Origin of the sequence: Kribbella qitaiheensis (assembly GCF_042657745.1) — a bacterium.
GTDB lineage: Bacteria > Actinomycetota > Actinomycetes > Propionibacteriales > Kribbellaceae > Kribbella > Kribbella qitaiheensis.
This window is the reverse complement of record NZ_JBHSKE010000003.1, coordinates 57,064-112,964: the sequence shown is the minus strand read 5'-3', so window position 1 is coordinate 112,964 and position 55,901 is coordinate 57,064. Positions and strand designations below refer to the sequence as shown.

The window sequence follows — 55,901 nt, the reverse complement described above, 5'->3', positions numbered from 1 at the left end:
CGCGGTGACCGCGGTCTCGGCCTGCTCGGAGGGGCTCCAGGCGTCATCGAGTTGCCCGTAGAGCAGGTTGAACAACCGGCAGCCGGTCCGCTCGGCGATCGCGACCACCGGGTCGAGGTTCGCTGCCAGTTCGTCCTGGCGATCGGGCCGCGAGGCGATTCCGCGCTCGCCACCGGCGATGTCGCCGCCGAAGAAGTTCAGCGCGCTCAGCGAGATCCCGGCGGCTTCGATCGCCGTCACCAGCAGGTCAACCTCGGCCGGCGGAGGCGTCGCCGTCGCGAAGGGCCACCAGGACTCGACCTGGGTGAATCCCCGCCGCGCGGCAGCAGCGTACCGGTCCAGGTAGGGGAGCTCGGTGAACAGCATCGACACGTTCGCGCTCAGCTCGTGGCCGCGGTAGTCCATGAGGAAAAGGCTAACACCAGCTCTTGCCAGGCGTGCAATCTTGTCTAACAATCGGTCCGACAGTCGATGAAGGCCTCACCTGGCCTGCTGACCTGCGACCCCGGAGGTAATCCATGCGGACCGAGCCCGAGCAGACCGCCCCCGCCGCGACACCCGCCCAGTTGGAGGAGCGCAGCGCGGACTGGCCGCAGGCGGCGACCCGGTGGGCCCAGATCACGCTGGCCGAGGACGACCCATTGCACTTCGACTCGGAGTTCTGGCTGAAGTTGATGCGCGACAGCCAGTCGAACGCGACCTGCATCAGCGCGGGCGGCTATATCGCCTACTACCCGACCCAGATCCAGTACCACTACCGCAGCAAGTACCTCGGCGACACCGACCCGTTCGGCACCCTCGTCGAAGGCGCTCGCGGTCTGGATATGAGCGTGATGGCGCGCGTCGACCCGCACGCGATCCACGCCGACGCGGCCGCCGCCCACCCCGAGTGGCTCGCTCGCGACATCAACGGCGAACCGCTCGAGCACTGGGCGCATCCCGGCATCTGGCTCACCTGTGCGTTCACCGACTACCACCGCGAGTTCATCACCGAGGTGGCCCGCGAGATCGTCCGCGAGTACGACGTCGACGCCGTCTTCGCGAATCGCTGGGAAGGCTACGGCGGCATCTCGTACAGCGAAGCGGCCAGGAAGTCCTTCAAGGACGAGACCGGCCTGGACCTCCCGGCCGCGGAGCACGCCGAGGGTTGGCATGAGTACGTCGGCTGGCGGCGGCGGCAACTCAGTCAGCTGGTGGCGGTCTGGGACAAGGCGGTCCGCGACATCCGCCCGCATGCGAGGTTCATCCCGAACCTCGGGGCGCTCGCGGCCCGGGATCTCGATCGCGACCTGGTCGAGAAGCACTACCCGATCTTCTTCATCGACAAGCAAGGCCGATCCGGCAACGAGGTCCCCTGGGCGGCTGGCCGCAACGGCAAGCGCAACCGAGGCGTCTTCCCCGACCGGCCGGTCCGCCTGATCACCTCGGTCGGACCGGAGCACCACCAGTACCGCTGGAAGGACTCGGTCGCGCCGGCCGAGGAGACGAAGACCTGGATCGTCGACGGGTTCGCGCAGGGCGCGCTGCCCTGGTTCACCAAGTTCAACGCGAGCGTGCCCGACCACCGATGGGTGCCCCCGATCGTCGAGGCGTTCAGCCTGCACGCCAAGGTCGAGCCGGTCCTGAAGGATCTGCGGATCACGGCCGAGGTCGCGTTGCTCGACCCGACCCGCGCGGGGCAACTGCGGACCGACCGGACCGCAGACCACGAGGACGGCTTCTACCAGGCGCTGGTCGAGGCCCGCGTCCCGTTCGAGTTCGTCTCCGACCAGGAGTTGTCGGCCGAGCGGCTGAGCCCGTTCAAGGTGATCGTGCTCGCCAATGCCGAACACCTGGGCGACGAGCAGTGCGCAGTACTGCGCCAGTACGTCGAAGGCGGCGGCTCACTCGTCGCGGCGTACCAGACCTCCCTGTACGACGAACGCGGGCAGGCGCGGGCGGACTTCGGTCTCGCGGACGTGCTCGGCGTTCACCTGACCGAGGCGAGTCGCCCGGTCAAGAACAACTACATCGCGCTGATGGACGATCATCTGCTCAACCGGGGATTCCCGGGTACGACGCGGATCATCGGCGGCACCCACATCCTCGGCGTGGAAGCGGATCCGGACACGGAGGTGCCGTTCAGGTTCATCCCGGACTTCCCGGACCTGCCGATGGAAGAGGTCTATTCGCGGCACGATCCGGATCGGCCGGCGGTGATCTGCCGGCAGAACGCGAACGGCGGCCGGGTCGTCTACTTCCCGTTCAACCTGGGTTCGATCTTCTGGGAGGCGCTGCAGTCCGACCACGGTCTGCTGGTCGCCAACGCGGTCGACTGGGCCCTCGGCAAGGAACCCGAGGTGACCGTCGAGGGCGCCGGGCTGCTCGATCTCGCCGTCCACCGTGGTGAGAACTCCGTTGCCGTCGTCATCGTCAACCTCACCAACCCGATGGCGATGCGCGGCCCGATCCGCGAGACGTTGCCGTTGCCCCCGCAGACCGTCTCGGTCGCCGTACCGGACGGGCCGGTGAAGGGCAGCTTGCTCGTCGCGGGAGTCGAGGTCGAGCCGACGGTCGCGAACGGGCGGGCGGAGATCACCATCCCCACCGCCGGCCTGCTCGAGGTCGTCCACCTCACTTGGGAGGACCGATGAGAATCGGATTCGTCGGGCTGGGTGTGATGGGCCGGCCGATGGTCCGCAACTTGATTGCCGCCGGCCACGACCTGTCGCTCTACCGGGACAAGGGCGATCTCGACGGTCACCAGTGTGGCTCGGCCGCGGAGGTGGCGGAGCGCTCCGAGGTCGTCATCCTGATGCTGCCGGACACCCCGGACGTCGAGGGTGCACTGTTCGGGGTCGACGGGGTGGACGAGAGTCTCAAGCCCGGCACGCTGGTGATCGACATGAGTTCGATCTCGCCGTCGGCAACGAAGACCTTCGCGAAGCGGATCGAGGAGCAGGGCTGCGACTATCTCGACGCGCCGGTGTCCGGTGGCGAGGTCGGAGCCGTGCAGGCGACGCTGACCGTCATGGTCGGCGGCCGCCCGGAAGCCTTCGAGCGAGCGCGGCCGATCTTCGAGGTGCTCGGCAAGAACATCACCCGGATCGGTGACGTCGGCGCCGGGCAGACCGCCAAGGTGGCCAACCAGATCGTCGTCGGGCTCACCATCGAGGCCGTCGCGGAGGCGCTGTTGTTCGCGGAAGCGGCCGGCGCGGATCCGGCGGTGGTTCGGGAGGCGCTGATGGGTGGGTTCGCCTCGTCCCGCGTTCTCGAACTGCACGGCGAGCGGATGGTGAACCAGACCTACGACCCGGGCTTCCGGATCCGCTTGCACCGCAAGGACTTGTCGCTCGCAGTACAGGCGGCAGCCGAACTGAACCTCGCCCTGCCGAACACGGCCGCGACGCAACAGTTGATGAACGCCGCGATCGCGGACGGCGACGGGGACCTCGATCACTCCGCGTTGCACAAGACTCTGCGCAGGGAGCGGTCATGAGGCTCTGGTGGCAGGACCCGTTCCGGATGTTCCAGACGAACCTGCGCGAGATCGACGCCGGACTCGATGTCGAGCGGGTGCTGAACTACCTCGAGGAGTTCGGCGCCAACACCTGGCTGCTGAGCGTCGGCGGCATCCTGTCCAACTACCCGACGGCTCTGGACTTCCAGACGGCCAACCCGCATCTGGCCGAGCGCCCCTCCGGCGACCTGGTCGGCGATGCCGTGAAGGCGGCCGCCGCCAGGGGGATCCGGGTGATGGGCCGGATGGACTTCTCCAAGATCGACCACCGGCGGGCCGAGCAGCACCCCGAATGGTGCTTCGTCGATGCGGCCGGTGATCCCCAGGTCTACAACGGCCTCACCAGCGTCTGCCCGAGCGGCGACTACTACCAGGTCAAGCTGTTCGAGGTCTTGGACGAGGTGCTCGACCGCTATCCGATCGACGGATTCTTCTGCAACTGGATGTCCTTCAACGAGGTGGACTACAGCCGCCAATATCGAGGCGTCTGCCAGTGCCTCGGCTGCGTCCGCCGGTACTCCGAGTACGCGCCGGGCGAGCGTCTTCCCGAAGACAAGAACGCTCCGGGGTACGAGACGTGGCAACGCTTCTCGCGGGAGGTGCTGGCCGACCTGACCGCACGGATCCGCGAGCACCTGGCGAGCCGCCGGCCGGAGGCGCCGCTGGTGCTCGGGGATCGGGCCGACATCGTCTTCCACGAGGCGAACAACGCGATCGGCCGGCCCTTGTGGCACCACCGGACGAGTGAGCATGTCAGCGCGGCGAAGACGTTCCGCCCGGACGTCCCGGTGTTGACGAACTCGGTCGGCTTCGTGGACATGCCGTACCGGCTGGCGGGGGAGGAGCCGCACCACTTCGCGCAGTACTTGCTGCAGGCAATGGCTCGTGGCGCGGTTCCGTCGACGTACATCATGGGGACGCCGGACGACAATCCCTATGCCTGCTTGGGGATCGCCGGTGAGCTGACGAGGTTTCACCGCGACCACCAGGACGTCTACCGGGAGCTCGTGCCGGCGGCGACGACGCTGCTGGTCCGGCCGGACCAGTTCAAACCTGGATCGGTGACGGAGTTCCAGGGGCTCTATCTCTCGCTGCTCCAGCGGCACGTGCCGTTCGACGTGCTGCCGGAGGAGAGGCTGGCCGAGGTCGACCTCAGCCGGTACCGGGTCGTCGTCCTGCCCGACCTCGGGCCGCTCACTCCGGAGACGGTTGCAACGATCGACTCGTACGTCGGAGGCGGCGGCGCGGTGGTTGCCACCGGCAACAGCGGACTGGTCGCCGACGAAGTCCAGCTCGCCTGCCTTCCGGTACGCCGGAGGCTGGCCAGTCACGACACCGAGGAAGCGACCAGGTCGTTCCACCTCCGGTCGGGAGACCAGTTCCTGCCGGTGATCGGCGCGTTCGACCTGGTGGAGCCGGCCGATGCTGCCGAGATCGGGTTGCTGGCGATGTCCAGGGCGCCGTACGGGCCGCCCGAGAAGTGCCACGGGCACCTGGAGCTCGATCACCCGGGCCGGCTGAGCGCGCCGTACGGGCGGGGACGGGCAACGCTGCTGCCGTGGACCGTCGGGCGGGCCTACCGGGACGTGGGGCTGACGGGTCATCGCGATGCCTTCGTCGACGAGGTCGTCCGCGCCGGCGGGCGGCAGGTGGAAACCGAACTACCCGAGCAGGTCGAGATCGTGGTGGGCCGCTCTGCGGTCGGGACCGTCATGCACCTGCTGAACAGATCGGGTGATGCCGATCAGCGGTTCGCGAAACCGCTGCCGATCGGCGAGGGCTGGCTGACCCTGCCCGACGGCGTCACGACCGTGGAGGCGCTCTGCGCCGGCCAGCGGCTCCGAGTGGAAGACGGTCGCGTCCTGGTGCCGACGATCGGTCTCTTCGAGGTCCTGGTAGCTCACCCGTAACCCGGAAGTTTTGAAAGGTTGTCAAACAACTATGCATGACCTATTGACTGTCATGTAGCGGAACCAAACAATGATCGGAAGCCGCTGCCGTGGGGGTCGACAGGCGAAACCCGAAGCACTGTGAGGAACGGGAGATCGTGATGACCGGACTTGATCGGCGTGGGTTCCTGAAGCTCGCGATGGCGTCGACGGCCGCAGGCCTGTCCGCCGCGGCAGTAGCAGGCTGCGGCGGGAGTGGTGGCGGCGCCGGCGGAGGTGGAGGCGGTGGTGGCAAGACCACGCTGCGGTACGCCTGGTGGGGCAACAACATCCGCCAGCAGAACTACACCAAGGCGCTGCAGCAGTTCAGCGCGGCGAACACCGACATCGGGATCGAGCCCGAGTTCGCGGAGTACACCGCGTTCCAGGAGCGGATGACGACGCAGATCGCCGCCCGGGACGTGCCGGACATCTTCTGGATCGCCTCACCGCAGGTGATGACCTACCACAAGAGCAAGCTGTACCGGAAGCTCGACGAGATCCCCTCGCTGCAGTGGTCCGACTACAGCAAGGAGGACCTCGAGACCTTCAAGCTGGGCGGCGAACTGAACACCATGCCGTTCGCGATCTTCACCCCGGTGATCCGCTACAACGAGACCGTCGCCAAGGCTGACGGGGTCACCATCCCGGCCGACACCGACCCGGCCTGGACGTGGGACGGACTGGCCGACCTCCTCGTTGCCTATAGCAAGGACAACCCGGGGAAGCGGAAGGGTACGCCGTACGCGCCGGACCACGACCTGACCTTCGAGGCGTGGCTGCGGCAGCGGGGTGAGCAGCTGTGGACCGAGGACGGCCAGGTCGGCTTCACCGTCGACGGCCTGGGCAGCTGGCTCGACTGGTGGGAGAAGCTGCGCAAGGCCGGTGCCGCGCTGTCCCTCAGCGAGCAGGAGGGGATGGGCCCGGACTGGGCGCAGGTCGGCAAGAAGGTGCTGGTCAACTTCGGCAACTCCAACCACATCATCGACGACGCGAAGATGTTCCCCAAGGAACGGTTCCGGCTGCGGGCGGCGCCGGTGGTCGCGGGCGTCGAGCCGGGGCACAAGTACCTGTACTTCCCGCGGATGGCCATCTACCAGCGGATCGACGACGACAAGGTCGAGGCCGCCGGCAAGGTGATCAACTACAACGCGAACAACGCCGAGATGCTGAAGACCGTCCGGCTGACGATGGGCGCGCCGACCAACCCGAAGGTGGCCGAGCAGGCGGCCGCGTTCGCGAGCCCCGACGAGAAGGAGATGCTCGCGGTGGTGAAGAAGGAGCGTGCCGCGGAGCGTCGGCCACGCTACGAGGCACCGCCCGGCTCGAGCACCTGGCGGACCGCCACGACCCGCGTCTGCGAGGAGATCGCGCTCGGCCGGACCAGCGTGCCCGACGGCGCGAAGAAACTCCTCGACGAGATCGCCGCCGGCATCAAGCGGGCGCAGTGATCCGACCATGCTGACCCAAGAGGAACTGCCGGTCCAGCAGGCAGAGCCGGAGGCGCCGGCGCCGAAAGGGCGCCGGCCCGCCTTTCACCTGAACCGGCAGGGCCGGGCGGCACACGTCTTCCTGATCCCGTGGCTGCTCGGCTTCCTGCTGATCACCGCGGTCCCGCTGTTCGCGTCGCTCTACCTCGCCTTCACCGACTACGACATCCTGAACCCGCCGGAGTGGACCGGGCTGGAGAACTTCCAGCGGATGGTGCACGACGACCAGTTCTGGGCGTCGGTGAAGGTGACGCTGATCTACGTGCTCGTGTCGGTGCCGCTGCAACTCGGCTTCGCCTTGCTGCTGGCGCTGATCCTCGACCGCGGGCTGAGCGGACTGGCCTTCTATCGCAGCGCGTTCTACCTGCCGTCGCTGCTCGGTACGAGTGTCGCGATCGCGATCCTGTGGCGGGAGATCTTCGGCGACGACGGGCTGATCAACAAGGGCCTGGCGGTGATCGGGATCAACGGCGAGAGCTGGCTGCAGAACCCGAAGACCGCGCTCGCGACGCTGATCATCCTGAACGTCTGGACCTTCGGCTCGCCGATGGTGATCTTCCTGGCCGGACTGCGGCAGATCCCCGACGAGCTCTACGAGGCGGCCAAGGTCGACGGTGCCGGCGTACTGCGGCAGTTCGCCCACGTCACCGTGCCGCTGCTCACGCCGATCATCTTCTTCAACCTGATCCTGCAGACGATCGGCGCCTTCCAGACCTTCACCCAGGCGCACATCATCAGCGGTGGTACCGGCGGCCCGGCGAACTCGACGCTGTTCTACACGCTGTACGTGTACCAACAGGGTTTCGTCGCCTTCGACATGGGCTACGCGTCCGCACTCGCCTGGGTGCTGATGGCCGCGATCGCCGCGATCACCGCGCTGCACTTCCTGGTCTCGAAGTACTGGGTCTTCTACGGAGACAACTGATGGCCACTGCAACCGCTGAGGCGGTCACGAGCTCACCCCCGCTGCGGCAGCGCCGGATCCGGTCCGCGCTGAAGCACACCGGGCTGCTGGTGTTCGTCGCGTTCATGATCTACCCGCTGGTCTGGATGGTGGTCAGCGCGTTCAAGCCGGCCGACCAGATCCTCACCGATCCCGGGCTGATCCCGAGCAGCGTCACCCTGGACAACTTCAAGGACGGCTGGCACGCGCTGAACCGGCCGTTCTCGGTGTTCTTCGTGAACTCGCTGGTGGTCACCCTCGGCTCGATCGTGGGCAACCTGTTCTCCTGCTCGCTGACGGCGTACGCGCTGGCCCGGCTGCAGTTCCGGATGCGGAAGGTGTACTTCGCGATCACGCTGGCGTCGGTGATGCTGCCGTTCCACGTGCTGGTGATCCCGCAGTACATCTTCTTCTCGCAACTGGACCTGGTGAACACCTACTGGCCGCTGCTGATCCCGAAGTTCCTGGCCACCGACGCGTTCTTCGTGTTCCTGATGGTCCAGTTCATCCGGACCCTGCCGCGCGAGCTCGACCGGGCCGCCTGGATCGACGGGGCCGGGCCGTTCCTGACCTTCTGGTACGTCGTGCTGCCGCTGATGCGGCCGGCCCTGGTGACCACCACGATCTTCACCTTCATCTGGACCTGGAACGACTTCTTCGTACCGTTGATCTACCTGACCAGGACCCAGGTGTTCACCGTGCCGGTGGCGCTGAACTCGATGGTCGACTCCGAGACCCAGAGTGGGGTGGGGATGTTGTTCGCGATGTCGTTGCTGTCGCTGGTGCCGATCCTGATCTTCTTCGCGATCGCCCAGAAGTACCTGATCCGCGGTATCGCGACGACGGGACTCAAATGATCATCGTTGTGGTCGGCAAGGAGTCTCCGGCCTTCGCCGAGGTCGCGCCCGAGGTGGAATTCCGTTTCGTCGCCAACCTGTCCGAGGCCGACGACGCGATCGAGACGATGGACGCGGTGATCGGCCGGGTCCCGCCGGAGATCCTTGCCAAGGCCAAGCAGTTGCGCTGGGTACACAGTCCGGCAGCAGGGGTCGACGCGGACCTGTCGCCGGAGATGCTCGCCTCCGACGTGGTGCTGACCTCGTCGGCTGGCAACGGCGGGATCTCCCTGGCCGAGCACGCGATGCTGCTGATGTTGATGCTGAACCGGGACGTGCCGCGGTGGATGCGGGCGCAGGCCGAGCGACGCTGGGATCACTACAGACACAGCGAACTCGCCGGGCGGACCCTCGGGATCTACGGCCTCGGCAACTCCGGGATCGACCTTGCCCAGAAGGCGAAGGCGTTCCACCTGCACGTGATCGGCGTACGACGTCGTCCGGAGCAACCGTCGCCGTACGTCGACGAGGTGTACGGCGAGAGCGGGTTCGACCGGATGCTCGAGGAGTCCGACTTCGTGGTGGTCACCGCGCCGAGCACGCCCGCGACGAGGGGGCGGTTCGACGCCGACGCGTTCGCCCGGATGAAGGAGTCGGCGTACTTCATCTGCATCTCGCGCGGTGGCATCGCCGACGACGAGGCGCTGCTGGAAGCCTTGCAGAGTGGGCAGATCGCGGGTGCCGGCCTGGACGCGCACGGGGTGGAGCCGTTGCCGCCGGACAGCCCGTTCTGGACCCTGCCGAACGTCATCGTGACTCCGCACAACGGCGCGACAAGTGACGGCACCGCCCGGCGTGGCGAGCAGATCGTGCTCGACAACCTGCGACGCTTCCTAGTAGGGGAGGAACTGCGCAACGTGGTCGACAAGCAGGCTGGTTATTGAGTCCGTTCCCGGGCACTGGTTGACCAGTACACTTGCCTGACCATTCGATCGAAGGGGGGTGCCGTGGGTACCGATGCGAGCCTGGAACTCGGGCCGTCCTCGCTGACCGAGGCGCTCTACGAATCCGTTCGTAAGCGCATCGTCAACGGCGACATTCCGCAGGGGGAGAAGCTCACCGAGGTTCGCCTCGCGACGGAGTACAACGTCGCCCGGCCCACCGCGAAGGCCTGCCTGGAGCGGTTGACGGCACTCGGTCTGCTGCGGCGGACCGCCCACAAGACCGCGGTCGTCCCGACCCTGGACGAGGAAGAGATCCGCGACCTGTTCTTCAGCCGGGTGACGATCGAGCGTGCGGCGGTCTCCTCGCTCGCCACGACCGGTGAGGTGCCGCCGGCGGCCGCCAAGGCCCAGGTAGCGATCGAGTACGCGGCGCGCGATCGCCTGTTCGAGAACCAGGTGGAGGCCGACATCGCCTTCCACTCGGCCCTGGTGTCCGGGGTCGGCAGCAGGCGGTTGTCCCGGATGCACGAACTGATCATCGGCGAGGTGCACCTGACGATGGGGCAGTACCAGGCCCATCGGACGGCCAACCCGACCAACGTCGCGCAGGAACACGCCGCGATCCTCAAGGCGATCGAGGACAGCGACCCGGCCGCGGCCGCCGAACACCTCGCCTACCACCTCGAACAGGCCCAGGGCCGCCTACTCAGCTCCCTCCGCAAGGACTGATTCCCGGCAAGGCTTGGGCTTGAGCCGGGGGCCTGGGTCACTGCTCGAGGCTTGAGCCGCTCTTGGCCAGTGGCGGGATCGTCGTCACCTTGCCGCCCGCCGCGGGTGGCCAACCGGTCGGCCCGCCGAGTGCTTCGTAGAGTTTGCGCGCCCACCGAGCATCAGCCAGCGCATGGTGAACCTTCGCGGGCGCCTGCGGCAAGCTCGGATCCACCGGGCTAACCCTGAATCCCTTGTCCTCGGCCAGTTGCGACACGTCGTACGCCGTGTAGCGCCACCCATCCGGAACCCGTTCCTCCACCGGGAAGAGCTGCCCCATCGCCAGCCAGTCCCACGGCGCCCCCGCCCACGACCAGAACCGCGGTACGTCGTCCCCGATGAACTTCACCAGTTCGTCCTTCATCCGCGCCCGGCTCATCCACACCGGATCGCCCGGCGGCTCCAGCAGCGGAATCACCACCGTCTTCACGAACTCGTTCGCCCGCGACGCGTCGAACTCCGTCGAGACGGCATAGAACTCCCGCCCGTCCGCCGCCACGACCCCCAGACTGATGAGCTCGATCTCCCGCTCCAGGTCGATGAACTCGGTATCGATGAAGTAATCCACCCTCCCATCGTCCACCCATGGGCTGGAGAAGTAGGTCGGATGCTGGTGCCTGCGGTCCTCACACTCGGCCGCTGGCAGGTTGTCCGGCCGCTGGCCGCCTATAAGCCGCCAGCGGTCCCACAGGCCGCTATCGGTGATCCGCCCCTTACGGGTCCCGGACGTTCATGTCCGTTGGGGAAATGGGCATTGACTTCCGGGCTGTGCCGGGTGGAATGTCTGTGGGGACGGTACGTCAGGGGAGGTCCGGCTACCGTCCGGGGGACCAGATGCACTCTGGGGTGAACTTTCGCGCTGCGTTCGACGGGCGGCCTGGCCGGTCTGATCGGCGCGGCAGCCTGCGCGCCGGTCGTCACATGTGTTGAGCCCGCCGCACAGGAGGAGTCATGGGCGAGTACACGATCGAGGACTTGAAAGAGCGCACCAGGGGATCCGTCTACACCCGCGACGACGCCGGGTACGACGAGGCGCGGAAGGTCCACAACGCGATGATCGACAAGCACCCGCGGGTCGTCGTGCACTGTGAGAACGCGGGTGACGTGATGGAGACGGTCAGGTTCGCCGCCGGGAACTCACTGGACCTGGCGGTGCGCGGGGGTTCGCACAGCGTGCCCGGGTTCGGCACCGTGGACGACGGCGTGGTCGCCGATCTCAGCGGGATGCGGAACGTCCGCGTCGACCCGACGACCAGGACCGCGAGGGCCGGCGGGGGAGCGACCTGGGGGGACTTCAACGCGGCGACGCACGCCTTCGGACTGGCGACGACCGGCGGCATCATCTCGACCACCGGTGTCGGCGGGCTGACACTCGGTGGTGGCATCGGTTACCTGGACCGCGGCCTCGGCCTGTCCTGCGACAACCTGATCTCGGCCGACGTGGTCACCGCCGACGGGCGGTTCCTGATCGCCAGCGAGAAGGAGAACGAGGACCTGTTCTGGGCGCTGCGCGGTGGGGGCGGCAACTTCGGCGTGGTCACGGCGCTGGAGTACCGGCTCGCACCGGTCGACACGATCTACGGCGGCCCCATGCTGTTCGAGATGTCCGACGCTGCTGCGGTACTCGCCGGGTTCCGGGACATGATCAAGGACGCGCCGGAGCAGCTCGGGGGCTTTCCGGCGTTCCAGCTCGCGCCGCCACTGCCGTTCATCCCCGAGGACCGCCACGGGGACTGCTTCACGCTCATCGTCGGCTGCTGGGCCGGCGATCCGGAGCGCGGTGAGCAAGAGATCGCGCGGTTCCGCGAGTTTGCGCCGGTGGTCGCCGAGAGCGTCGGGCAGATGCCGTATCCCGCGCTGAACAGCGCCTTCGACGCGCTCGTGCCGCCGGGACTCCAGCACTACTGGAAGGCGAACTTCGTCACCGAGCTCACCGACGACGCGATCCAGGCGCACCTGCAGCATGCGCCCGGCCTGCCCGCGGTGAACTCCACCGTGCACATCTATCCGATCGACGGCGCCTGTCACCGGGTGCCCGCCGACGCGACCGCCTTCGCCTACCGCGACGCGAACTTCGCCACGGTGATCGCGGGGATGTGGCCGGACCCGGCGCAGAACGAGGCCGGCATCGAGTGGGTGCGGAACTACTACGACGCGGTCGCGCCACACTCCGAGGCAGGCGGCTACATCAACTTCATGGCCGGCGACGACCAGGCCCGGATCGCCGACAACTACAAGGGCAACTACGAGCGGCTGGTGGAGGTCAAGCGCAAGTACGACCCGGACAACCTGTTCCACCTCAACCAGAACATAGCGCCCTGACGCGTAGTCCAGGATGCCTCGCACACGTCATGCCTGGTGGTCCCAGAGCATGGCGTGGGCGCGGCCGACCCGCGTGAAGCTGGCAGTGGGGAAGACCGATGCGTAGACCCGCTCGAACTCGTCCCGGCTGAGGTAGCGGTCGCTGGCCTGATGATCGAGCCACTCGCCGGTGGACGGCCTGAAGATCTTCCAGGCCTCGGTGGCACCACGCCGTACGAAGTTGTGGGCGAGGGCTCGAACCTGGCCGCCGTACAGCCACCAGCCGGGCCAGGTCGAACGACTGCGCCAGGCCCCGTGAGTGATCACTCAGTCGTGGATCCAGGTGGTTGGATAACGATTGCCGGTGACTCAAATCCACGACTCGACGCCGCTCAGGAGGGGGGATGCCGGTACGGCGAGGCGCCGCGGGGGCGACTCGCCGTACCGGGTCAGCAGGTCAGAGGGTCAGCAGGCGCTCGAAGAAGGCGCGGTAGCGTTGGAGGGCGGCGCGGAGATCCTCGGTGGACGGCTCGCCGTTGGCCCATTGGCTTTCCAGGCCCTGGTGCTGCTGGTCGAATGACGTGGACAGGCGCTGGAGCACGTCGCCGACGAGCTTGTCCGCGTCAGTCACCGAGTTCCGCGGGTCGTCGACGAAGCCCTGCTGGATGACGTCCCAGCGCGCCTTGAAGTCCACCGCGGTCTCGGTCGGCACCAGCGGATCGTCGGCGGACAACCCTTCGGTCGGCGTCTGCTCCCTGGAGTCGGCGGAGCGATCGACGTCCGCAGTACGGTCGTCGTCCAACCCACGGCCGGCGTCCAACGGCGTGTCGTCGTCGAGTCCACGGTTGGCGTCGAGCGGGCGGTCGTCGTCTACGAGGCGGGTGTCGTCCAGCGGCTGGTTGTCTTCCAGTCGTTGGTTGTCGCCGAGGCGCTGGTTGTCGTCCAGGCCGCGGCCGGCGTCCAGCGGGCGGTCGTCGTCGAGGCGACGGTCGTCCAGCGGGCGGTCGCTGTCGAGCGGGCGTTCGCCGTCGAGCAGGCGGTCGTCCTCGTAGCGGTGGTCGAGCGGCTCGTTGTCCCTGGTCGTCATGATTGCTCCTTGGTGTCGGTCGGCCCCGTGACATGCCTTCCATCGATGTCCGCGCCATCAAGGTCCGCGCGCTGTCCGTCCAACTCGGCGCGTTCGTCGACGAGCAGTACGTCGACCAGTCGCCGGTAGGCGGTGACGGCCTGGCGGAGGTCCTCGGTGTCCACCGGGCCCTGGGTCTGCGCAACCGCGACGCGGTGTGCCTCGCGGTAGTTCTCCGCGACCTCGGGATGGTCGACCGAGATGTCCGCCGCCCGCTGGTCGAAGTCGTCGACCGGGTAGCCGGACTCGCGCATCATCCGCAGGACCAGGCGATCGGCCTGCGAGACGGCGTCGGCCGGCGCGTCCACGAACCCCTGCTGCAGGACGTTCCACTCCGCGCGGTACCGCTCGGCCGTCGCACCGGTCAGCGGGTGAACGTCGAACTTGGCGCGACGCTGCTCGCGTTGCCGCAGATCGCGTTCGGCGGCCTTGCGGTCGCCCGACTCCTCGATCGTGCGTTCGTACTCCGGTCCGAACCGCTGTTGCAGCTGGTCCGACCGCCGTCGCTTGTACGCGTACGCCGCCACGATGGCTGCGGCCACGACCACGACGATCACGATGATGGTGATGACGGTTTCCATCAGACCTCCAGTCCGACTGTCAGGCCTGCGATCTTGGGTGGACCGCGAGGACCTTCTGACGGCGGCCGAAACGCTGTCCCGGCTCGCCTCCCCATCCCCGTTGACCTGCCCGTACCCAGCCTGAAACGACGAAACGTCCGGGGAACCGTGGGTGGTGACCCACGGCTCCCCGGACGTGACAGCCGGTGCCTGGCTCCGCTCGTCGTCAGGCCTTGGGTGCGAGCTTGTGCACGATGATGCCGGACTTGAAGGTGGTCGAGTCGAGCAGCTCGAGGTGGTTGATGCCGAGCTCGACACCGTCGAACATCCGGTCGCCGTCGGCCAGTACCGGGAAGATCCAGAAGTGGTACTCGTCGACGAGCTTCCGCTCCAGCAGCACCTTGTCGAACTCGCCGGTGCCGAACTTCAGCAGGTCGCCGCCGTCCTGCTTCTTGAGCTCGGCGACCGCGTCGGCCGCGTCGCCCTGGAGCACCTGTGCGTTCCAGGTGGTCTCCTTGAGCGTCCGGGACGCGACGTACTTGGGCATCGCGTTGAACTTGTCCGTGTACGGGTCGCCGCCGCGCTGCGGCCAAGCCTCGGCGAAGCCTTCGTAGGTGACCCGGCCGAGCAGCAGTGCCTCGGTGTTCTCCATCAGACCGACGGAGTAGGCGGTGTGCTCGTCGTCCCAGTACGGGACGCTCCAGTTCTGCGGGTTGCCGATGGAGCCGTTCAGGGTCATGAAGGTGGATTCGATCAGCTTCCTCATGGTCTTGCCTTTCTTCTTTGTTTTTTGGATGTTCAGGGTTGGTACGGGTGTTCGGCGCGGGCGTTGCGGAGTGCTCGGGCCCACCAGACGAGCTGGTCGAGCGTGTTCTTGGCCGCGGCGTCGTAGCCGGAGCCGGGGCGGGGCCAGCTGCCGTCGGCGGCGAACTGTTCCCAGTAGCAGGGCAGCGAGACGGTGTTGCGAATGGCCACCGCCTGCAGCTCAGTGAAGACCTGCCGCAGCTGGGCCGCGGCGTACAGGCCTCCGGTCTCGCGGCCGTAGGCGACGATCGCGACCGGCTTGGCGTGCCACTCCTCGTAGTACCAGTCCAGTGCGGTCTTCAGCGGTGCCGGGAAGCTGCTGTTGTACTCCGGCGTCACCACCGCGAAGGCATCCGCCGCAGCCAGTCGCGGAGCCAGTACTGCGACCCCGGCCGGCGTCGGCTCGTCCGTGTCCGTCAGCGTCGACGGCAGGTTCGCAACGGCCAGGTCGACCAGGTCTACGTCGAAGGCGGCCCGCTTGGCTGCCTGCTGGGCGAACCAGTCGGCCACTGTCGGTCCGAAGCGCCCGTTCCGGGTGCTGCCGATGATGACCGCCAGTCGCAACTTCAACCTGCTCACCTCCTCCGTGGCTGTTCCTCCGTGGCTGTTGAGGAAGACTCTGCCGGAGACCCTTTACGGTTTCTTTCCGGTTGTCGGCCGCCCGGCCGGAAAGCTTCGTAAAGACCGGCGCCGGAAACCTCGGGAAAGATAGGGTGCGGCCATGCGTTTCGGCGTGCTCGGACCGGTCACGGCCTGGACCGACAGTGGCGAGCCCGTCACTGTCCCCGGCCTGAAGGTGCGCGCCCTGCTGGCGGACCTGCTCGTGCACGAGGGTCGCCCGGTCCCGGCCGACCGCCTGATCGACGACCTCTGGGGCGAGGACCTGCCCGGCAACCCGTCCGGCACGCTCTCCGCGAAGGTCTCCCAGCTCCGCCGAGCCTTCGACGACGCCGAACCCGGCAGCCGGGCGCTGGTCGTCTCCGGGCCGGCCGGGTACTCCCTGAAGGTCGACAGCGGCTCGTACGACGCGCTGGGGTTCTCCGCTCTCGTGGAGCAAGGGCGGCTGGACGACGCGCTGGCGCTCTGGCGTGGGCCGGCCTATGCGGACTTCGCCGACGAGGCGTACTTGGAGACGGCCATTGCGCGCCTGAACGAGCAGCGGCTGACGGCGCAGGAGGAGCACTTCGAGACCCGGCTGGCGCGCGGCGAGCACAATGCGCTGATCAGTGAGCTGGCGGATCTCGTGGCGCAGCACCCGCTGCGAGAGCGTCTGCGGGCGACTCACATGAAGGCGCTGTACCGAGCGGGCAGACAGAGCGAGGCTCTGGACAGCTACGAGCAGTTGCGCGTGCTGCTGGCGGACGAGCTCGGTCTGGACCCGAGTCCCGAGCTCGCGGCGGTGCAGCAGGCAGTACTGCAGCAAGCGGTTCCGCCGCACGAGGTGCGACAGCGCCGGACCAACCTTCCTGCTCAGCTAACTGATCTCGTCGGCCGCTCCGAAGCACTTGCTGAGATCCAGGATCGTTTGTCTGAGGATCGCCTGTTGACGCTGACCGGGCCTGGGGGAGTGGGCAAGACACGCCTCGCTCTTGCTGCGGCAGCAGGACTGGCCGAGCGATTCCCCGACGGGGTGATCCTGGTCGAGCTGGCTGCGGTGACCCCTGACGCTCTTGACGTGGCAGGCTCGCTTGGCGACGCCGTACAGGCTGCGTTGGATCTTCGGGACAGTGGGCCTGAGTCGGGTGGAGACAGGCTTGTTGCGGCACTGGAGACGCTGGACCTGCTCTTGGTGTTGGACAACTGCGAGCACGTAGTAGAGGCGGCTGCTGAGCTGACGGACCGCTTGCTCGCTGCCGCGCCCGGGCTGCGGGTGCTGGCGACCAGTCGCGAGCCGTTGGAACTACCTGGTGAGGCGGTTTGGAGTGTGCCGCCGCTAGGGGTGCCAGCTGTGGCGGCGGACCTCGACGAACTCCGTGCGTCGGCTGCCGTCCAGCTCTTCGTCGGGCGAGCGACGGCGGCTGACAGAGGGTTCGCCTTGGACGCCGACACCGCCTCAGCAGTCGCGGTGCTCTGCAGGAGGCTCGACGGGATTCCGCTCGCTCTGGAGCTGGCTGCGACCCGGATTCGCGCTCTGGGCGTGCAGGGGCTGGTCGCACGGCTTGATGACCGATTCCGCCTGCTGGCAACCGGACATCGAGGTGCCGCGCCCCGGCAGCAGACGTTGATGGCGATGATCGACTGGAGCTGGGAGCTGCTCTCACCTGAGGAGCAGACCGTGCTCCGCCGACTCGCAGTACACGCTGACGGCTGTACTCCGGACGCGGCCGAGCAGGTGTGTGCTGAAGAGGGCGTGGACGACGTACTCATCCGGCTGGTGGATCGGTCGCTCGTGGTGTCCGTGCATGGGGCGGATGGCCCGCGGTACCGGCTGCTGGAGTCGGTGGCCGCGTACTGCGTCGGCAAGCTGCGCGAGGCGGGTGAGCTCGACCAGGTCCGTCAGCGGCAACACTTGTACTACGCGGACTTCGCGGAGCTGGCTCGGCCTCATTTGTATGGCCCGGAGCAGAGCAAGTGGCTGCAGCGGCTCGACGACGAAGCGGGCAACTTCCGGAGCGCTCTGGACGGTGCTGTCGCTGCGGGGGACTTCGAGCTTGCTGAGCGGCTGGTGGATTCGCTGAGCTGGTACTGGTTCCTCAGGGGCCGATTTGCTGAGGCACGGCGGTCGTTGTTGGCTGTGCCGACGGACAAGGCGGCGGCTTGGCTCACGGGGTTCATGTACCTCGATGGTGATAGTGATGCGGCCGCAGTTCGTGACCGTGTGCTGGCGACCGTCGATGCGCGGGCCAAGTGGTGGATCTCCTTTACTGGTAGCGATGCGGGCGATCTGGTGACCTGTCAGGCACTGCTGGACGAGGCGCTGCCGGCCTTCGAGGAGTCCGGGGATCAGTGGGGTGTGGCTGCAGTGCTGGTGGCTCGTGGCAAGCACTCCCATGTCCGGTCGGACCTCAAGGCGCTGGAGGAGGATGCCGCTGAGGGTGCTCGGATCTTCCGGCAGTTGGGCGATCGCTGGGGTCTTCTGCAGTCCGTTGGCTGGCTCGGGGCGGTCGCGGAGCTCAGGGGAGAACTCGAGCAGGCCGTCCGGCTCCACACCGAAGCCCTGCAGATGGCCGACGAGCTTGGCCTCTGGCCGGAGGTTGCCGGCGAGCTGGGATGGCTCGGCTGGACCTTCGTGAGGCAGGGCGACTACGACCGGGCGCTCGAGTACGGGGAGCGAGGGCTGCGGTTGTCGACCGAGCAAGGCTCCCGGCCGTCGCAGGCTCTGGCGGAGATCGTCCTGGGCTGCGCGGCTCGGCGTACGGGTGACCTGGACGTCGCGGAGAAGCGGCTGCAGTCACTGGTCGATGCGGCACGTCGGCAGGACGAGCAAGTGCTCTATTTGTCGATGGTGCTGGAGGAGCTCGGGTACACGCTGGAGCTACGCGGTGAGCTTGCCGCTGCGCGCGAGCGGCATGTGGAGGCCTTCCGGATCTCGCGCGAGTACGAGTCGGGGCGGGGGATGTGCTGGGCTTTGGAGGGGCTTGCGGCCTGCATCGTGGACAAGGTCGTGGCGGCGCACTTGCTGGGGGCTGCGGCTGTTGTCCGGGCTGCTGAGGAGCATCTGGTGACGGAGGCTGAGCAGCCGGACATCGAGCGGGCCGTTGCAGCTGCACGGGCCGCATTGGGCCCGGCTGCGTTCGAGGCGGAGTACGCGCGCGGCTCCGAGTTGTCTCCGGAGGAGGCGTTCGCCGAGGTGGCTGAGTAGCTTCGTCAGAGGTAGAGGTCGCCGGCCAGGTATTTGAGGCCGGTGTCGGCGGCGACGGTGACGACTGTCTGCTCCGGCGCGAGCTCGGCGGCGATCTGGATCGCGCCGAGCACATTGAGAGCGGACGAGGTGCCTGCGAAGACGCCTTCCTTCCGGGAGAGCGACTTGACCAGTTCCCTCGCTTCGGACTCCTCGATCGCCCGCGCTTCGTTGTAGCTCCCGGGCGTGAGCAGCGGCGGGATCGTCCCGGTCGCGGTGCCTTCGACGCGATGCGGGCCGCCGAACCCCGCGGTCAGCATCGGCGAGCTCGCGGGTTCGAGCGCGACGATTCGGTCCACTTTCGCGCGGAGCGCCTGCGTGACGCCGACCAGCATCCCGCCGGTGCCCACCGCCGCGCAGAACACGCTGAGCGCAGTACCGGCGGTCTGGTCGAGGATCTCGCGGCCCAGCACCTGGTAGCCGTCCAGCGCGTCGAGGTTGTTGAACTGGTCGGTCCAGAAAGCGTCCTCGGCAGCGATGATCCGGTCGACCTCGTGCCGCATCCGGACGAACAGGTCGGGCGTGATCCTGCCCCCGTCACTCGGCACCACGACGAGGTCCGCGCCGAACGCCTGCATCGTGCGCAGCTTCTCCGGCGAGAACGCGTCCGACGAGACCACTGTCAGCGGGTAGCCCTTGACCGCGCAGATGAACGCGAGCGACGACCCGGTACTGCCGCCGGTGAACTCGACCACCCGACGCCCGGCCCGCAGTACGCCGCGTCGCTCGGCGCCCTCGATCATCGCGAGCGCCATCCGGTCCTTGTAGCTGCCTGTCGGGTTGCCACCCTCGAGCTTCACCAGCACCTGGGCCGCGTCGTCCGGCACGATGCGCCGCAACCGCACCAGCGGGGTGTTGCCGATCGCCTGCAGTGCGGAGGAGAGGATCACGGAACTCAGTCTGCGAACAGAACCGGTACGTCGGCAACGAGTCGCTGCAGAGTCCGGGTGAACCGCTCCCGCTCGGCGATGGGGAGTTCGGCGGTGAGTTTCTCCAGGCGCTCGGTCAACTCCGCGTGGAACCGGTGCACCGCGGTCGACCCGGCCGGGGTCAGGCTGACCTTCACCGCGCGCCGATCGTGCGGATCCGCTTCACGTACGACGAGGCCGCGCTGCTCGGCGCGATCGACCAGACCGGTGAGGCTGGACCGCTCGAGGCAGAGCTGGCTGGACAACTCCGCCATTCCGACGGAGCCGTTGGTCAGCACGCAGAGCATCCGCGCCTGTGCCTCGGTGAGATCGCACCCGCGGCCGACCTCGGCGTACAGGTTCTGCACCAGGAAGGCCAGCCTGACCAGGCCGCTGGCGGCTCCGATGGTCTCCCGCATGGTGGCTCCACTTGTGATTGTTCGTGGCACGAAGTAATTTGTTCGTCAGGTCAACAGTACGTGGCACGAACTATTCGGGCAACGACTACTGCAACGTCGACAACAGGGCACAGGTGGAGCATGGATTACGGGCACGAGCTGGTCTTCGGCACGTTCCTGACCCCCGCGGTGGAGAACGCCGAGCGGGTGATCGCGCTGGCACAGCTGACCGAGCAGGTCGGGCTCGACCTCGTCACCCTGCAGGACCACCCGTACCAGCCGCGGCTGCTCGACGCGTGGACGTTGCTGTCGGTCATCGCGGCGCACACGCAGACCGTGAAGGTGTCGACCAACGTCGCGAACCTTCCGCTGCGTCACCCGGTCGTGCTGGCGCGCAGCGTGGCGACGCTGGACCGGATCACCGGCGGGCGGGTTGAGCTTGGTCTTGGGGCCGGTGGGTTCCTGCAGGCTGTCGCTGCGAATGCGGGGCCGGAGCTGACGGCGGGGCAGAGTATCGCTGCGCTGGAGGAGGCCATCGCGATCATTCGGGAGGTCTGGACTCCTGAGGGCGGTGGGATTCGGCTTGCCGGCAAGCACTACACAGTTTCTGGCGCCAAGAGGGGGCCGGCGCCTGCGCACGAGGTGGAGATCTGGTTGGGGGCATACAAGCCTCGGATGCTGGCGCTGACCGGGCGGCTGGCGGACGGGTGGCTGCCGTCGAGCGGGTACCTGCCGCCGGAGGAGCTTGCCGAGAAGAACAAGCTCATCGACGAAGCCGCTGTGGCCGCTGGGCGTGATCCGTCGGAGGTGCGGCGGCTGTACAACCTGTCTGGGCGCTTCGACGGGCGTGGTGGCTTCCTGCAGGGGCCGGAGGAAGTGTGGGTGGAGCAGCTCGCCGAGCTGACCCTCACCGAGGGGATGTCCACCTACATCCTCGGCTCCGACGATCCGGACGACATCCGCCGATTCGCTGACGTCGCCGAAGGTGTCCGCGAAGCTGTCTCTTCTGCGCGCTCGGCGTCCGCTGCTTCCGCCTCCACATCCTCCGCTGTTGCGCTGTCCTCGGCGCCTGCTGCCGAGATGCCTTCCTCAGCGCCCGCTCGGGGTGCGGGCGGCAGCTTCAGCGTAGTGCCCACGCCGCCGCCCGCCACGAAGCGGAGCGCAGTCCAGCCCTGGGATGAGTCCGAGCGTCCGACCGGTCCCGCGCTCGACCCGAACCGCACCTACGCACCGCACGAACTGGCGTCGGGCCAGCACCTCATCCAGGTCCACGACCATCTGCGGGCCGAACTCGAGCAGATCCGGGATCTCGTCGAGCAGGTGGCCGCCGGATCGATGGGCGTCGGGCAGGCGCGCTCCCACATCAACACCATGACCATGCGGCAGAACAACTGGACACTGGGCGTGTACTGCGAGTCGTACTGCCGGCTGGTGACCACCCACCACTCGATCGAGGACGCTTCGCTCTTCCCACGCTTGCGCCGGGCCGATCCCGCATTGGCTCCGGTGGTCAACCGCCTGCAGGAAGAGCACCTGGTGATCCACGACGTCCTGGAAGGCGTCGACAAGGCGCTCGTCGCATTGGTTGACGGATCAGGCGACATCAACGGTCTCCGCGCCGCGGTCGACCTGCTGGACGACGTACTGCTGTCGCACCTCTCCTACGAAGAGCGCGAACTGGTAGAGCCGCTCGCCCGTCTCGGGGTCATGTAGCAGCCCGACCCCGGCGTACGGAGGGCTACTTCGCCTCGCCGAGGAGGGAGGCGAGGATGTCGAGGAGGCGGAGGGTGGGGGCCTCGGCGAGGACGCGGGCGGCGGAGGTCGCGGGCTCGGCGATCAGGCGGACTTGGAGCAGCTTGAAGTCGCGGACATTGGCCGGGTTGACCAGATCGCGGTGCACGGCCGCGAGGAACTCGGCGCCGGCGGACGCGCTGCTGTAGGTCATCCGGATGAAGCTGTCGCTGACCGGGTAGAGGTACGGCCGCTTCAGGTGCAGCAACTTCGACTTCTTCGCCTGGCCGAAGCCGCGGTGCCCGGAGAACTTCTCGTCCAGCGCGTTGGCCGCCTCGAACAGGTCAGAGCCGGGAGCGGCGTCCTCGAGCCGCGCGTCGACCGGGATCGCGGCGAACTCCTTCTCCGCCTCCACCTCGAGCAGCCAGGGGATGTCCGCCGCCCGCAGGTCGGACCCGATCACCATCGTCCGGGCGAGGTCCTCCAGCGTCACATTGTCCGGCTCCGACCCGCCGATGTTCGTCATCCCGGGCAGACCGTCGTAGTACCGGAGCACCGCGCCGTTCGTCTCGGCGTACAGCCGTAGCTGCGCGATTGCCTCGTCCACGACGATCTTCCGACTACCGATGTTCATGGCCACACCCTCACACTCTTCGTGGCAGACCCGCCAGCCGGATCGGGCATCCGTCTGACGAATCCGAACTACACCCGGATGCGCTGAATCGTAGGGGACGCCACCCCTCCTCCCAGCACAGGGTGACATCCCCACTTGTCCACAACCTGTAACTATCCCCTCCGAACCGGCCCTCACCTCCCTAGACTCTCCGTCACAACACATCACAGACCGCGGGCATGGGGCTCATCTTCGGATCGTAGGTCTCGGTGGAGTCAGAGGGTGGACAGGAGCAGGTGGAGCGCCAGGGCCGTGATCAGGGTGCTGGAGATCAGGGCAGTGGCCAGGCGGGCTCGTGGGGTGGTGAGGGCTCGGCCGAGTACGGCGCCACTGGTTGCTAGAGCGAGTTGCCACGAGGCGGAGGCGAGGAAGGCCGCCAGGATGAAGACAGCTTGTTGGAGGCGGGTCGGGGTTGTGGCGTCTTGGCTGCCTAGCACCAAGGCTGTGAAGTAGATGATCGTGGTGGGGTTGAGCATCGTCATGGCGAGGAGGCCGAGGTAGGCGCGCGCCGGGGTGAGTGGGGTGTCGGCCGAGCTCGCGGAGGACTGGAGCCGGCGGTGCTGGGTGATCGCGGTGGCTGCGCCTCGGATCGCGAGGGCGAGGAGGACCAGTACTGAGATCCACGTCAGCGGGACCGTGATCGGTTCGATGAGTGGGGCCAGGGCTGACCCGCCGATGGTGGCGATCAGGGCGTAGACGCCGTCGGCGGTTGCGACGCCAAGGGCGGCGAAGGCGCCGAGCTTCAGTGAGGTGCGGGCGGTGAGAGCCACCAGGTACGTCGCGACGGCTCCGACGGGCATGGCGATGCCATAGCCGGCGAGGAGCCCTGCGACCAGGGCGGCGATCACGACTGCGAGCGGCTGGATCCCAACACTCGGCCGGCCTGCTGCTGGACCCGCACCGAACGAGCGGCGGCGATCAACAGCAGAAGGACAGTGGTCGTGGTCATGCCACGATCGTGCAGCTCACCTCTTGCCCCGAGCAACCCAATTTCGTCGGCGTCAGAGGGTGTGGGCGTGGGCGATCGTGGGGGCCAGGAAGAGGAGGACGGGGCGGCCGGTGTTGGGGATCATGGCCGCGTAGGACTGGAGTTGGGGGGCGTAGTAGGCGACTCGGGCGTCGAGGGCCGAGGCGGGGATCGCGTCGGTCTTGTAGTCGACGATGACGAGTGTGCCGTCGTCCTCGCGGTAGATCAGGTCGACGAAGCCTTCGAGGATTGTGCCGTCGGGTTGCAGGGTGCCGACGTACGACTCGCGCCAGTATTCGCGGGCGGCTGCTCGTTGGACGACGTCGGAGGCTAGGGCTGACCGGACGAGCGCCGTCACGACATCGGCGTACTCGACGATTCCCTCGGCCATGCACTGCGACGAGACGGCTGCGTCGAGGCCGGCGCCGGTGGCGAGGTCGACCACTTGCAGTACGCCGTGGACGGCTCGGCCGATGGCGGTTCCGTAGCGGCCCTTCGACCACGGAGGTAGCTCGACGTCGCGGGCCGCCTTGGCGATACCCGGATCCGCTCCTTCGAGGGCGACGTCCGGGCCGGTTCCTTCGAGGCCGGAGGCGCTCTGCGCGGATTTCCGGCGGCTGGCCTGCCGCGCCTCGGTGACCCGCGCGGTCCACTCCGCCCGGTTGACGGGAGGTGCGACCTCGGAGCCTGGGGACTGCGCCGCGCTGGTCCGCGGTTCGACCGCCGGGCTGGTGAAGAGGACGGCGTTGGCCGCGTCGACGCCACCCGCGGAGGCGAAGAGTTCCGCGTTGCTCGAGTGGCGGCGGTTGCCGGAGCGGTGGAGCGAGACCACCAGGTGATCCCGGGCCCGCGTTGCGGCGACGTACAGCAGGCGACGGCGCTCGTAGTCGTCCATCTGCTCGTCGACCGGCTGGACCAGGTCGAAGTCCTCGGTCTGGACGGACTTCTTCAGCTTGACCGCGTACCCGCCGTCGGGCGGCCACAACACCTGTACTCCGCGCTGGTGGTTCGGCGCGGCGGTCATGCCCGAGAGGATCACGATCGGGAACTCGAGGCCCTTGGCCGCGTGGATCGTCATCACCCGGACGGCATCCGCGTCGGTCTCGGGGAGTACTGCCTCGGCGACGCGCGACGCCTCCTCGCCTTGGTGAGCGGCCCAGGCGAGGTACGACCGCAGGCCGCCGTGCTCTACCTCCGACCAAGCGCGTGCCTGATCCACGACGAACCGCACCCGGCGCCACGCATCACGAGCACGCGGTCCAGTGGCGGCAACCTCGAGCATCCGGCGATCAGCGACGATCTTCGCGAGTACTTCGCTCGGCGTCATCCAACGCGACGCGTAGTACGTGCGGCGCAGCCACTCCATCGCCTCGCCGACCGGGTGGGTGAGTAGGGAGTCGGCGACGGGCGCTGTCAGGGTGAACGAGCCGCCGGAGCGCTTCCAGGTGAAGAGGTCGTCGTCGCCGCAACCGAACAGCGGGGAGCGGAGGGCTGTGACGAGGGCGAGTTGGTCGCTGGGATCGCCCAGTGCGCGGGCGCAGGCCAGCAGGTCGCGAACCTCGGCGGTCTGGTAGACGAGCGAACTGGCCTCTGCGCGGTACGGGATGTCCGCGCGGTCGAGCGCCTCCTCGAGGAACGGCAGCGACGTGCGAGCGGGAACCAGTACTGCGATGTCGCCCGCGCCGGCTGGTCGCCAGGTCTCGGCCTTCTCGTCGTAGATCAGCCAGCCGTCGCCCAGAGCCTGGTCGATGACGGCGGCGACGTCGGCTGCTTCTCGCTCGCGGAGGACGGACGCCTGCGCGCGGGGCAGGTCGTCGTGAGGCTCCGCCCCCAAGACCACCACAGCAGGGCCGGCCCCGCCCGACCCCGGGGCAGCCGCGGCCAGGGTGGCGCCGCTGGCGTCCGCTTCTGCCGAGGCATCGGCGGAGGCAGCGTCCGGTGCCGGTACCACGGAGAGATGACGCCTGAGCGGGATCACAGCGGCGAGATCCGTCAGATCATCCGCGTCGTCGGGGTCCCCGAGAAGTGACAGCTGGTCGCCAGTCACCGGAGCCGCGTCGACGGGGTCGTCGGTAGCAGGCATAGCAGGCGACCCGTCACCACCCGCTGGCGCCAGGGACAAGGTCGGCGATGAAACGCGATGCGGCGTCAGCGCGTGGTACATCGGCTGAGCTGCGGGCTCCGGCGTGATCAGCTGGGCGAAGACCGTGTTGATCCAGTCGAGGACCGGCGGCACAGTCCGGAAGTTCGTGGTCAGCGTGACCGTCTCGCCGAGGAGTTCCTGAGCCGTCAGGTAGGTGGCGATGTTCGCCCGACGGAACCGGTAGATCGACTGCTTCGGGTCGCCCACGACGAAGAGCCGCCCATCCGGCACCTCGACGTCTCGCCAGTCCGGTGCGTCGGCCTCGGCGCCGCCCGCGATCCGCACGGCCAGCTCGATCTGGATCGGGTCCGTGTCCTGGAACTCGTCCAGCAGCAACCGCTGGTACCGCTCCTGCAGCGCCGACCGCACCGGGGCATCCCGCCGCAGCAGGTCACGCGCCAGCACGAGCAGATCGTGGAATTCGAGCCGCCCCTCGGCCCGCCGCAGCTCGGCAGACTCCAGCACCCGCTCCGCGATCCAGTGCGACAGATGCCGCAGGCAAGCATCCAGCAGCAGCTCGACCAGCGACCCGGCGACCTCGACCACCTCGGCGGAGTCGCTGCGGACCTTGGCGACGTCCGGCCAGTTCTCCTTGCGCCCGACCTTGCCGATCTTCAGCGCTCGCAGGCTCTGCAGGATCGCGAGCTGCGTCTCCTGGTCCGTGGCGGCGTCGAGCATCAGCCCGAGCTCACGGATCTGCTGCACCTTCGCCAGCATCCGGTCCTCGCCGTCGCGGCAGTGCTCCACGGTCGCACCGATCTGTGCCGCCGCCGCGATCAACCCGGTCAGATCGGGCATCGCCACCAGCTCGGGCGGATCCACCAGCACGCGATCGCCGATCAAGTCCCAGTCGTTGCCGAACAACCGGGCCAGGGAGCGCAGGTGTTTCAGCTCCACCCCGACGGCCATTGCCAGCAGCAACGGCTCCGCGATCGAGTCGTCGTCCAGCAACTGCTGCTGCAGCTCGGACCACCGCTCCTCGAACGCGACCGACGACCCGACCTCGTCCAGCACGTCGATCAGCGGCGGCAGCCCGGCGTCGATCGGGTGAGCGAGCAGGAGTTGCTGCGCAAAGGAGTGCAGTGTCCCGATCGAAGCCGAGTCCAGGTCATCAAGCGCCTCGTCCGCCAACGGCCGGAATTCACCGTTCCGGGCCTTCTCGAACTCCACCCGCAGCCGATCCCGGAGCTCCGCACCAGCCTTCTCGGTGAACGTCACCGCCGCGATCTCCCGCAGCGGGATCCCGTCCCGCAGTACCAGAGTGGTCACGCGATCGACCAACGCGTGCGTCTTCCCGGAGCCCGCGCCGGCCTCCACGAAGAGCGTGGACGCCGTGTCCGACCGGATCTGCTCGCGCGCGTTCTCGTCCAGAAGTTCAGTCATCGAGAGCCACCTCTTCGAACGCAGGCAGGGCACTCGGATCGATCAGCCGCACCAACCGCTCCAACGTCGGGTCGTTCCGCTTCCGTTCCCACCGGGCCCGGACCTCGCTGTGCCCGATCGCGTCCGGGTTGCAGTACGGACACTGCACCCACAGGAAGTCAGGGATTTCGGGCGCCTTGGCCGGGAAGTACCCCGCCGCGATCGACGACACGATCACGTCGAGCGTGTCCACGTACCGCGCGGCCACTTCGGGGGTCAGCGGCACCGGGATCCGCCGCCCGCCCTTGCGCACGAACCAGTACGACGCTTCGACCGGGGTCTCCGGATCTCCCAGCCGGGCGCGTGCGGCGTACGCGTAGACCGGCAACTGCAGCTTGGTCCCGGCGGCCACCGGATCCGACTCGATCGCCTCGTACCGGGAGAAACCCCCGGTTTTCACATCGGTGACGTAGATCGTGCCGTCCTTGCCGAGGTCGACCTTGTCCGCCGATCCGCGCAGCAACACGCGCCCCGAGGGCACCGGGATCTCCACCGGCGGCTCGCCGTCGAACCCGAACCGCAACTCGCTCGCCACCACCGAGGCGTCATGCTGGGCCCGCCACCGCTCGTCGTCGGCGAGCAGCACCAGCAGGTCCCCGAGGATCCGCAACCGCTCGCGCTGCCACAACCGCGGATGCCCGGTCAGCCCCTCCGCCTCGAAGCGTTCAGCGAGGTCCGCCCCGATCGTGACCAGCAACGAACGCTGCTCCTCCGACCACGGCTCGCCGTAGCCGGGCAGCGAACTCGCCAGCCGGCTGACGAAGGCGTCGAGGCTGTTGTGGATCAGGTTCCCCACTTGCAGCGGCGAGATCACCAGCAGGTCCTCGGGAGCCTCCAGCGGCTCCACCTGCAGCAACCGCTCGACGAAGTACGCGTGCGGGCAGGACGCATACGACTCCAGCGAAGTCGGTGAGGCAACCCGATCCTCCAGCGCGTAGTCGGGCAGACCCGACACGCCCGACAGGTTCCCGTCGAAGCGGGTGAACTCGTCCGATGCCCTTGCACGCAGCAGGATCCGGGCCTGATCGACCACACCATCCCCTAGCGAGAGACCGGCGGTCGCAGCGCGGACCTGCCAGTCCTGCTCGGTCGCGGGCATGGTTGCCGTAGTCAACGACCCCGCGTAGGAAGCCGACGTGAGCATGCGGTCGCCGTACTCGGCCTGGTCCCACTCAGTGGCAGCGAGCGCGTGGTCGCCGGTCAGCGAGCGCAAGGTGCCGAGCAGCCAGCGCGTGGGCAGGCGGCGGCTCGAGCGGCGGAGGTCCCCGCGGGGGAACGACGCGACCACCCGCGACGATCCGGCGGAGAAGGCCGCGAGCAGGTGTCGCTGCTTCTCGTCGAGCCGGTCCCGGAACGACGCCAACTCCGGCGCGGCCGCCTCCCGGACTCGGTGAGGGAGCAGCGCGTCCTCGTGCACGCGACCGGGATAGAGGTCCTCCGACAGCCCGACCACGAAGACGGTGTCGACGGACAGTCCGATGCTCGCGGACAGCGGAGCCACCAGTACTCCGGTGCCGAACGTCCCGACGCGGGGAAGCGACTGCTGCAACTCCAGGTCGAGGACATCTCGCAGCACGGACAGGCTGGCCGGCGTCCCGAGCTCATCCAGCGTGGACAGCCCTCGCAGCGACCCCTCGACGGCGACCGCGGCGTACTGCTCCTCGACGGGCAGTGAAGACACGTCCAGCAGAGCCTGGAAGAGCCCGAGCACTGCCTGAGCCACCTCCGCCCAGGTCCCGAGTTCAGAAGCACCATGCAGACGCCGACGGAGCTCGACGGCAAAGGAGTGCAGTCGCTCCGCATTGCCCGCGTTGTACTGCGCTCGGCGGACCACGGCCGGCCGGGGATCCTCGGCGACCTGCTCCTGCTCCGCAGTACGGCGCTCGGACTCCACATAGCGCGACAACCGCTCGTCCCAGTCGTCACCGCGCACCACCCCGGCCACGCGGGACAACCGCTCCCACTGCGGTACAGGAATGCGTTCACCGGTGAAGTCGCGCGTCGGCGCGTTCGCGAGCGCCCGGAACAGATCGCCACGCGGCAGATCGTGGTCGACCAGCGCGAGCACCTCCAGCAACGTCCGGGCGAGCGCGCGCTCGTGCACAGGACGGGTGCCCGGCCCGTTGACCTCGATCCGGGCCGCGGACAGGTGCTCGTGCAGCAGCCGCGCGTAGGGCGTGGCCGCCGCGTAGAGCACCGCGATCCGGTGGGCAGGCGTGCGCTCCAGCGACTTGACGACATCACGCACGACACAACGAACCTCGTCATCGGCATCCGACGCGTTCAGTACTTCGGTCGCGACCGGGTAGTTCTTCGCGATGGACGTCGGCAGGTCGATCCCGATCCGCTCCAGGGACCGCCGCACGGCGCGATCGGCCCGCCGGACATCGGTCAGCCCGACGATCACCGTCAGATCGGCGGCTGCATCCCCCAGTGCCTCGACGAATCGCGCCTCAGCCTGGGTCAACTCCTGCGGAAGGTAGAGCACCAGCGCGCCGAGCTCCGCGACCGCCGAGCGATCCTCGCGGCAGCGAGTTGACGCAGCCACCAGAAGATCGGTCTCGTCGTACCACTCGGGCGTCAGATCGCCGGTGACGTGGCGGTGCAACCGGACCAGGTCAGGGCCGAGGGTTGAGGCGGCGGCGACTTTGTCGAGCGCGGTGGCGCTGAGATCGCGCAGCTCCCGATGGGCCGCTGCAAGCGCTTGAATGGTGGATGGATGCTCCGCCACGTCCGTGAAGATCCCCGGCGCCTTCGACAGCGCAGTACGCCAGGTGGCGGCCACGATCGGGCGGGTGGCCGGGCGGCGCGGCGCGAGCAGACCGGCGGCGAGCTGCTCGGCCAGCCGTGGCAACGTGGCGAGGAAAAGTCCGGCGATTCCGGACTGGGCCAGGAAACGACGGGCGGCGACACCGGCCAGGTTGTTCGGCAGCAGCAGCGTGACCGGCTTCATCGGGTCGTCGCTCTTCAGCCCCGCCACGACGTCCTGGAGTCGCTCCAGGGCGGCCGCGCCGTAGGCCGTGGTCTCGATCCGGGTCGCGCTCACCATTCCCCCTGCTCGACTATCACTGCCTGCTCGACTATCACTACAGCCTGCTCGACTGTCACCGCAGACGTTAGCGCCCCCCTCCGACAAACAAGCGACATTCAAGCGAACCCGCGAAACGCCCACGTCGCTGCGGTGGCGGCGATCGCCTCGGACAATGAAGGAATGACCAAGGAGACCACGATCGCCCGCGTTCTCGTGGTGCTGGTCTTTGCCCCGGCGGGCGGCCTTTTCGGCAAGGCCGTCGCCGTCGCCGCGTCCGGCCGGCAGTGGTGGCCGTGGCTGATCGCGGCGCTGGCCTGGCTGGTGATTTCGGGGCTGGTCGCGGTGGCGGTGTCGAGCCGGTTCGACGAGCACCGATAATGCTCCGATGGCCGCCGCTGTGCACCACATCGAGATCTGGGTCCCGGACCTCTCCCGGGCGCTGAACGACTGGGGCTGGATCCTGCGCCGGCTGGGCTGGAAGGACGGGGACGGCTGGCCCGGCGGATTCATCTTCACCTCGGGTATCGACAGCTCGTACATCGTCGTCGAGCAGAGCCCGGCCTTGTCCGCGACCACCCACGACAGGCTCCGGCCCGGCATGAACCACCTGGCGCTGAACGCCGCCGGCCGGGCCGAGGTCGACGCGATCGTTGCCGAGGCAGCGAACCACGGCTGGACACTGCTGTTCGCCGATCGTCATCCGTACGCCGGCGGCCCCCAGCATTACGCCGCTTTCCTGCATAACCAGGACGGCTACGAACTCGAGATCGTGGCCCCCGACTGACGGATCGGCAGGTGAGACTTCTGATGTCTGAAGTGACGCCCGGGACTGTTGGTGTGACATGGTTGGCGAAGGCATTTGCTGGGTCGCGGGGCAAAGGTGGAAGGACGGTGCTCGTGACGGAGACGCCTGACGGGGGAGGTGTGCCCGGACCGGTTTCTCCAGAAGTTCTGGAAGCACGGATCCGCGGCCTGCAGTTCGCGCTCGGGGAACTTCTCGAGAACGCCCGTCAGCACACCCGGGGCGAGCACCAGCGCGCGGTGCAGTTGCATCGACAGATGCAGGCCGAGACGGTCGCCGCACGGCGGGAGTCGCGCGGTCTGGTCGAGGCCGCGACCGCAGAGGCACTCGCCACCGCGGAGCCCGCGTCCCGGCTGGCTGCCGACCGTTTGGCACCCGGGCTGGCATCGATCCCGCCCAACGACGCCCGCTGGCGTTCGCGGCAACTAGTCGGCGCCGGCACCCCGTCGTACGTGCGGGTCGGCGAGCTGGACACCGGTACTCCGGTGGTGGCGCCGCTGCTGCGCACCAACGGGTGGAAGGTGACGGCGGATCGCCACGAGGCCGCGCGGCGATTGCTGCAGAGCGTGGCGTTGCGGCTGGTCGCCTCGGCCGAGCCGTTCCGGCTGCGCATCGACGCGTTCGACCCGCGGCTGACCGGCATGATGGGGCTGCTGGGTCACCTGACCACGAAGTACCCGCAATTGGTGCCGAGGGCAACGCACACCGCGGATCAGTTGCACACGGTGCTGTCCGGGCTGGTGGACGTGTCTTCGATGCGTGCCAGCAGGCAAGCACAGTTGGGCCACGAGCGGTTCGAGGACCTGGTCCGCGAGAGCGGGCGGGTGACCGATCCGTACCGGTTGGTCGTGCTGTTCGACTACCCGGCCGGGATCGACAACCTGGCCCAGCGCGACCTCGTCCGGCTGGCGGCGACGGGTGCCGATCGGGGCATCTGCTTCCTCGTCCACCACGACCCGAGCAGCACCTCCGAGCACGAGGTCGACGCGCGGCAGTTGCTCGACCTCCTCGATCCCGTTGCCATCATCAACGAGAAGGTCGAGCTGTCGCAGCTGCCGAACGTGCCGGCCAAGCTCGACCCGGCCTTCGACGCGAACGTTGCCGCCGGCATCTGTGACGTCATTGCCGAGCTCGCCGAGATCGCGGTACTGCCGACGATCGAGTTCAACCGCACCCTGCCGGAGCGCCACACCTGGTGGCAACCGGTCACCGACGAGCTCAGCACGGTCATCGGGTACGACGACCGCACCCCCGCGCTGGTCCGCCTGCGCAGCGGCAATCCGGCTCTTCCCCATGTCCTCGTGGGTGGCGCGGTCGGCCAGGGCAAGTCGAACTTGCTGCTCGTGCTGATCCACGGACTGGCCGCGCGCCATGCCCCGGCGGATCTCGAGATGTATCTGCTGGACTTCAAGCACGGTGTCGAGTTCTCCTCACTCGGGCCGGCCAAGGAGCGTGAGCATTGGCTGCCGCAGGTGCAGGTCCTCGGGATCCACAGCGACCGGGCGTTCGGCCTCGCAGTGCTCCGCCATCTGTCGGACGAGCTGGCCCGGCGCAGCGAGATCTTCAAGTCGCACGGCAACGTCGCGGACATCGCCGAGCTGCCCCCGAGCGAGGACCGCCCGCCGCGCATCCTCGCAGTACTGGACGAGTTCCAGGTGCTACTGGAGGACGACGACGAGCTTGCCGACGAGGCGGCCCGGTTGCTGGAGCGGCTGGTCCGGCTGGGCCGCGCGTACGGCGTCCACGTGGTGCTGGCGACGCAGACGATCGAGGGTGTGAAGCGGCTGTCCACCCGGCGCGACTCGATCTTCGGGCAGGTGCCGTACCGGATCGCGCTGAAGACGACGCCGGCCGACTCGCAGGCGATCCTGCGGACCGGGAACACCGCCGCCGCCGAGCTCCAGTTCCGCGGCGAGGCCGTGCTGAACGCGAACTTCGGCTCACCCGACGACAACCAGCACGTCCTGGTGAGCTTCGCGGACAAGGTCGTCCTGGACGATCTCCGCCGCGAACTCTGGGAGAAATCCGGTACTACGCACCCGCCGCGGGTGTTCCACCTGGCAGAGCCGGCCCGGATGACCGACACGGCCGCGGCGGTTCGACCCGAGCTGGGGCGTCCGTGGACCGGGTTGCCGATCGCGGTGACGGAGGAACCCGTCGCCGTGGAGGTGCGGCCCGAGCCCGGCGCCGGAGTACTGGTCCTCGGTGATGGTCCGGCGGATGCACTCGGGGTGTTGACGGGACTCGCCGTCTCCGCAGCCGCGGCGGCCGCCGTGCCGCCACGGTTCATCTTCATGGACGGGACCGACTCGGCGCCGGTGGTTGCTGAGGGCAAGGGTGCGCTGATCCAGACGTTGGAGGAGCTCGGGTGTGAGGTCGAGACCATCGACAAGCACGGCGATATCGTGCCTCGGTTGTTCTCGCTGCGGGACGCGGTGCGAGACGGCCATGTCGGCGGTACGACGTACCTGCTGGGTTTCGGCTTCCACGGCGTGCCCAAGATGCAGCTGCACGCCGACGGGTTTTTCGAGAGCCCCGCGAACGCGCTGCAGGACATCGTTCGTGGGGGACCGGCCCAGGGGCTCGTCACCTTCGGCTGGTGGAATCGGCTGCACGTCTGCACCGACCAGCTCGGCTTCAACCGGGCGAACGTCGCCACCCACCTGTTCCTGCGCCACCCGCAGGACGGGGTCCGCGCGGTGGCCGGCTCGCTGATCAGGTGGGCCTCCGAGCCGCACCGCGCGCTGCTGTGGGACGGGCTGCACCCCGAGGCGCAGGTCGTCGTACCGTTCGCGCCACTGCGGTTCGACGAGGTCGACCGCCTGCTGGAGCTGGTACGCCGATGAAGACCGAACAGCAGGAGTGGGCTGACTACGCGCGGGCCCTGCGACAGGTGGCGGGCGCGCGGGCGGACGCCCAGCAGGCCCAGGACAGACTGACCGCGAACCGGTCGAAGGCGGAAGCCACTGCAATGGCAGAGGCGGACGCGATGGCCGAGCGCGGCCGCAAGCTGGAGACCCGGCTCAACGCGCTCGCCGAGGCGGCCGCTGCCAGCTTGCAGCGTGCCGGGCTGCCGCCAGAGGGCAAGCGGACCACCATCCCGCTGCCGGAAATGCGCGGTATGACGGACATGGAGGCCGCCGCGGCCAAGCTCACCAAGCAGCTCGAGGACACCGTCGACAAGCTGGAGGAGGTCCGGACGAATGCCCGGGCGGATCAGGAGCGCCGCAGACGCCGTACGATCAGCGCCGCCGAGGTGCTGGTCGGGCTCCTGGTGGTCTGGGCGTTCAGGGGCTCCCTCGTGGTCGCCGCGGAGGCTGCCGCGATCGCCGCGGTCACACTGCTCGCCGCGTCGCGGGTGCTGGGGCTACCGCGTCTGCCTGCTGCTCGGTGGTGGGGCTGGGGCGGGGCAGCCGTGGTCTTCATCGTGATGGCAGCAGGCCTGCCCTGGTGGCTGGCGATCCTGGTACCGGCAGCAGTCTCCGGTACGGCGATCGTGCTGCCGAAGAAGCGCAACCAGTAGAAGTGACTTTCAGGAAGAGGCAGTAAGTGTCCGACGTACAGCGGCTCAAGGAACAGCTGCACCAGGTCTCCGCGGAGGCCAAGCAGGCAGCGGGCGGCCTGGCCGGCTTCAAGCTTCGTTTCATCCAGCACAGCGCCCAGGTGGAGAGCCTGATCGCCGGTACTGCGACCGGGGTGGACCGCGACATCTCCGAGATCCTCGACGCCGCCGGCAAGGCGGTCGAACAGGCCGCGGAGGCCCTGGAGATCGCCTCGGCCGGCTGCAAGAGCTACGCCGACCAGATCTGAGCAGATGCCCTCCGACCTGCAGCGAGTCGCTCGCGGCCTCGTGGAGTGTCTCGACGAGGTCCCGCAGGTGGTAGCCCACCTCCAACGCACAGCCGACCGCTGCAGGGAGAACGCCGCCCTCGCCATGGCCGCTTCTCATGGCCGGGCCACGGTCGCCGCCCAACAACTGGACGCGGCCGCCCGTTCGTGTGAGCAGGCCGCGCACTATCTGTCGATGGCGCCCCCGAAGGCACGTGCTTGGGCCGAACGCCTGGTCGGTGCGTCACGCTCCAGCGACCAGCCGGACGCCCGGTCGGCGGACCGAAACAAGGCGACCGGCGGGTCGGGGGACATTGCCGAGCGGGATGTCTTCGGCCGTGTCCAGAGGCTCTCCCTGCCCTTCAAACCTTCGGAACCTGCCGAGGGCAACGAACCCCCACTGATCCAGGTGGCTCGCAAGGCCTTCGAGAAGCTCCGCAAGAAGCAACAGAAGGCCGAAGAGCAGTACGAGGAACCCGAGCCGATCGAACTGGAGATCGTAGTCGCGGAATCAGGCGACCTCGAGATCACGGAGCAGGATCCGCCCGAGGAGTCGCAGTACGAGATCCAGGTCGACCTCGGTCCGGCGGTCGCCGAGCTGCTGAAGTCGATGGCCGCCGATTCCCGCCAACAATGGTCCGAAGCCCACGTCACCATCACCCCGGACCGCGTCACCGCGAACTACACCTACGCAAAAGACCCCATCGCACCCGAGCCCCCTGTGATTGACATCGAACTGCCTGCGCTTGTACGCACTTGGAAAGACACTCAGCAGTCGACTGTGATCGTCGTTCCAGAGATCGATGCCGCCCTCGACGAAGCTCCGGACTTCGACCCTGCATTTCATCCGCGACCACTCGGTGAGAACTTCGCACCTGGCGTTCATGATCCGTCCCGGTCGTTCAGTGCCAAGGAACTCGCGGTGGCTGAACGGCTCGAAGCGGAGGGCTGGCGAGTCGACGCCAGAGTGGCGAATCACACGGTCCAGAGGCTCAAGAGTCCAGATGTCATGGTGCGGAAGAACAGGGCTGACGGTGGCGTAGTCGTCGAGTTCAGGACGCTGGTCAGCGCCTCTCCCAACGCGATCAAGCGGAATATGACCCAAGGCAGTGGTCAGGTGCGTTCGGTTGCCGGAGAAGTGCTCATCGACGGCCGCCAGGTCGGTCTGACGGAGGCGGCTGCCCACCGGGCCTTCCGCAGGGCATGCGGGCAACCCCATGCAAGTGTTTCCCCACGGGTGCACGTCATCCTCGGTGACGGACGACTGGTCACCTATTCGAAGGAGAACTGATGGCCGACGACGACAGCCTCTTTCTCGCGACCGACGAGTCGGTCGTGCAGGTAGGCGACTGGTTGGCGGAAGTGCTCCGCCTCGAGCCGATACCTGAGCCGTCAGACATTCCGGATGAGGTCGGCTTGCGCGGCCGTGCCGCCACGATCGAGGACGGCTGGCTCGGCTTCCTGGTGCACAGAAACTGGCATGCAGAGTCGGATCCAGAGCCTGACGAGGTGCAGGCCATCGATCCGTACTCAGTTCAGATCGATATCTGGTACAGCGCCAAGGACGAGGTGGTGCAGCAGCAGGAGGCGCGCTTGGTCTTCGATGCACTGGTCACGGCACGGCCGGATATCGCCATGCTCTTGTCCCACAACCTGACCATCCTCGTCGCGGCTCACCTGCCAGGAGCCGGTACTCACTACTTCGACTCCAAGACGACCCTCGATGCACCGGACCAGCCCCACTGGCAACCATGGGTCTGCAGTTGACGATTCAGGCGGAATGAGTGCTGCCGCCTGCCCGTCGAGCCTGAGTGGCTGCCGGGCGATGGGCGGCTGGTGACCTACACGAAGGAGTCTTGATGTCGACCGTCGACAATGTGTTTTTGAACGTGGACGAGCCTCCAGCGGTGGTCGCCGGATGGCTGACAGACCTGCTGGGGTTCGAGCAGGTCGCCGGGCAGGCCGTTGGTGAGGAGGTCGGTCTGCGTGGCCGAGCGAAGGCGGACGATGGATGGCTTGGAGTTGTGGTTCAGCGCAACGGCCATGTGTCGCCGGAGCCGGAGGCTGATGAGGTTCAGGCGATCGATGCTTGTGGGATCGAGATCGGCATCCGATACAAGCCCGAGACCGTGCTCCATCGGGAGGCACGGCTGATCTTCGACACGTTGGTCGAGGCGCGACCGGAAGTTCCGATGTTGTTGACAGAAAACCTCGAGATCCTGGTGGCAGCCCACCTGCCAGGAGTGGGTACGCAGTACTTCGACTCCGGTACGACGCTCGACGCGCCGGATCTCGACACCTGGCGACCGTGGGTGCGTACGTAAGGCGGTCACTCTCGAGCCGGCGGATGTCGGGACTGCGGCGGACTCACTGACGGCATCACGTCGGGAGAACGTGCGCTCTCCGGAGGGTTCGAAAAATGTTCTGTGGAATCGCGTCATGAGTGGGTGAGTGGGCCGTCACTACGAGTGAACCCATCCCACAGGGAAGTGGAAGTGATTGACGAGAACTGCAGGTTTTCGAGGTCGCTGATGGGAACTCCGACAGGTGACTTGGCGGCGGGTCCGGGCCCACGATCCGGGCGCAGGGTGCACTGATGTCCGGCGATCCGGCAGGACCGCATCGTCGCCGCGTTCGAGTGTGGTTCGGGGACCTCGTCGTCGCGGACTACCGGGCGGAGGCCGACCTGGCCGACCGCTATGCCGCAGCCATGTCGCGCCGGTTCGCCGGTTTGCGCGTAACCAGCGAACCCGTCCCCGACTCCGATCCCGGGCCGGACCGCCCGCTGCCGGGTGAACGGCTCTGGGACCTCCCCAACCCTGGCCGGAGTTGCACGCGGCTCCCGAACCAGACGACAACGAGTCCGAAGGCCCCGACCGCGGTCCAGACGGTTCGGCTCACGGAAACAAGACCACGACCGGATCCGGCGCCGCGGACCTGGTCTGACCCAAGCGGGCCGGCGCGCCGAATTCCCTCCGGCGCCCGGCCCGCTCTCGCAGTACTCCGAGCCGCTGTCCTCAGCCAGCCTCCTGCGTCCTAGCGCGTGTACTCCATCGACTGGGTGACGTCGAGGTTGTGGAACTTGGGCTCGCCGTCGCAGAGCGCCATCATCTTCTGCGCGAACTCTGTGGTGTCGGCGCGGTTCGAGTTCTCCATCGCCGCCTCGTACGACGCGAACTCCACGATGCTCAGGTAGCGACCGGGGTCGTCCCGGTCCTGCCCGGTCGTCGCCCGGACCGGCGCCTCGCCGCCACCCGCGGCCTCACGGGCCTTGCGGAACTCCTCGGTGAGCGCGGCGACCTCGTCCGGCTTGGAGGTCCGATACTCGATGATCTGAACGAATGCAGCCATTTCTCCCCCTTGCTAGTTGGTCCTCCTGCTGCTGACATTGCGCCTGATAGGTGCCCACCGCAAGGGTTTGCCGGGACGGTTGACTCGGTGCAGATCAGAGGCGACGAAGCGTGTCCGGCTGTCTGCCCTGGGCAGAGATCGTGGGTTTTGTCCGGGGCGCCTGATTTGCTGTCCTGGTGGACATTCTGATTCTTGGTGGAACCGCTTTCCTGGGGCGCGAGATCGCCACCCAGGCGCTGGCTCGTGGGCACGCTGTCACCTGTCTGGCCCGTGGTGAGAGCGGTGCCGTGGCCGACGGAGCGACCCTCATCACCGCCGACCGCAGCCGCCCGGACGCGTACGACGGCGTACCGGAGCAGGAGTGGGACGCCGTGTTCGAGGTGTCGTGGCAGCCGGGGTTCGTCCAGGCCGCGCTGGAGGCCTTCGGCGCTCAGGCGAAGCACTGGACGTACGTGTCCTCCGGCAACGCGTACGAGAAGTTCGACACCCCTGGCGCCGACGAGTCCGCGGCCCTGCGGGCGCCGACCGATCAGGACGTCGTCGATCGCGAGCTGTACGGCGAGGCCAAGGTCGCCTCGGAGCAGGCATCCCTGGAGGCCGTGGGGGATCGCCTGGTGATCGCGCGGGCCGGCCTGATCGGCGGACCGGGGGACAAGAGCGACCGGGCCGGGGCGTGGGTCGCCCGTGCCGCGCGAGCGCCTGAGGAGCCGCTCCTGGTCCCGGACACACCCGAGCAGGCGACGTCGGTGATCGACGTACGGGATCTCGCGTCCTGGCTGCTGGACTGCGCCGAGAAGGGCACGACCGGGACCTTCGACACCGTTGGCCCGGTGGTGCCGTTCGGCGAGTGGATCGACCTGATCCGGTCGGTCGGCGGGCACACCGGGCCGGTCGTGCTCGCGCCGCGGGAGTGGTTGGAGGAGCAGAAGGTCGAGCAGTACATGGGGCCCGACTCACTGGCGATGTGGCTGACCGAGCCTGGGTACGAGGGCTGGTCGAACCGTAGCGGTCAGGTGGCGATCGCGGCGGGGCTGAAGCATCGCTCGCGGGCGTCGTTCGTGGCGGACACGCTGGCCTGGGAGCGCGAACTCGGTCTCGACCGCGAGCGCAAGGCGGGCCTCAGCCCACAACGCGAACGGGAGTTGATCGCGGCGCTGAACGGCTGAACCTCTGGCGAGGGTGTCTGGCAGAGTGGGAGCCATGCGGCTCGTGCTGATCTCGGACACCCATCTGCCATTACGCGCGAAGAAGCTTCCCGCCGCGGTGTGGGAGGCGATCGACGACGCCGACGTGGTGATCCACGCCGGCGACTGGGTGAATGTCGGACTGCTCGACGAGTTGGAGGATCGCGCCCAGCGACTGATCGGCTGCTGGGGCAACAACGACGGTCCCGTACTCCGGGAGCGCCTGCCGGAGGTCGCCCGGGTCACGTTGGACGGGCTGTCCGTGGCCGTCGTGCACGAGACAGGTCAGGCGAAAGGTCGCGAAGAGCGGTGCGAGAAGTCCTACCCAGGCCTGGATCTGCTCGTCTTCGGACACAGCCACATCCCGTGGGACACGACGACGCCGCGCGGTCTTCGCCTGCTCAACCCGGGTTCACCGACAGATCGCCGGCGCCAGCCGCACTGCACCTACCAGACGGCCGTGATCGAGTCCGGCCGCCTGAAAGATGTTGCCCTACACAACCTTTAGCGCTGCGTGCCTTATCAGGGCGCCGGCCTGAGCCGGCGCCCCGCAGTACAGGGCACTGCTACGCGCTGGCAGCTTCCTTGACGCGGGTCTTGAGACGGTCGCGGACCTCCTCGGGGGTGTAGGCGCGGCGCTTGCGCTCGCCCCGCGCGATCACGACGCCGGTGGCGGCGACTCCGACGATCCCAGCCAGTCCTACGACCTTCCATGCCTTCATGTCACTAACCTAACTATGTGGAGACACGGATTTCACTGGATGACGCTACGGAACTGACACGAACAGGTGACATTTGGCTGTTCCGCGGAGAGAGCGCGGCCGATCGCGCGATCCAGCTGACCACGAACAGCCCGATCAACCACGTCGGCATGGCGATCGTGATCGAGGATCTGCCGCCGCTGATGTGGCACGCCGAGCTCGGTCGTTCCCTGCCGGACGTGTGGACCGGGAGCCACCACCGCGGCGTACAGCTGCATGACCTGCGCGACGCGGTGCTCGTCTGGTCCCGGCGGTACGGTCAGCGCGCGTGGTTGCGCCAGCTCGAGTACCCGATCACCCGCGAAACCGAGGACGCAGTACTGCGGACCGTGGCGCGCCTGGACGGTACGCCGTTCCCATCCACCGCCCGGCTGGCGTCGCGGTGGTTGCGCGGGCGGATCCCCAAGTTCCGCAGCGGCGAACGCGACCTGGAGCTGGAGACCGCGTACTGCGCGGAGGTGGTCGCCGTGACGTACGAGGAGATGGGCCTGCTGCCGCCCGGGCGGCGCCCCAACTGGTACGACCCGGGCCGGTTCTGGAGCGGCGACGACCTGGACCTGGCCGGCGGCGCCACCCTCGGCGAGGAGATCGCCGTCGACATCCCGCCGGCAGACGAGCCGGCCGTCGCCCCAACCTGACGATCCACTCGCGGAACCACGCGGGACGTCCTCGAAGCTGAGAAGCCACCGGCGGGACGTCCGTCGGGCTGACGTCCCGCCGGTGGGCAGGTTCCTCGCGCTGACGCCCCCCGGCCAGCGAAAGGTCCCCTGCGCCGTACGCCTCCCCCCGGCGTACGGGGCCTTGGTCAGGAAGCCCGGGCTGCGGCCGCGTGTCGGCGGGCGTGCATCCACAGGACCACGTCCAGCGTGCGCAGCGGGGTGATGATCGGTTCGAGGCCGGCTTCCTGGTGCAGCACCTCGAGGTGCTCCCGGAGCTCCTGGGTCAGCGCGGCGTTCAAGGACACCCACCAGTTCGCGCCGTTGCTCAGGCCGACCAGAGTCCTCACCTGGCGGTCGTAGATCGGGATCAGCAGAGGCCGTTTGCGAGCCAGCAGCTTGCTCGCGGTGACTCCGGACGTGCCGTGCTCTCCGCCGTTCCACGCCATCGCCCGGAACCGCTGGAACAGCCGGCCGGCTGCCGACCGCGGACCGAGGTCAGACCTGGAGGCGTCCCAGAGGTCCACATCGGCAGGGATCTCCGTCAGCAGTTCGGAGATCTCGGCAGCGTCCTCACCCAGCAGCCGGCTCGACACCGTGATCGGCAACCGGATCCCCAAGGCTGATATGGCAACGATGTCATCAGCCGTCAGCCTGTTCCGGTCGCGCTCCTGGTCCGCGGGCGTCCCGATCCGCTCGAACCACCGCCCGCTGTACCCCGTACCGGGCGGTCCCTCGTGGTAGTAGCTCGCGAGATCCTCCACTGCCTCGGAGTCCGTGACGAACTCCAGAAGCCTTGGCCTGAGACTTGTGTCGATAGTCAGTTGCATGTCACTCCGTTGTGAGCTGCGCAGACGTTCTCGGCGGGCACCGAGCGAACGCCGTACGCATTCAGTGCGCTGTTGGTCATGGCGAACCAGACGAGCGGTCTGGCCAGGACGAAGCTGCCGATGACTGACTCATCAGTGATTCCCCCTAGGCGCGCGTTGCGGCGCATTCGTGTGATGCGCGGCCGCCGTCCGGCGTTCCCCCCACGCATCTGGCCTATCGATCGTTCCAATGCGTTCGTTACAACGAATTGCGAGTGGCATTTCGTTTCGTGCGGCAACGTGTGCAGATGTGGCTGTCGGCCCCTGTGTTGGCGCCTGTCCGGGGGCCTGTCAGTGGCCCCAGTTCGGGCGGTCGACGCAAAGTGTCGGTGGGGTGTGATTGGGTTGAGGCAGGTGGAATTCGAGCTGGAGGAGGCGCCGGGGATGTATGCCGTCATCGACACCGAGACCACCGGCCTGCTGCCCGGGCACCGGCATCGGGTGATCGAGATCGCCGTCGTGCTGCTCGACGCGCACGGTCAGGTTGAGCGCGAGTGGGTGACGCTGCTGAATCCGCAGCGCGACCTCGGACCTCAACATATCCACGGGATTCTGACCGCGGACGTGCTCGCCGCGCCCGAGTTCGCCGACGTCGCGCGCGAGTTGGGAGAGTTGCTCGCCGGCCGGATGGTTGTCGGGCACAACGTCGAGTTCGACCTCGGCTTCCTCCGCGCGGAGTTCGCCCGCCTCGGCTTCGCGGTACCGCTGATCACCGAGCGGTCGATGTGCACGATGGCGCTCGCGGGCTATCTGTATCCGGGCGCCAAGCGCACCCTCGGCGCGTGTTGCTCCGCGGCCGGCATCTCGATCGAGGGCTGGCATTCGGCACTTGCGGATACTCGCGCGACCGCCCAACTCTTCAGTCATTATCTGCGCGCTTTCCCCTCACCGCCGCCCTGGCAATGGGCGTACGACGAGGTCCGCCGGCTGAGGTGGCCCTCGATACCCGGTGGGGAGTTCACGCCTACCGTGCGGCCGGTGCACGCGGGTGGTCGGCACGGATGGATGAGTCGTCTGGTCGACCAGTTGCCACGCGTCCCGGAGCCCCCGCAGGCCGACTCGTACCTCGCCTTGCTCGACATGATCTTGGCCGATCGCGAAATCAACCAGGAGGGCGCGGATCAGCTCGTGCACGTCGCGACCGATCTGGGGTTGAGCCGTTCGCAGGTTGACGAGTTGCATCGGGTGTACGTGGCGGATCTCGCGGATGCCTTGTGGACCGAGGGTTTCGAGGTCAGCGCCGACGAGCGCAACGACCTGGACCGGGTGGCGGTGATGCTCGGGTATCGCGCTTCCGACGTCGATGATGCTCTGCTCCGAGCCAGCAACGGGCGATACGTCGTACCGGCGCGACCTGGTGCGCGAGCGTTTCCCCGGGGGAGCACGATGGTGTTCACGGGGGACATGGTCGAGCGGCGAGAGGTGTGGTGGGGCCGGGCGGTGGCTGCCGGGTTCCTCCCGCAGGAAGCGGTGCTGCCCGACACGACGTTCCTGGTCGCTGCCGATGTGGACAGCTTGTCGGTGAAGGCGCGGGCGGCTCGCGAGCTCGGCGTACCGATCGTCGCGGTCGAGGATTTCGTCCGGATGCTGCCGCCCCACCTGCTCCCGTCCTCCGACGAACGCAAAGCCGGCTGAGGCGTCGGTCCGCCGGGGAGGTTATCGGCTTGCCGGGAGGTGCCGGGCTGCTGGGGGTCGCTTGCCTGGGAGGTGTCGGGCTGCCGTGAGGAGGTGTCCGCTTGCGGCGGGGATTAGGTGCTAGGTGCAACCGGCTGGTCGGCCGGTGGTTAAGGTGCGGGCGTGGACCTCGACGAGTTGGCGCAGCGGATCTATCAAACCTCGCATCTGACCGGTGAGTTCGTACTCCGCTCGGGCATCACCACGAACGAGTACTTCGACAAGTACCGCTTCGAGTCCGACCCGGTCCTCCTCGACGCGATCGCCGAGGCGATGGCACCCCTGGTCCCGACGGACACGGAGGTCCTGGCCGGCCTGGAGATGGGCGGCATTCCCGTAGTCACGGCCCTCAGCCGCCACACCGGCCTCCCGTGCGCCTTCGTCCGCAAACACCCCAAGCCCTACGGCACCCGCCGCCTGGCCGAAGGAGCCGACGTCACGGGTCGCCGAGTCCTGATCGTCGAAGACGTGGTCACCAAAGGCGGCCAAATCCTCCAGTCAACCAACGACCTCCGCACCCTGGACGCCACCATCCACTCCGCCCTCTGCGTAATAGACCGCCAACAAGGCGGCCCCGAAGCCCTAGCCCCCGCCAACATCACCCTCCTCTCCCTCCTAACCGCCACCAACCTCCGCCCACCCACCCCCCACCCCTAACCGCACCCCCCGCCTCTCCCACCCCCACCCCGACGCCCGACCTCGGCTCTACCTGCTTGCCAAACCACTACCAGCCCACCCCTTCCCAGCGCGGTCCGCTCCCACCGCCTGGCCACCTCTTTCCGGCGCGCCTGCTCCGGCCCGTGCACCTAGCCCCAGCCGCGTCCGCTCCCACCGGCTGCCGACCTCCTTCCAGCGCGCCTCCACCCGCCGCCGTAGCTCGGCCGCCCTCCGCACCCACTCGACCGTGCCCAGGTGCGCCGCGACTCTGTGCACCGTTCATGCACCGACGGAACCCACAACTCGCCCCGTGCACTAAGTCGATGGCAGATGCGGGCGGACCGACACCTTGTGCACGGCCTGAGCGTTCCCCGCCGATTGGAGCACTCAAGCGACGCACAAAGTCGTCGCGGTTTCGCGGCCGCCCTCGGCCCCAGGTCGCCGGCCTGCCCCCGGGTCACCATCCGGTCGTCGCTCGACGGTCGCCATTCGCCGCCACTCGGCGGCTGGCCTCCACCCATCACCTGCCCGCCGCTCGCCCTTGGCTCCGGCGGCCAGGCACGCATCGGGGTCTGCCGCTATGGCTGGCCAGCTCTTCGAGTGCGGCCCGCACCGCCGCCGTACCTCGGCCACCCTCCGCACCCACTCGACCGTGCCCAGGTGCGCCGCGACTCTGTGCACCGTTCGTGCATCGACAGAACCCACGACTACTCGCCCCGTGCACTAAGTCGATGGCAGATGCCGGCGGACCGGCACCTTGTGCACGGCCTGAGCGTTCCCCGCTGATTGGAGCACTCACGCGACGCACAAAGTCGTCACGGTTTCGCGGCCGCCCTCGGCCCCAGGTCGCTGGTCCCTGCCCTCGGGTCATCGCCCGATCGTCGCTTGACGGCTGCCAGGCTCCTCCACTCGGTGGCTGGCTTCGGCTGATCGCCGCTCGCCGTACTCCGATGGCTGGGCGCTGCTGATCGCTTGCTTGTGGCTCGGCTGTGCTGCGGCGGTTGGCCTCGCGCGATCGTCTGCTTGTTGCTCGGCTGTACTCCGGTAACTGGCCTCGGCTGATCGTCTTCTCGCCGCTCGCGGTCCTCCGATGGCTCGACTCTGCTCACCATCTGGGACTGGGGTGCTGGCTGCTTGGGTTCGCTTGCGGAGTCTTGCTGGCGATGGTTTGGGATGTGGTTAGGGGTGGTCTATTTGGTGGGCTTGGGTGGGGGTAACGGGGACGAGGATTTGGCCGGTGGTGGGGGTGCCTAGGAGGCGGGTTTTGGTGGGGTGGGTGGTGGTGTAGAGGGCTATGTAGGCGCAGACGACTGAGTCGACGGCGTCTTCGAGGCGTTTCAGGTGGGACTTGCGGGTGGCGGATTCGGCTGCCGAGCGGATGGCTTGCCATTCAGGGCTGGACTTCAGGAGCAGGGGTGGGGCGGCGTCTGCGAGGGAGTCCAGGAGAGTGATCAGGCGGAGTAGTTCGGACTGGAGGTGGAGGAAGTCCCGGCCTGGTTTGTGTTTGTAGGTGAGGATTTTCGGCAGGTCGAAGAAGGTGACGAGGGCGGGGTGGGGGTAGACCTCGGCTGCTCGTCTCGAGGAGGTCGGGATCACGTCCAGGGCTAGGGCGTCTGCCAGGCGGAGGGCTCGGGAGCCGTTGGTGAAGCTGGGGTTCGCGGTGTTGGCGGCATGGCAGGACGCGCCGTAGCGGCCGAAGTTGCGGCTGATAGGCGTTCGCAGAGGCGGTGACCCGACGGGTTCACCACAATGATCGGCGCGTCGAACGCAACGAAGCACGGGCCGACTGCCCACGGACGCAACCAGCCGAGGATGTCGTCGTCCGTCTGCCGGGTGGTGACGTCCAGCAGTGATCCGGTGTCGTCGAGGACCGCGAGGCCGGTGGTACCTCGCTGTCCCCAGGCGAGGTCCACACCGACGAAGTACTCGGCGCCCGGCGCGACGGACTGCTCAGGTCCGCGCATGCCGGCGAGATCGGTCCGGCGTACCGGGTTGTTCGGAGGGTGGGGGTGGCTCACTCCTCTATGTGGGACTGGCCGTCCTCGCGCTCTATTTCGAAGCGGAGGGTTTTGCCGGATCGGAGTCGCTCGATGGCCGACAGGCAGGCCTCCTCGCTCATGTGTACGCCGATCTCACCCAGTTTGTTGCGCAGCACGAGGGCGGCGTCCTCGGCGGACCGCGCACTCGACTCGTTGATCGCCTCGATGGTGGTGGCGGTGAGTTGCTCGCGGATGTCCGGGTGGACCTTGTGGATCTCGTGGGTGATTCTGAACTCCGACATCGCGACCTCGTTCTCCCTTGGCGGTCTGCCCCTGACCTTCTCAATCAGACTAGTTTCTCCGGACCAGTCGGACAGAGAGATTGTGTCGTCCTGGTCGTGGTTAGGCGAGTACCCGGCTGACGAATGTTTCAAGCCGTTGTCCGAGACGTTCGACCCGGACCTCCGCGGCAACGGTCTCGCCCTGTGGTACCTCGAGGTCGCGAAGGCCGCGCAGGTAGAGCGAACACGCCAGATCCGCGCAGATGTAGGTGCCCACGGTGTTCCCGGCCTTGCCGACCGCGCCTGCTCTGCGTGCGACGAACAACGCCACGTCGGTGACCTGGTGTGCGGAATGGCACAGGTCGCACAGCCCGGTACCGCGCCGGGGCTTGCCCGTCGCCGCGGTGTTCACGGCGATCCCGGTCACGCCGTCGTCCCGGCGTACGACGAGGTAGCCGCGGGCCGGGGCCTTCGGGTCGCGCCAGCCGAGGTAGTCCAGGCTGTCCCAGGGCAGGGAGTCGAAGTCGCGGGGGAGCGTCATCGCCTTCACCAGGCTCCTGGACGAGTTCACGAATGAGCTTCGGATCTCCTCCGCAGTGAGCGGCTGCACGGCTGGTCCTCCGGATCGGTCGACGACTGGCACAGCCGACTTCCTCGGGCTGCTGCCACAGCCAACCCGCTCCGGCCGCTAGCTGGCAACCGAAATACTCGTTGCATTAAGCAAGGAGTTGTGTCGGGCGTCGGAGCGAGACGGAGTCGACAACGCGGTAGTCGTCGGCGGTGGCTGTCGCGGTGGACCTGCTGCGGCTCGGGGCGGCGGTCGCGGGTGGGGTCAGGTGTTTGACGGCCCGGGCTGGGGCGGGCGGCGTTGACGGACGCGAATGTGGTGGACGGCAGGACCGTGAGGCGTAGCGGAGCGGCTCCGGCGCTTGTTGCGGCGGCAGGTGGTTTCTTGGGTCGATCGGCGGACATCCCGTAATCGTCTCTGGACGGAGAGCGCTCGGTCTGACAAGTTAGAAGATGTAAACTTAAACTACCTACTTAGGAGGCGGACTGCATGACCACTGGACATCCCGAACTGACCGGCGACTACACCATCGACGCGGCGCACAGCCGGATGGGCTTCGTCGCCCGGCACGCGATGGTGGCCAAGGTGCGGGGCGGGTTCGACGAGTTCGAAGGCACGCTGCACATCGATGGCGAGAAGCCGGCGAGCTCCAACGGCCGGGTCGCCATCCAGGCCAAGAGCATCGAGACCCGGAACAAGCAACGCGACGACCACCTGCGCAGCAATGACTTCCTCGATATGGACAACCACCCCGAGATCACGTTCGTGTCGACGGCCATCGAGCCGCAGGGCGACGAGAGCTTCAAGGTGACCGGTGACCTCACCATCCGCGGCATCACTAAGCCGGTCGACATCGACTTCGAGTTCACCGGCGCGGCGACCGACCCGTTCGGCAACTCCCGGATCGGTCTGGAAGGAGCGGTCGTGGTGAACCGGAAGGACTTCGGCGTCAGCTGGAACGCGGCCCTCGAGGGTGGCGGTGTGCTGGTGAGCGAGAAGGTCGCACTCGAGATCGAGATCTCGGCGATCAAGAACGCCTGAACCGCTACCCGCGCATGCCCGGCGGTTCGCCGGCTTCGGCAACGTCGCCCACTCATCCGCAGACCGCCTTCATGGAAATCTGGGGCCGTGGGAACTTGTTGGGTGGCGGATGTTTCGCGGGTTCGTCGCAATGGTGTCACGATCAGCGGTGGACTCCTTCCTGGCCTGGTTCGTCACAGTCGGTGCTGACAGACTTTCTGTGAGTGCCGGGCTAGGTCCAGGGGGTCCGCCGATGATCGACACCACGCTGTATCGATGGTTACGGCCCCTGCTGGGGCGCCGGCGACGAGGTCGCCGCACGCCGGAGACGTTCCGTCCGCGCGGAACGAGTTCCCGGGTCAGCCGCCTGGCGACCCGGTACGACGCTGAGGTGGATCTCGCCCTGCGGCGACTCTGGCCGAAGGCCCGGGTGTACCACGATCGCGAGTTCACCCGGGATCGCGCGGACTTCCTGCTGGTGGTTCGCGGTCGCGGGGTGATGATCGAGACGAAGGTGAAGAGCGACCCGGGCTTGTTCCGCGGGTCCACCTTGCCGCCGCTGCTGGACCGGCTCCAACGCGATGGGCGGCGTCTCGTCGTCCTGCTGAATCAGGGCGATCCCACTCCCGCGCGCGAACTGGTGGCAGCCAAGCTCGGCGACAAGGCTCGCGTCATCGTGTGGTCCGGCCCCGCCGACGACCCGATTCTGCTGGAAGCCGTCGAGTCCCTCCTCCACCAATCCAGCCGCCACGCCTGACAGCCCCGGGGGTGCCCGGTGATCCCGCGGCAGGACGCCTAACCATCCGCGACGGGGTCCGGGCTGGTCGGGAGCCGGAGCGTCGTGGCCGGGAGTCTCGGCACCCTTGCCTGGGTGGGGAAACGACAGCGCGGAGAGCCTGGGCTCTCCGCGCTGTGAGTTGGCTCCGGTCCGCGAGGTGTGCCCAGGGGCAGCGAACCGGAGTCGTTCAGGGGGGTGTGGTTCAGCACTTCTCCGGTGTGGTGCGACCGCCGTCGACCACCCAGATGCCTTCGACGAGTTCGACGCGCATCTCGTCGAGCCAGCGGGTTGGGGTCGTCGCCGGCAGGACGCTCCTGCCGCCGGCGTTCACCGTGCGGGCCTGGGTGGTGTCGTAGCAGGCACGGACGATCACGCCGGTGGCGCCGAGGGTTCGCTTGGCCCACAGCACCTTCGTGTCACCGGTGTTGTGCAGCTTCTTGGAGCGGTAGTACCTCGCTTGCTGGCTGATTGACTTGTACAGGGTCGGCGTCATCACCGCGACCAGTTGCTTGGTCGATCGCCCGCCGCTCTGCATCATCACGTCGAACGCGACGCGGTACTTGTAGTACGCGTTGACCACGGGGTCGTCCGAGGGGCCGGCGTTCTCGTCGGCCGCCGCTCCCTTCGCGACCGGGTCGGCCAGGCCGTGCTTGGACGCCTTCTTGGCGCCTGGCGACGACGCGCCCACATCGGCGGACTCGTCATTACCGCAGCCCGCGAGCATCAGGACCGGGATCAGTGTGGCGATCACCGCCAGGTTCCGAATGCGCATGTTGTCGAACCTCCTGTCGGGCGCGGCACTGCCGCTTGCGCCCACCGGCACTGACCGTGTAACGCCTCGACACGGACCGTGGTCACTGTGAGCTAGATCACAGCGGACCTGTACTGGGGTGGGGGATGCGACCTTCGCTCTGTGGCTGGATGCCTGACGGGACGCAGATTTCTAGGCCCGATCTCACTTACTGAGACCAAGGAGCACCCTCGACGGACAACCGGATCTCGAGGTCGTGGGCGAGGCCGCGAACGGCTCCGAGGCGGTGGAGCTCGCCGCCGCGAAGGCGCCCGACGTCATCCGGCTGATGGCGCGGGGTCAGTCCAACCGGCAGATCGCCGCGACCCTGGTGCTCGCGGAGCAGACAGTGAAGACCCATGTGAGCCGGATCCTGACCAAGCTGGGTCTTCGGGACCGAGCCCAGGCTGTTGTCTACGTCTAGGAGTCGGTGTGGTCAGCCCGGGCCCGCGTCGCTGAGCAGACCAGCTCCCGTTTCGACAAGACGAGCGCTCCTTTCCGGTGGGAGGGTGAGACGACTGAGGCGGGCTCGGGCGGAAGCGGAGAGGCAGGGCGGTCGTGGTGGATGGTTTGGACAAGTTGCGGAAGCTCTGCCTCCGGTTGCCGGAGACAACTGAGCGACTGAGTCATGGAGAGCCCACCTGGTTCATCCGCGGGAAGAAGACGTTCGTGATGTTCGCCGACCAGCATCACGACGACCGGACGGGTTTCTGGTGCGCGGCTCCCGAGGGTGTCCAGGAGTTGCTGGTGGCGGACGATCCGGAGCACTTCTTCCGGCCGCCGTACGTCGGTCATCGTGGCTGGCTGGGGGTGTATCTGGATGTCGAGGGAGTCGACTGGGACCAGCTCGAGGAGATCGTCGACGACGCCTACCGCCAGATCGCCCCGACGACGCTGATCGCGCAGCTAGACCAGTCGGGACCGCAGTAGCGCGCACTCAACCACTCGGCGAGACCGAATCGCTGGTGAGAGCGGCGAGATCCTCGGGCCAGTGGTCGGAGAAGTCGTCATCGGCGACATCGCAGTCGTCCCGGCCGTGGCTGGGATCAGCCAGCTCGTCATCCCGGCCGGGGCTGAGATCGGCCAACTCGCGCGCAGGGCCCGACGGATCGCTCAGCCAGGCGGCGCGGGCGTCGTGACGGCAGGGCATGGCTGTTCGGTAGGTGGCGGCAGACAGCAGGAGAACGGTCAACTCGCCAGTGGTCACACCCAACTGGTGGGCGTCGCGGCGGAGAGCGGACACCAGCGCTCCCGGTACGTCTTCGAGGACGACCCGGTGTCCCGGCCGGAGCCCCTCGACGGATTCCACCGGCCAGTCACGAGCCCAGCGCTCGTCGCCCAGTTGCAGTACTTCATCGAGTGGTGGCAAGGGATCGATCAGCAGATCGGGAACCTCGGCGAGGGCGCGGAGCATCACGTGGCCGAGGGTGTGGTGGCTGCGCCAGTTGTTCAGACTGTCGTCGGATTTCAGGTGCCGCCGGAGCACGACGCGAAGACGCTCCAGCTCGGCGCTCTGGCGGGGTGGTTCCTGCGCGACCGGCTCGACCGAGAGCCGGCCGTTCCTGAGACGGAAGGCGAGCAGCGAATCGGTCGGGACGTTGGGGAGCCAATCGGGTGGACCGCACCAGCCACCGAACTCGCCGAGTGAGGACGTCACGGCACCGCCGGCCGCCAGGGCAAGGGAGCCCTCGTGCACGAGCAGGTGGTCGAGCACCGCGAGCTCAGGACCGGTGAACAACACCTGACGGTCCTTGGTGCCGTAGCGGACGCGGTGGGTCAGGGCAGCACCGTCGAGCATCCGCCGGGCGCTGTCGAACCGGCCGTCCGGGAGGTGCACCATGATCGGCGACTGGCGCAGCGCGGTGCGGACCGTGGTCACCGGGTTGGTCGACCTAGTCAGGCCGGCCGCGGTCACCCGCCGGGCCAGTTCGTCGGTGGGTTGGGGGCCGGCCGCGGTGATGAGGTCGGAACAAAAGGCGACGATTCGTTTGCTCATGCCAAGGAAAGTACGAGCCTCCGACCCTCGAAACCGCCTTGTCCACAAGGCAATTCAGTCGTGCTGCGGATCAGGGCGCTGCGGGAGGCGGGATACGGCGGCCGACCAGGAACGCGCGTCGGCAGGCCACTGCCAGGACTCGATCTGGCTGGGACTCAGGCGGCCGAAGATGGCGCGGAAGAGCTCGTAGGCCTCCGCTGGGACCTCGGCGATCGGCTCGCCCGAACCGAGTTGGTAGGTCCTGTCGGGCGTGATGATCGACAGCGTCGTCGCCGGCGACACCTGCCAGGTGCGAGATCAGGTTGTGCACGGTCCAGTCGGGGCACGCGGGCACCCGGGTGTTCAGCTGCTCGGCGGTCAACGCCTTCGCCGTCTCGGTCACCCGCGCCCGCGTCGCGGCGTACAGGTCGGCACTCTCGGTCGCGTCCATGGCGGAACCTCCTCTGGGTCTCATTGAAACCTTGACGAACGGCCAACGCGAGATTCGATAGGCGTCGGTAGGGTGGCGCGGTGAGCGAGACGGCAGAGACGCCCGCCCAGCACCCCGGCGGGAAACAAGCTAGCGACGAGCAGGCAGGCGCCGGACAGGGCGGCAAGACGGTCGGCGACAAGACGGTTGGTGACAAGGTCGCCATCGCCCTCGCGTTCGGCAGTTCGGCCGCGGTGCTGGTGCTCGAGTTGGTCTCCCTGCGGCTGGTCGCGCCGTACCTCGGGCTGACACTCGAGACGAACACCGCGGTGATCGGTGTCGCGCTGGCCGCGATCGCCACCGGCGCCATGATGGGTGGCAAGTTCGCGGACGCTGTGCCGCCGACCAGGACGCTCGGCCCGCTCATCATGTTCGGCGGCGCTCTGGTGCTCCTGATCCTCCCCGTCGTCCGCTGGACCGGCGAGGCGGTCCGCGGCTCAGCCGGAGACGCGGTGTTCCTGGCGGTGGCGATCGCCCTGTTCCTGCCGGCGTCACTCCTCGCCGCGGTGACTCCGATGGTCACCAAGCTCCGGCTGTCCACGCTCACGAAGACCGGGACTGTGGTCGGACGGCTGTCCGCTTACGCGACGGTCGGCGCGATCGTCGGCACCGTGCTCACCGGTTTCGTCTTCGTCGCGAAGGTCCCGACGAGCACGATCGTGCTGTGTCTCGGCGGTGTGCTGGTGGTCGGCGGTGCCGCGCTCACGATCTACTTCCGCGGTCTGAAGGCAGCCGCCCGCCCACTCGTGCTGGCCCTGATCGGCACCGGTCTGACCGCGTTCGCGCCGAGGCCGTGCGAGGTCGAGACGGCGTACCACTGCGCCCGCGTGGTGGCGGACCCGAGCCGTGAAGGCGGCCGGACGCTGTACCTGGACCAACTCCGGCACTCCTACATCGACCTGAACGACCCCAAGCACCTCGAGTTCGCCTACATCAAGGACTTCGGCGCCGCGATCGACGGCACTTGGCCGGGCGCGCAGCCGTTGACCGCGCTGCACGTCGGTGGTGGCGGCCTGACCATGCCGCACTACCTGACGGCGACCCGACCGGGCACCGAGAACAAGGTGTACGAGATCGACGCGGGCGTGATCGAGATCGACAAAGCGGAACTGGGCGCCGAGCCGGGCCCGGGCCTCGACCTGCAGGTGCGCGACGGGCGGCTCGGCGTACGGTCGGAGCCGGCTGACAGCCGGGACCTGGTCGTCATGGACGCGTTCGGGGGAGTGGCGGTGCCGTGGCACCTGACCACCCGCGAGGTGGTCGCCGACGTCCGGCGAGTGCTCAAGCCGGACGGCCTCTACCTGGTCAACGTCATCGACTACCCGCCGCACGCCTTCGCCAAGGCCGAGGCACGGACCCTCGAGGCGGAGTTCCCGCACGTCGCCGTGATCGCCAGGCCGAACGCGTTGAGCGGCGCGGCGGGCGGCAACTTCGTCCTGCTCGCGTCGGACCAGCCGATCGACGCCGCGGCGATCCGGCAGCGCCTGGCCGGCCGGTCCGCTCTGGTCTCCGACGCCCCTGCGGTACGGAGCTTCATCGGTGCAGGACCGGTCCTCACCGACGACTACGCGCCGGTAGATCAGCTGCTCACTCCCTACCCGAGCTGAGACGCGCGACCGCAGGAGTTGTGGAAGCCGCCGAAGGCTTGTTGCATGTCCACATGCACCCACGCGCAGGTCAGCCCGCACAGCCCGAGGATCTCGTCGACATCGACGCGCTGCTCGCGGCCTACGACGGGATCACGCCGGACGTCGAGAACCCCGCCCAGAAGGTCGTCTTCGGTACGTCGGGCCACCGCGGCTCGAGCCTCGACGGCGCCTTCAACGAGGCACACATCCTGGCCATCACCCAGGCGATCTGCGAGTACCGTGCGGGAGAAGGTACTACGGGTCCGCTGCTGGTGGGACGGGACAGCCACGGTCTGTCGGAGCCCGCGTGGCGCACCGTGCTCGAGGTGCTCGCCGGGAACGACGTACAGACCCTGGTGGACAGCGCTGACCGGTTGACCCCGACCCCTGGGGTGTCGCACGCGATCCTGCGGCTCAATCGGGGCGCGGGCGCCGGTGCGGACGGCATCGTCATCACGCCGAGCCACAACCCACCGCGCGACGGCGGCATCAAGTACAACCCGCCGCACGGTGGCCCCGCCGACTCCGACGCGACCGGCTGGATCGCCTCCCGGGCGAACGAGCTGATCGCCGGCGGCAACCGCGAAGTACGGCGGAAGTCGTTCGAGGCGGCCCGGGCGCAAGCGGGGGAGTACGACTTCCTCGGTCACTACGTCGACGACCTGCCCGCCGTGCTCAACCTGGACGCGATCCGCAGTGCGGGCGTCCGGATCGGCGCGGACCCGCTAGGCGGCGCGAGCGTGGACTACTGGGCCGCGATCGCCGAGCGGCACCGCCTCGACCTGACCGTCGTGAACCCGCGGCTCGATCCCACCTGGTCGTTCATGACGCTGGACCACGACGGCAAGATCCGGATGGACTGCTCCTCGCCGTACGCGATGGCCTCGCTGGTCGCGCAGAAGGACCGCTTCGACCTGGCCACGGGCAACGACGCCGACGCGGACCGGCACGGCATCGTCACGCCCGACGCCGGCCTGATGAACCCGAACCACTACCTGGCCGCGGCGATCTCGTACCTGTTCGCCAACCGGCAGTGGGGTCCGCAGGTCGCCGTCGGCAAGACGCTGGTCTCGTCGTCGCTGATCGACCGGGTGGTCGCGGACCTCGGCCGCCGGCTGTGGGAGGTGCCGGTCGGCTTCAAGTGGTTCGTGCCTGGCCTGATCGACGGTTCGGTCGGCTTCGGTGGCGAGGAGTCGGCGGGCGCGAGCTTCCTGCGGTTCGACGGCACGGTCTGGACCACCGATAAGGACGGCATCCTGCTCGCGCTGCTGGCCAGCGAGATCACCGCAGTGATCGGCGAGACCCCGTCTCAGGTGCACGCGAAGCTGGTGGAGAGATTCGGCGCCTCGGCGTACTCGCGGGTGGACGCGCCGGCCAGCCGCGAGGAGAAGGCGAAGCTGGCCGCGCTCTCGGCCGACGCGGTCACCGCGACCGAACTGGCCGGTGAGCCGATCTTGGACCGGATGACCAGTGCTCCGGGCAACGGAGCGCCGATCGGCGGGCTAAAGGTCACCACGGAGTCGGCGTGGTTCGCCGCGAGGCCGTCTGGCACCGAGGACCTCTACAAGATCTACGGCGAGTCCTTCAAGGGCAAGGACCACCTGGACGAGGTCTTCGCCCAGGCCCGCGAGGTGGTGTCAGGAGCGCTGGAGAGCTAGCGGACGAAGGCTTCGACCAGGCGGTCGAGGTCTGCGGTGGGGTCGTTCGTCAGGCCGCTGTGGATCGGGCTGGGATGGACGACCGTACTGCGGGGCGCCGCGAGCCAGCGGAAGCGTTCGCCGATCCGCGTGGCTGCCGCCGGTCCGCCGTCCGGGTCACCCGCGCAGATCGCGCGGATGTGTTCCAGCGACGCGCACACGACGTCCACGTCCACCGCCGGGTCCAGGGCCTTCAGGCGGTTCGGCTCGACGTCCCAGGCGGCGCCGAGGAAGTCCAGCGAGCGGCAGTAGAGCACGGCCCCGACGTTGACGAACTCGCCGCGCTCGATCCGCGGGGCTGCCCGCAGGATCACGTAGTCGAAGGGCACGAGGTTCACGACGCCGTTCACCGGGCACCACCCGGCAGCCAGGCGGTCCGATCGGCGAGCCGGGCGCAGAGGTGGCCGAGGTACCGCTCCCGGTCGCCGTCGGCAATCCACTCGTCGGGCACCAGGGTGAGCACCTCGGTGAGGAGCTCCGGGGTGATCGCCGCCGCCAGTTCAGCGTCGATGCCCGGCACCTGCGGGGCGACGTCGGCGAACACGTGGTCGGCCGCGTCGTACGCGAGGGCGGTGAACTTCTCCGCGGACATCCAGGAAT

The 55,901-nt window shown here is 68.0% G+C and carries 55 protein-coding genes (2 of these 55 only partly in view); 30 read left to right on the top strand and 25 right to left on the bottom strand.

Translation table 11 applies throughout. The features are described from left to right. On the bottom strand, window positions 1–405 hold the 5' portion of the coding sequence (locus ACFPJ1_RS02100) for a hydroxypyruvate isomerase family protein (RefSeq protein ID WP_380101048.1). Its footprint begins 402 nt before the window's first position; the window shows 405 of its 807 coding nt (coding positions 1–405); the start codon lies at window positions 403–405; its stop codon lies off the left edge, out of view. Window positions 406–518: 113 nt separating this feature from the next. Here ACFPJ1_RS02100 and ACFPJ1_RS02095 point away from each other — a divergent pair, with 113 nt between their 5' ends. The 8 genes from ACFPJ1_RS02095 to ACFPJ1_RS02060 all read left to right on the top strand — a co-directional run bounded on the left by ACFPJ1_RS02095 (window position 519) and on the right by ACFPJ1_RS02060 (window position 10,369). Next, a complete protein-coding gene (locus ACFPJ1_RS02095) occupies window positions 519–2,633 on the top strand; it encodes an alpha-amylase family protein (RefSeq protein ID WP_380101047.1) in 2,115 nt (704 codons plus the stop codon). Further along, window positions 2,630–3,478, top strand: coding sequence for a 2-hydroxy-3-oxopropionate reductase (locus ACFPJ1_RS02090; RefSeq protein ID WP_380101046.1), 849 nt, complete (start codon window positions 2,630–2,632; stop codon window positions 3,476–3,478). Before ACFPJ1_RS02095 ends, ACFPJ1_RS02090 begins: the two co-directional genes overlap by 4 nt. Next, on the top strand, window positions 3,475–5,409 hold the full coding sequence (locus ACFPJ1_RS02085) for an alpha-amylase family protein (protein ID WP_380101045.1): 1,935 nt from the start codon (window positions 3,475–3,477) through the stop codon (window positions 5,407–5,409). Before ACFPJ1_RS02090 ends, ACFPJ1_RS02085 begins: the two co-directional genes overlap by 4 nt. A gap of 140 nt (window positions 5,410–5,549) precedes the next feature. Further along, entirely contained in the window at window positions 5,550–6,878 is a 1,329-nt protein-coding gene (locus tag ACFPJ1_RS02080) for an ABC transporter substrate-binding protein (RefSeq protein ID WP_380101044.1), read from the top strand. A gap of 7 nt (window positions 6,879–6,885) precedes the next feature. Continuing rightward, window positions 6,886–7,842 carry a carbohydrate ABC transporter permease gene (locus tag ACFPJ1_RS02075; protein ID WP_380101043.1) on the top strand — a complete coding sequence of 319 codons (957 nt, stop codon included), beginning with the start codon at window positions 6,886–6,888 and terminating at the stop codon, window positions 7,840–7,842. Continuing rightward, on the top strand, window positions 7,842–8,717 hold the full coding sequence (locus tag ACFPJ1_RS02070; RefSeq protein ID WP_380101042.1) for a carbohydrate ABC transporter permease: 876 nt from the start codon (window positions 7,842–7,844) through the stop codon (window positions 8,715–8,717). Before ACFPJ1_RS02075 ends, ACFPJ1_RS02070 begins: the two co-directional genes overlap by 1 nt. Continuing rightward, window positions 8,714–9,640: a D-2-hydroxyacid dehydrogenase gene (locus ACFPJ1_RS02065; protein ID WP_380101041.1), complete on the top strand. Its 927-nt coding sequence runs from the start codon at window positions 8,714–8,716 to the stop codon at window positions 9,638–9,640. The genes ACFPJ1_RS02070 and ACFPJ1_RS02065 overlap by 4 nt, the downstream gene beginning before the upstream one ends. Window positions 9,641–9,703: 63 nt before the next feature. Beyond that, window positions 9,704–10,369 (top strand): GntR family transcriptional regulator, encoded by a 666-nt coding sequence (locus tag ACFPJ1_RS02060; protein ID WP_380101040.1) that lies wholly within the window; start codon window positions 9,704–9,706, stop codon window positions 10,367–10,369. A 37-nt stretch (window positions 10,370–10,406) separates the two neighbouring features. Here ACFPJ1_RS02060 and ACFPJ1_RS02055 read toward each other — a convergent pair whose 3' ends face one another. After that, the gene (locus tag ACFPJ1_RS02055; protein WP_380101039.1) at window positions 10,407–10,976 is read right to left on the bottom strand and encodes a 3'-5' exoribonuclease domain-containing protein; all 570 of its coding nucleotides are present in this window, start codon (window positions 10,974–10,976) and stop codon (window positions 10,407–10,409) included. 383 nt (window positions 10,977–11,359) lie between these two features. Between ACFPJ1_RS02055 and ACFPJ1_RS02050 the strand changes: the two genes are divergently transcribed. After that, a complete protein-coding gene (locus ACFPJ1_RS02050) occupies window positions 11,360–12,730 on the top strand; it encodes an FAD-binding oxidoreductase (protein WP_380101038.1) in 1,371 nt (456 codons plus the stop codon). A 27-nt stretch (window positions 12,731–12,757) separates the two neighbouring features. Here the strand turns inward: ACFPJ1_RS02050 and ACFPJ1_RS02045 are convergent, their stop codons facing one another. The 5 genes from ACFPJ1_RS02045 to ACFPJ1_RS02025 form a co-directional block, all read right to left on the bottom strand. After that, window positions 12,758–13,036, bottom strand: a complete 279-nt coding sequence (locus ACFPJ1_RS02045; protein ID WP_380101037.1) for a hypothetical protein — start codon at window positions 13,034–13,036, stop codon at window positions 12,758–12,760. Window positions 13,037–13,166: 130 nt separating this feature from the next. Beyond that, window positions 13,167–13,796, bottom strand: a complete 630-nt coding sequence (locus ACFPJ1_RS02040; protein ID WP_380101036.1) for a hypothetical protein — start codon at window positions 13,794–13,796, stop codon at window positions 13,167–13,169. Then, window positions 13,793–14,416 carry a hypothetical protein gene (locus ACFPJ1_RS02035; RefSeq protein WP_380101035.1) on the bottom strand — a complete coding sequence of 208 codons (624 nt, stop codon included), beginning with the start codon at window positions 14,414–14,416 and terminating at the stop codon, window positions 13,793–13,795. Before ACFPJ1_RS02035 ends, ACFPJ1_RS02040 begins: the two co-directional genes overlap by 4 nt. A gap of 205 nt (window positions 14,417–14,621) precedes the next feature. Then, window positions 14,622–15,161 carry a dihydrofolate reductase family protein gene (locus ACFPJ1_RS02030; protein ID WP_380101034.1) on the bottom strand — a complete coding sequence of 180 codons (540 nt, stop codon included), beginning with the start codon at window positions 15,159–15,161 and terminating at the stop codon, window positions 14,622–14,624. Between the two features lie 32 nt (window positions 15,162–15,193). Then, window positions 15,194–15,769: an NADPH-dependent FMN reductase gene (locus ACFPJ1_RS02025; protein WP_380101033.1), complete on the bottom strand. Its 576-nt coding sequence runs from the start codon at window positions 15,767–15,769 to the stop codon at window positions 15,194–15,196. 151 nt (window positions 15,770–15,920) lie between these two features. On the opposite strand from ACFPJ1_RS02025, the gene ACFPJ1_RS02020 reads away from it, so the two are divergent. Beyond that, window positions 15,921–19,001, top strand: coding sequence for an AfsR/SARP family transcriptional regulator (locus ACFPJ1_RS02020; protein WP_380101032.1), 3,081 nt, complete (start codon window positions 15,921–15,923; stop codon window positions 18,999–19,001). A 5-nt stretch (window positions 19,002–19,006) separates the two neighbouring features. On the opposite strand, the gene ACFPJ1_RS02015 is transcribed toward ACFPJ1_RS02020, so the two are convergent. Both ACFPJ1_RS02015 and ACFPJ1_RS02010 read right to left on the bottom strand, forming a co-directional pair. Then, window positions 19,007–19,930: a PLP-dependent cysteine synthase family protein gene (locus ACFPJ1_RS02015; RefSeq protein WP_380101031.1), complete on the bottom strand. Its 924-nt coding sequence runs from the start codon at window positions 19,928–19,930 to the stop codon at window positions 19,007–19,009. 5 nt (window positions 19,931–19,935) lie between these two features. Continuing rightward, window positions 19,936–20,367 carry a MarR family winged helix-turn-helix transcriptional regulator gene (locus ACFPJ1_RS02010; protein ID WP_380101030.1) on the bottom strand — a complete coding sequence of 144 codons (432 nt, stop codon included), beginning with the start codon at window positions 20,365–20,367 and terminating at the stop codon, window positions 19,936–19,938. Window positions 20,368–20,487: 120 nt separating this feature from the next. Between ACFPJ1_RS02010 and ACFPJ1_RS02005 the strand changes: the two genes are divergently transcribed. Further along, window positions 20,488–22,059, top strand: coding sequence for an LLM class flavin-dependent oxidoreductase (locus ACFPJ1_RS02005; RefSeq protein WP_380101029.1), 1,572 nt, complete (start codon window positions 20,488–20,490; stop codon window positions 22,057–22,059). 25 nt (window positions 22,060–22,084) lie between these two features. Here ACFPJ1_RS02005 and ACFPJ1_RS02000 read toward each other — a convergent pair whose 3' ends face one another. The 4 genes from ACFPJ1_RS02000 to ACFPJ1_RS01985 form a co-directional block, all read right to left on the bottom strand. After that, window positions 22,085–22,711 carry a DUF6308 family protein gene (locus ACFPJ1_RS02000; protein WP_380101028.1) on the bottom strand — a complete coding sequence of 209 codons (627 nt, stop codon included), beginning with the start codon at window positions 22,709–22,711 and terminating at the stop codon, window positions 22,085–22,087. Between the two features lie 254 nt (window positions 22,712–22,965). After that, entirely contained in the window at window positions 22,966–23,598 is a 633-nt protein-coding gene (locus ACFPJ1_RS01995; protein WP_380101027.1) for a LysE/ArgO family amino acid transporter, read from the bottom strand. Between the two features lie 153 nt (window positions 23,599–23,751). Further along, on the bottom strand, window positions 23,752–27,243 hold the full coding sequence (locus ACFPJ1_RS01990; protein WP_380101026.1) for a UvrD-helicase domain-containing protein: 3,492 nt from the start codon (window positions 27,241–27,243) through the stop codon (window positions 23,752–23,754). Further along, window positions 27,236–30,331: a PD-(D/E)XK nuclease family protein gene (locus ACFPJ1_RS01985; protein WP_380101025.1), complete on the bottom strand. Its 3,096-nt coding sequence runs from the start codon at window positions 30,329–30,331 to the stop codon at window positions 27,236–27,238. The genes ACFPJ1_RS01990 and ACFPJ1_RS01985 overlap by 8 nt, the downstream gene beginning before the upstream one ends. A gap of 162 nt (window positions 30,332–30,493) precedes the next feature. Between ACFPJ1_RS01985 and ACFPJ1_RS01980 the strand changes: the two genes are divergently transcribed. From ACFPJ1_RS01980 to ACFPJ1_RS01945, 8 genes are all read left to right on the top strand, one after another. Beyond that, window positions 30,494–30,691 carry a hypothetical protein gene (locus tag ACFPJ1_RS01980; protein WP_380101024.1) on the top strand — a complete coding sequence of 66 codons (198 nt, stop codon included), beginning with the start codon at window positions 30,494–30,496 and terminating at the stop codon, window positions 30,689–30,691. Between the two features lie 7 nt (window positions 30,692–30,698). Beyond that, window positions 30,699–31,097 (top strand): VOC family protein, encoded by a 399-nt coding sequence (locus tag ACFPJ1_RS01975; RefSeq protein ID WP_380101023.1) that lies wholly within the window; start codon window positions 30,699–30,701, stop codon window positions 31,095–31,097. Window positions 31,098–31,210: 113 nt separating this feature from the next. After that, complete coding sequence (locus tag ACFPJ1_RS01970; RefSeq protein ID WP_380101022.1) at window positions 31,211–33,961, top strand: FtsK/SpoIIIE domain-containing protein; 2,751 nt, start codon at window positions 31,211–31,213, stop codon at window positions 33,959–33,961. Continuing rightward, complete coding sequence (locus ACFPJ1_RS01965) at window positions 33,958–34,638, top strand: hypothetical protein (protein ID WP_380101021.1); 681 nt, start codon at window positions 33,958–33,960, stop codon at window positions 34,636–34,638. The genes ACFPJ1_RS01970 and ACFPJ1_RS01965 overlap by 4 nt, the downstream gene beginning before the upstream one ends. A 26-nt stretch (window positions 34,639–34,664) precedes the next feature. After that, window positions 34,665–34,925, top strand: coding sequence for a hypothetical protein (locus tag ACFPJ1_RS01960; protein WP_164592782.1), 261 nt, complete (start codon window positions 34,665–34,667; stop codon window positions 34,923–34,925). A gap of 4 nt (window positions 34,926–34,929) precedes the next feature. Beyond that, on the top strand, window positions 34,930–36,234 hold the full coding sequence (locus ACFPJ1_RS01955; protein WP_380101020.1) for a hypothetical protein: 1,305 nt from the start codon (window positions 34,930–34,932) through the stop codon (window positions 36,232–36,234). Beyond that, the gene (locus ACFPJ1_RS01950) at window positions 36,234–36,710 is read left to right on the top strand and encodes a hypothetical protein (protein ID WP_380101019.1); all 477 of its coding nucleotides are present in this window, start codon (window positions 36,234–36,236) and stop codon (window positions 36,708–36,710) included. The genes ACFPJ1_RS01955 and ACFPJ1_RS01950 overlap by 1 nt, the downstream gene beginning before the upstream one ends. A gap of 92 nt (window positions 36,711–36,802) precedes the next feature. Beyond that, window positions 36,803–37,267, top strand: coding sequence for a hypothetical protein (locus ACFPJ1_RS01945; RefSeq protein ID WP_380101018.1), 465 nt, complete (start codon window positions 36,803–36,805; stop codon window positions 37,265–37,267). A 712-nt stretch (window positions 37,268–37,979) separates the two neighbouring features. Here ACFPJ1_RS01945 and ACFPJ1_RS01940 read toward each other — a convergent pair. Next, the gene (locus tag ACFPJ1_RS01940; RefSeq protein ID WP_380101017.1) at window positions 37,980–38,294 is read right to left on the bottom strand and encodes an antibiotic biosynthesis monooxygenase family protein; all 315 of its coding nucleotides are present in this window, start codon (window positions 38,292–38,294) and stop codon (window positions 37,980–37,982) included. Between the two features lie 176 nt (window positions 38,295–38,470). On the opposite strand from ACFPJ1_RS01940, the gene ACFPJ1_RS01935 reads away from it, so the two are divergent. Together ACFPJ1_RS01935 and ACFPJ1_RS01930 are read left to right on the top strand one after the other, a co-directional pair. Further along, on the top strand, window positions 38,471–39,460 hold the full coding sequence (locus ACFPJ1_RS01935) for an NAD-dependent epimerase/dehydratase family protein (protein ID WP_380101016.1): 990 nt from the start codon (window positions 38,471–38,473) through the stop codon (window positions 39,458–39,460). A gap of 34 nt (window positions 39,461–39,494) precedes the next feature. After that, window positions 39,495–39,986, top strand: coding sequence for a metallophosphoesterase family protein (locus tag ACFPJ1_RS01930; RefSeq protein WP_380101015.1), 492 nt, complete (start codon window positions 39,495–39,497; stop codon window positions 39,984–39,986). A gap of 58 nt (window positions 39,987–40,044) precedes the next feature. On the opposite strand, the gene ACFPJ1_RS01925 is transcribed toward ACFPJ1_RS01930, so the two are convergent. After that, window positions 40,045–40,200 (bottom strand): hypothetical protein, encoded by a 156-nt coding sequence (locus ACFPJ1_RS01925; protein ID WP_185445019.1) that lies wholly within the window; start codon window positions 40,198–40,200, stop codon window positions 40,045–40,047. Between the two features lie 17 nt (window positions 40,201–40,217). Here ACFPJ1_RS01925 and ACFPJ1_RS01920 point away from each other — a divergent pair, with 17 nt between their 5' ends. Further along, window positions 40,218–40,877, top strand: a complete 660-nt coding sequence (locus ACFPJ1_RS01920) for a hypothetical protein (protein ID WP_380101014.1) — start codon at window positions 40,218–40,220, stop codon at window positions 40,875–40,877. 167 nt (window positions 40,878–41,044) lie between these two features. Here the strand turns inward: ACFPJ1_RS01920 and ACFPJ1_RS01915 are convergent, their stop codons facing one another. After that, window positions 41,045–41,725, bottom strand: coding sequence for a DUF6308 family protein (locus ACFPJ1_RS01915; protein WP_380101013.1), 681 nt, complete (start codon window positions 41,723–41,725; stop codon window positions 41,045–41,047). A 393-nt stretch (window positions 41,726–42,118) separates the two neighbouring features. On the opposite strand from ACFPJ1_RS01915, the gene ACFPJ1_RS01910 reads away from it, so the two are divergent. Next, window positions 42,119–43,399: an exonuclease domain-containing protein gene (locus ACFPJ1_RS01910; protein ID WP_380101012.1), complete on the top strand. Its 1,281-nt coding sequence runs from the start codon at window positions 42,119–42,121 to the stop codon at window positions 43,397–43,399. Window positions 43,400–43,561: 162 nt separating this feature from the next. Further along, window positions 43,562–44,095: an orotate phosphoribosyltransferase gene (gene pyrE, locus ACFPJ1_RS01905; RefSeq protein WP_380101011.1), complete on the top strand. Its 534-nt coding sequence runs from the start codon at window positions 43,562–43,564 to the stop codon at window positions 44,093–44,095. A 1,179-nt stretch (window positions 44,096–45,274) separates the two neighbouring features. Here pyrE and ACFPJ1_RS01900 read toward each other — a convergent pair. The 4 genes from ACFPJ1_RS01900 to ACFPJ1_RS01885 all read right to left on the bottom strand — a co-directional run bounded on the left by ACFPJ1_RS01900 (window position 45,275) and on the right by ACFPJ1_RS01885 (window position 46,965). Continuing rightward, on the bottom strand, window positions 45,275–45,805 hold the full coding sequence (locus tag ACFPJ1_RS01900; RefSeq protein ID WP_380101151.1) for a DUF429 domain-containing protein: 531 nt from the start codon (window positions 45,803–45,805) through the stop codon (window positions 45,275–45,277). Further along, window positions 45,700–46,113: a hypothetical protein gene (locus ACFPJ1_RS01895; RefSeq protein ID WP_380101154.1), complete on the bottom strand. Its 414-nt coding sequence runs from the start codon at window positions 46,111–46,113 to the stop codon at window positions 45,700–45,702. Before ACFPJ1_RS01895 ends, ACFPJ1_RS01900 begins: the two co-directional genes overlap by 106 nt. After that, on the bottom strand, window positions 46,110–46,376 hold the full coding sequence (locus ACFPJ1_RS01890) for a hypothetical protein (protein WP_380101010.1): 267 nt from the start codon (window positions 46,374–46,376) through the stop codon (window positions 46,110–46,112). The genes ACFPJ1_RS01895 and ACFPJ1_RS01890 overlap by 4 nt, the downstream gene beginning before the upstream one ends. Window positions 46,377–46,476: 100 nt before the next feature. Next, entirely contained in the window at window positions 46,477–46,965 is a 489-nt protein-coding gene (locus tag ACFPJ1_RS01885; protein WP_380101009.1) for an FBP domain-containing protein, read from the bottom strand. Window positions 46,966–47,412: 447 nt separating this feature from the next. Between ACFPJ1_RS01885 and ACFPJ1_RS01880 the strand changes: the two genes are divergently transcribed. Then, entirely contained in the window at window positions 47,413–47,964 is a 552-nt protein-coding gene (locus ACFPJ1_RS01880; protein ID WP_380101008.1) for a YceI family protein, read from the top strand. 232 nt (window positions 47,965–48,196) lie between these two features. Continuing rightward, window positions 48,197–48,700, top strand: a complete 504-nt coding sequence (locus ACFPJ1_RS01875) for a hypothetical protein (protein ID WP_380101007.1) — start codon at window positions 48,197–48,199, stop codon at window positions 48,698–48,700. Between the two features lie 223 nt (window positions 48,701–48,923). On the opposite strand, the gene ACFPJ1_RS01870 is transcribed toward ACFPJ1_RS01875, so the two are convergent. Continuing rightward, complete coding sequence (locus tag ACFPJ1_RS01870) at window positions 48,924–49,493, bottom strand: hypothetical protein (protein ID WP_380101006.1); 570 nt, start codon at window positions 49,491–49,493, stop codon at window positions 48,924–48,926. A gap of 235 nt (window positions 49,494–49,728) precedes the next feature. Here ACFPJ1_RS01870 and ACFPJ1_RS01865 point away from each other — a divergent pair, with 235 nt between their 5' ends. Both ACFPJ1_RS01865 and ACFPJ1_RS01860 read left to right on the top strand, forming a co-directional pair. After that, a complete protein-coding gene (locus ACFPJ1_RS01865; protein ID WP_380101005.1) occupies window positions 49,729–49,935 on the top strand; it encodes a response regulator transcription factor in 207 nt (68 codons plus the stop codon). Between the two features lie 137 nt (window positions 49,936–50,072). Then, window positions 50,073–50,441 carry an MmcQ/YjbR family DNA-binding protein gene (locus ACFPJ1_RS01860; protein WP_380101004.1) on the top strand — a complete coding sequence of 123 codons (369 nt, stop codon included), beginning with the start codon at window positions 50,073–50,075 and terminating at the stop codon, window positions 50,439–50,441. 7 nt (window positions 50,442–50,448) lie between these two features. On the opposite strand, the gene ACFPJ1_RS01855 is transcribed toward ACFPJ1_RS01860, so the two are convergent. Next, window positions 50,449–51,507 carry a hypothetical protein gene (locus tag ACFPJ1_RS01855; RefSeq protein ID WP_380101003.1) on the bottom strand — a complete coding sequence of 353 codons (1,059 nt, stop codon included), beginning with the start codon at window positions 51,505–51,507 and terminating at the stop codon, window positions 50,449–50,451. A gap of 70 nt (window positions 51,508–51,577) precedes the next feature. After that, window positions 51,578–51,937 carry a maleylpyruvate isomerase N-terminal domain-containing protein gene (locus ACFPJ1_RS01850; RefSeq protein ID WP_380101002.1) on the bottom strand — a complete coding sequence of 120 codons (360 nt, stop codon included), beginning with the start codon at window positions 51,935–51,937 and terminating at the stop codon, window positions 51,578–51,580. An 80-nt stretch (window positions 51,938–52,017) separates the two neighbouring features. Here ACFPJ1_RS01850 and ACFPJ1_RS01845 point away from each other — a divergent pair, with 80 nt between their 5' ends. Then, a complete protein-coding gene (locus tag ACFPJ1_RS01845) occupies window positions 52,018–53,583 on the top strand; it encodes a fused MFS/spermidine synthase (protein ID WP_380101001.1) in 1,566 nt (521 codons plus the stop codon). 53 nt (window positions 53,584–53,636) lie between these two features. Next, a complete protein-coding gene (gene pgm / locus ACFPJ1_RS01840; protein ID WP_380101000.1) occupies window positions 53,637–55,262 on the top strand; it encodes a phosphoglucomutase (alpha-D-glucose-1,6-bisphosphate-dependent) in 1,626 nt (541 codons plus the stop codon). On the opposite strand, the gene ACFPJ1_RS01835 is transcribed toward pgm, so the two are convergent. Further along, on the bottom strand, window positions 55,259–55,651 hold the full coding sequence (locus ACFPJ1_RS01835) for a DUF3037 domain-containing protein (protein WP_380100999.1): 393 nt from the start codon (window positions 55,649–55,651) through the stop codon (window positions 55,259–55,261). The two genes, pgm and ACFPJ1_RS01835, sit on opposite strands and share 4 nt — an antisense overlap. Beyond that, window positions 55,648–55,901: the 3' end of a HipA family kinase gene (locus ACFPJ1_RS01830; RefSeq protein WP_380100998.1), read on the bottom strand. The gene runs 484 nt beyond the window's last position; only the last 254 of its 738 coding nucleotides appear in the window; the start codon falls outside the window, past its right edge; its stop codon occupies window positions 55,648–55,650. The genes ACFPJ1_RS01835 and ACFPJ1_RS01830 overlap by 4 nt, the downstream gene beginning before the upstream one ends.

Excerpts from the sequence above, each read along its gene's own strand:
- ACFPJ1_RS02095 (WP_380101047.1), top strand. The coding sequence starts at position 519 with ATGCGGACCGAGCCCGAGCAGACCGCCCCCGCCGCGACACCCGCCCAG.
- ACFPJ1_RS02090 (WP_380101046.1), top strand. The coding sequence starts at position 2,630 with ATGAGAATCGGATTCGTCGGGCTGGGTGTGATGGGCCGGCCGATGGTC.
- ACFPJ1_RS02085 (WP_380101045.1), top strand. The coding sequence starts at position 3,475 with ATGAGGCTCTGGTGGCAGGACCCGTTCCGGATGTTCCAGACGAACCTG.
- ACFPJ1_RS02080 (WP_380101044.1), top strand. The coding sequence starts at position 5,550 with ATGACCGGACTTGATCGGCGTGGGTTCCTGAAGCTCGCGATGGCGTCG.
- ACFPJ1_RS02075 (WP_380101043.1), top strand. The coding sequence starts at position 6,886 with ATGCTGACCCAAGAGGAACTGCCGGTCCAGCAGGCAGAGCCGGAGGCG.
- ACFPJ1_RS02070 (WP_380101042.1), top strand. The coding sequence starts at position 7,842 with ATGGCCACTGCAACCGCTGAGGCGGTCACGAGCTCACCCCCGCTGCGG.
- ACFPJ1_RS02065 (WP_380101041.1), top strand. The coding sequence starts at position 8,714 with ATGATCATCGTTGTGGTCGGCAAGGAGTCTCCGGCCTTCGCCGAGGTC.
- ACFPJ1_RS02050 (WP_380101038.1), top strand. The coding sequence starts at position 11,360 with ATGGGCGAGTACACGATCGAGGACTTGAAAGAGCGCACCAGGGGATCC.
- ACFPJ1_RS02040 (WP_380101036.1), bottom strand. The coding sequence starts at position 13,796 with ATGACGACCAGGGACAACGAGCCGCTCGACCACCGCTACGAGGACGAC.
- ACFPJ1_RS02035 (WP_380101035.1), bottom strand. The coding sequence starts at position 14,416 with ATGGAAACCGTCATCACCATCATCGTGATCGTCGTGGTCGTGGCCGCA.
- ACFPJ1_RS02030 (WP_380101034.1), bottom strand. The coding sequence starts at position 15,161 with ATGAGGAAGCTGATCGAATCCACCTTCATGACCCTGAACGGCTCCATC.
- ACFPJ1_RS02020 (WP_380101032.1), top strand. The coding sequence starts at position 15,921 with ATGCGTTTCGGCGTGCTCGGACCGGTCACGGCCTGGACCGACAGTGGC.
- ACFPJ1_RS02010 (WP_380101030.1), bottom strand. The coding sequence starts at position 20,367 with ATGCGGGAGACCATCGGAGCCGCCAGCGGCCTGGTCAGGCTGGCCTTC.
- ACFPJ1_RS02005 (WP_380101029.1), top strand. The coding sequence starts at position 20,488 with ATGGATTACGGGCACGAGCTGGTCTTCGGCACGTTCCTGACCCCCGCG.
- ACFPJ1_RS02000 (WP_380101028.1), bottom strand. The coding sequence starts at position 22,711 with ATGAACATCGGTAGTCGGAAGATCGTCGTGGACGAGGCAATCGCGCAG.
- ACFPJ1_RS01990 (WP_380101026.1), bottom strand. The coding sequence starts at position 27,243 with ATGACTGAACTTCTGGACGAGAACGCGCGCGAGCAGATCCGGTCGGAC.
- ACFPJ1_RS01985 (WP_380101025.1), bottom strand. The coding sequence starts at position 30,331 with ATGGTGAGCGCGACCCGGATCGAGACCACGGCCTACGGCGCGGCCGCC.
- ACFPJ1_RS01980 (WP_380101024.1), top strand. The coding sequence starts at position 30,494 with ATGACCAAGGAGACCACGATCGCCCGCGTTCTCGTGGTGCTGGTCTTT.
- ACFPJ1_RS01975 (WP_380101023.1), top strand. The coding sequence starts at position 30,699 with ATGGCCGCCGCTGTGCACCACATCGAGATCTGGGTCCCGGACCTCTCC.
- ACFPJ1_RS01965 (WP_380101021.1), top strand. The coding sequence starts at position 33,958 with ATGAAGACCGAACAGCAGGAGTGGGCTGACTACGCGCGGGCCCTGCGA.
- ACFPJ1_RS01955 (WP_380101020.1), top strand. The coding sequence starts at position 34,930 with ATGCCCTCCGACCTGCAGCGAGTCGCTCGCGGCCTCGTGGAGTGTCTC.
- ACFPJ1_RS01950 (WP_380101019.1), top strand. The coding sequence starts at position 36,234 with ATGGCCGACGACGACAGCCTCTTTCTCGCGACCGACGAGTCGGTCGTG.
- ACFPJ1_RS01945 (WP_380101018.1), top strand. The coding sequence starts at position 36,803 with ATGTCGACCGTCGACAATGTGTTTTTGAACGTGGACGAGCCTCCAGCG.
- ACFPJ1_RS01940 (WP_380101017.1), bottom strand. The coding sequence starts at position 38,294 with ATGGCTGCATTCGTTCAGATCATCGAGTATCGGACCTCCAAGCCGGAC.
- ACFPJ1_RS01930 (WP_380101015.1), top strand. The coding sequence starts at position 39,495 with ATGCGGCTCGTGCTGATCTCGGACACCCATCTGCCATTACGCGCGAAG.
- ACFPJ1_RS01925 (WP_185445019.1), bottom strand. The coding sequence starts at position 40,200 with ATGAAGGCATGGAAGGTCGTAGGACTGGCTGGGATCGTCGGAGTCGCC.
- ACFPJ1_RS01915 (WP_380101013.1), bottom strand. The coding sequence starts at position 41,725 with ATGCAACTGACTATCGACACAAGTCTCAGGCCAAGGCTTCTGGAGTTC.
- ACFPJ1_RS01890 (WP_380101010.1), bottom strand. The coding sequence starts at position 46,376 with ATGTCGGAGTTCAGAATCACCCACGAGATCCACAAGGTCCACCCGGAC.
- ACFPJ1_RS01880 (WP_380101008.1), top strand. The coding sequence starts at position 47,413 with ATGACCACTGGACATCCCGAACTGACCGGCGACTACACCATCGACGCG.
- ACFPJ1_RS01875 (WP_380101007.1), top strand. The coding sequence starts at position 48,197 with ATGATCGACACCACGCTGTATCGATGGTTACGGCCCCTGCTGGGGCGC.
- ACFPJ1_RS01870 (WP_380101006.1), bottom strand. The coding sequence starts at position 49,493 with ATGCGCATTCGGAACCTGGCGGTGATCGCCACACTGATCCCGGTCCTG.
- ACFPJ1_RS01855 (WP_380101003.1), bottom strand. The coding sequence starts at position 51,507 with ATGAGCAAACGAATCGTCGCCTTTTGTTCCGACCTCATCACCGCGGCC.
- ACFPJ1_RS01850 (WP_380101002.1), bottom strand. The coding sequence starts at position 51,937 with ATGGACGCGACCGAGAGTGCCGACCTGTACGCCGCGACGCGGGCGCGG.
- pgm (WP_380101000.1), top strand. The coding sequence starts at position 53,637 with ATGCACCCACGCGCAGGTCAGCCCGCACAGCCCGAGGATCTCGTCGAC.